Annotated in this window: 47 protein-coding genes and 1 tRNA gene (1 of these 48 only partly in view); 22 read left to right on the plus strand and 26 right to left on the minus strand. The window is 68.6% G+C overall.

Annotation, left to right across the window (positions count from 1 at the left end):
- The first annotated feature begins 75 nt into the window (after nt 1–75).
- From ACQP06_RS28565 to ACQP06_RS28585, 5 genes are all read left to right on the plus strand, one after another.
- Nucleotides 76–309, plus strand: a complete 234-nt coding sequence (locus ACQP06_RS28565; RefSeq protein ID WP_433667715.1) for a hypothetical protein — start codon at nt 76–78, stop codon at nt 307–309.
- Between the two features lie 296 nt (nt 310–605).
- Nucleotides 606–1583 (plus strand): alcohol dehydrogenase catalytic domain-containing protein, encoded by a 978-nt coding sequence (locus ACQP06_RS28570; protein ID WP_433667717.1) that lies wholly within the window; start codon nt 606–608, stop codon nt 1581–1583.
- Between the two features lie 47 nt (nt 1584–1630).
- Nucleotides 1631–2917, plus strand: a complete 1287-nt coding sequence (locus tag ACQP06_RS28575; RefSeq protein WP_433667719.1) for an acyl-CoA dehydrogenase family protein — start codon at nt 1631–1633, stop codon at nt 2915–2917.
- A complete protein-coding gene (locus ACQP06_RS28580; RefSeq protein WP_433667720.1) occupies nt 2918–3661 on the plus strand; it encodes an SDR family NAD(P)-dependent oxidoreductase in 744 nt (247 codons plus the stop codon).
- Nucleotides 3658–4629 carry a phosphotransferase family protein gene (locus ACQP06_RS28585; protein ID WP_433667722.1) on the plus strand — a complete coding sequence of 324 codons (972 nt, stop codon included), beginning with the start codon at nt 3658–3660 and terminating at the stop codon, nt 4627–4629. The genes ACQP06_RS28580 and ACQP06_RS28585 overlap by 4 nt, the downstream gene beginning before the upstream one ends.
- An 8-nt stretch (nt 4630–4637) precedes the next feature.
- On the opposite strand, the gene ACQP06_RS28590 is transcribed toward ACQP06_RS28585, so the two are convergent.
- A complete protein-coding gene (locus ACQP06_RS28590) occupies nt 4638–5282 on the minus strand; it encodes a TetR/AcrR family transcriptional regulator (protein ID WP_433667723.1) in 645 nt (214 codons plus the stop codon).
- 335 nt (nt 5283–5617) lie between these two features.
- A tRNA-Met gene (locus ACQP06_RS28595) sits at nt 5618–5691 on the minus strand.
- Nucleotides 5692–6223: 532 nt separating this feature from the next.
- Between ACQP06_RS28595 and ACQP06_RS28600 the strand changes: the two genes are divergently transcribed.
- Complete coding sequence (locus ACQP06_RS28600; RefSeq protein WP_433667725.1) at nt 6224–6760, plus strand: transglycosylase family protein; 537 nt, start codon at nt 6224–6226, stop codon at nt 6758–6760.
- A gap of 172 nt (nt 6761–6932) precedes the next feature.
- On the opposite strand, the gene ACQP06_RS28605 is transcribed toward ACQP06_RS28600, so the two are convergent.
- On the minus strand, nt 6933–9920 hold the full coding sequence (locus tag ACQP06_RS28605) for a UPF0182 family protein (protein WP_433667726.1): 2988 nt from the start codon (nt 9918–9920) through the stop codon (nt 6933–6935).
- Nucleotides 9921–10100: 180 nt separating this feature from the next.
- On the opposite strand from ACQP06_RS28605, the gene ACQP06_RS28610 reads away from it, so the two are divergent.
- Entirely contained in the window at nt 10101–10709 is a 609-nt protein-coding gene (locus ACQP06_RS28610) for a PPA1309 family protein (RefSeq protein WP_433667728.1), read from the plus strand.
- Between the two features lie 18 nt (nt 10710–10727).
- On the opposite strand, the gene ACQP06_RS28615 is transcribed toward ACQP06_RS28610, so the two are convergent.
- Nucleotides 10728–11753 (minus strand): YlbL family protein, encoded by a 1026-nt coding sequence (locus ACQP06_RS28615; protein ID WP_433667729.1) that lies wholly within the window; start codon nt 11751–11753, stop codon nt 10728–10730.
- Nucleotides 11754–11838: 85 nt separating this feature from the next.
- Here ACQP06_RS28615 and ACQP06_RS28620 point away from each other — a divergent pair, with 85 nt between their 5' ends.
- The 3 genes from ACQP06_RS28620 (at nt 11839) to ACQP06_RS28630 (ending at nt 15682) form a co-directional block, all read left to right on the plus strand.
- On the plus strand, nt 11839–13254 hold the full coding sequence (locus tag ACQP06_RS28620) for a zinc-dependent metalloprotease (RefSeq protein WP_433667731.1): 1416 nt from the start codon (nt 11839–11841) through the stop codon (nt 13252–13254).
- Nucleotides 13255–13418: 164 nt separating this feature from the next.
- On the plus strand, nt 13419–14249 hold the full coding sequence (locus ACQP06_RS28625; RefSeq protein ID WP_433667732.1) for a TOMM precursor leader peptide-binding protein: 831 nt from the start codon (nt 13419–13421) through the stop codon (nt 14247–14249).
- A 44-nt stretch (nt 14250–14293) separates the two neighbouring features.
- Nucleotides 14294–15682: an ABC1 kinase family protein gene (locus tag ACQP06_RS28630; protein WP_433667734.1), complete on the plus strand. Its 1389-nt coding sequence runs from the start codon at nt 14294–14296 to the stop codon at nt 15680–15682.
- 82 nt (nt 15683–15764) lie between these two features.
- Here the strand turns inward: ACQP06_RS28630 and ACQP06_RS28635 are convergent, their stop codons facing one another.
- The 6 genes from ACQP06_RS28635 to ACQP06_RS28660 all read right to left on the minus strand — a co-directional run bounded on the left by ACQP06_RS28635 (nt 15765) and on the right by ACQP06_RS28660 (nt 20273).
- Nucleotides 15765–16106, minus strand: coding sequence for a WhiB family transcriptional regulator (locus ACQP06_RS28635; protein ID WP_357086867.1), 342 nt, complete (start codon nt 16104–16106; stop codon nt 15765–15767).
- A 113-nt stretch (nt 16107–16219) separates the two neighbouring features.
- Nucleotides 16220–16600, minus strand: coding sequence for a hypothetical protein (locus ACQP06_RS28640; RefSeq protein WP_379272049.1), 381 nt, complete (start codon nt 16598–16600; stop codon nt 16220–16222).
- Between the two features lie 105 nt (nt 16601–16705).
- Complete coding sequence (locus ACQP06_RS28645; RefSeq protein ID WP_433673449.1) at nt 16706–18862, minus strand: ATP-dependent DNA helicase UvrD2; 2157 nt, start codon at nt 18860–18862, stop codon at nt 16706–16708.
- 105 nt (nt 18863–18967) lie between these two features.
- Nucleotides 18968–19429, minus strand: coding sequence for a MarR family winged helix-turn-helix transcriptional regulator (locus ACQP06_RS28650; RefSeq protein WP_433673450.1), 462 nt, complete (start codon nt 19427–19429; stop codon nt 18968–18970).
- Entirely contained in the window at nt 19429–19854 is a 426-nt protein-coding gene (locus tag ACQP06_RS28655; protein WP_433667736.1) for an EVE domain-containing protein, read from the minus strand. The genes ACQP06_RS28650 and ACQP06_RS28655 overlap by 1 nt, the downstream gene beginning before the upstream one ends.
- Nucleotides 19851–20273 (minus strand): SRPBCC family protein, encoded by a 423-nt coding sequence (locus ACQP06_RS28660; RefSeq protein ID WP_433667737.1) that lies wholly within the window; start codon nt 20271–20273, stop codon nt 19851–19853. The genes ACQP06_RS28655 and ACQP06_RS28660 overlap by 4 nt, the downstream gene beginning before the upstream one ends.
- 130 nt (nt 20274–20403) lie before the next feature.
- Here ACQP06_RS28660 and ACQP06_RS28665 point away from each other — a divergent pair, with 130 nt between their 5' ends.
- A complete protein-coding gene (locus tag ACQP06_RS28665; protein WP_357086879.1) occupies nt 20404–20655 on the plus strand; it encodes a mycoredoxin in 252 nt (83 codons plus the stop codon).
- A 60-nt stretch (nt 20656–20715) separates the two neighbouring features.
- Here ACQP06_RS28665 and nudC read toward each other — a convergent pair whose 3' ends face one another.
- From nudC to ACQP06_RS28685, 4 genes are all read right to left on the minus strand, one after another.
- On the minus strand, nt 20716–21636 hold the full coding sequence (gene nudC, locus ACQP06_RS28670) for an NAD(+) diphosphatase (protein WP_433667739.1): 921 nt from the start codon (nt 21634–21636) through the stop codon (nt 20716–20718).
- A gap of 26 nt (nt 21637–21662) precedes the next feature.
- Nucleotides 21663–22721, minus strand: coding sequence for a potassium channel family protein (locus ACQP06_RS28675; protein ID WP_433667741.1), 1059 nt, complete (start codon nt 22719–22721; stop codon nt 21663–21665).
- Nucleotides 22722–22841: 120 nt separating this feature from the next.
- Nucleotides 22842–26837, minus strand: coding sequence for a UvrD-helicase domain-containing protein (locus ACQP06_RS28680; protein ID WP_433673451.1), 3996 nt, complete (start codon nt 26835–26837; stop codon nt 22842–22844).
- Nucleotides 26838–26860: 23 nt separating this feature from the next.
- Entirely contained in the window at nt 26861–30334 is a 3474-nt protein-coding gene (locus tag ACQP06_RS28685) for an ATP-dependent helicase (protein ID WP_433673452.1), read from the minus strand.
- 151 nt (nt 30335–30485) lie between these two features.
- On the opposite strand from ACQP06_RS28685, the gene ACQP06_RS28690 reads away from it, so the two are divergent.
- Entirely contained in the window at nt 30486–31262 is a 777-nt protein-coding gene (locus ACQP06_RS28690; protein ID WP_433667742.1) for an alpha/beta fold hydrolase, read from the plus strand.
- Nucleotides 31263–31280: 18 nt separating this feature from the next.
- Nucleotides 31281–31580, plus strand: a complete 300-nt coding sequence (locus ACQP06_RS28695) for an MGMT family protein (RefSeq protein ID WP_433667744.1) — start codon at nt 31281–31283, stop codon at nt 31578–31580.
- A 103-nt stretch (nt 31581–31683) separates the two neighbouring features.
- Here ACQP06_RS28695 and ACQP06_RS28700 read toward each other — a convergent pair whose 3' ends face one another.
- Together ACQP06_RS28700 and ACQP06_RS28705 are read right to left on the minus strand one after the other, a co-directional pair.
- The gene (locus ACQP06_RS28700) at nt 31684–31977 is read right to left on the minus strand and encodes a WhiB family transcriptional regulator (protein WP_379275954.1); all 294 of its coding nucleotides are present in this window, start codon (nt 31975–31977) and stop codon (nt 31684–31686) included.
- Nucleotides 31978–32021: 44 nt separating this feature from the next.
- Nucleotides 32022–32456: a hypothetical protein gene (locus ACQP06_RS28705; protein WP_433667746.1), complete on the minus strand. Its 435-nt coding sequence runs from the start codon at nt 32454–32456 to the stop codon at nt 32022–32024.
- Between the two features lie 251 nt (nt 32457–32707).
- Here ACQP06_RS28705 and ACQP06_RS28710 point away from each other — a divergent pair, with 251 nt between their 5' ends.
- Nucleotides 32708–33577 carry an alpha/beta fold hydrolase gene (locus ACQP06_RS28710; RefSeq protein WP_433667748.1) on the plus strand — a complete coding sequence of 290 codons (870 nt, stop codon included), beginning with the start codon at nt 32708–32710 and terminating at the stop codon, nt 33575–33577.
- 43 nt (nt 33578–33620) lie between these two features.
- Here ACQP06_RS28710 and ACQP06_RS28715 read toward each other — a convergent pair whose 3' ends face one another.
- Complete coding sequence (locus ACQP06_RS28715) at nt 33621–34403, minus strand: helix-turn-helix domain-containing protein (protein WP_433667750.1); 783 nt, start codon at nt 34401–34403, stop codon at nt 33621–33623.
- A 402-nt stretch (nt 34404–34805) separates the two neighbouring features.
- Here ACQP06_RS28715 and ACQP06_RS28720 point away from each other — a divergent pair, with 402 nt between their 5' ends.
- Nucleotides 34806–36554, plus strand: coding sequence for an NTP transferase domain-containing protein (locus ACQP06_RS28720; protein ID WP_433667752.1), 1749 nt, complete (start codon nt 34806–34808; stop codon nt 36552–36554).
- A gap of 26 nt (nt 36555–36580) precedes the next feature.
- Here the strand turns inward: ACQP06_RS28720 and ACQP06_RS28725 are convergent, their stop codons facing one another.
- From ACQP06_RS28725 to ACQP06_RS28745, 5 genes are all read right to left on the minus strand, one after another.
- On the minus strand, nt 36581–37363 hold the full coding sequence (locus tag ACQP06_RS28725) for a helix-turn-helix domain-containing protein (protein ID WP_433667754.1): 783 nt from the start codon (nt 37361–37363) through the stop codon (nt 36581–36583).
- 207 nt (nt 37364–37570) lie between these two features.
- On the minus strand, nt 37571–39253 hold the full coding sequence (locus ACQP06_RS28730) for a dipeptide ABC transporter ATP-binding protein (protein WP_433667756.1): 1683 nt from the start codon (nt 39251–39253) through the stop codon (nt 37571–37573).
- A complete protein-coding gene (locus tag ACQP06_RS28735; protein ID WP_433667758.1) occupies nt 39250–40155 on the minus strand; it encodes an ABC transporter permease in 906 nt (301 codons plus the stop codon). The genes ACQP06_RS28730 and ACQP06_RS28735 overlap by 4 nt, the downstream gene beginning before the upstream one ends.
- Nucleotides 40152–41111: an ABC transporter permease gene (locus ACQP06_RS28740; protein ID WP_433667760.1), complete on the minus strand. Its 960-nt coding sequence runs from the start codon at nt 41109–41111 to the stop codon at nt 40152–40154. The genes ACQP06_RS28735 and ACQP06_RS28740 overlap by 4 nt, the downstream gene beginning before the upstream one ends.
- The gene (locus tag ACQP06_RS28745) at nt 41108–42694 is read right to left on the minus strand and encodes an ABC transporter substrate-binding protein (RefSeq protein WP_433667762.1); all 1587 of its coding nucleotides are present in this window, start codon (nt 42692–42694) and stop codon (nt 41108–41110) included. The genes ACQP06_RS28740 and ACQP06_RS28745 overlap by 4 nt, the downstream gene beginning before the upstream one ends.
- 138 nt (nt 42695–42832) lie before the next feature.
- Between ACQP06_RS28745 and ACQP06_RS28750 the strand changes: the two genes are divergently transcribed.
- From ACQP06_RS28750 to ACQP06_RS28780, 7 genes are all read left to right on the plus strand, one after another.
- On the plus strand, nt 42833–45145 hold the full coding sequence (locus ACQP06_RS28750; RefSeq protein WP_433667763.1) for an arylsulfatase: 2313 nt from the start codon (nt 42833–42835) through the stop codon (nt 45143–45145).
- 368 nt (nt 45146–45513) lie between these two features.
- Complete coding sequence (locus tag ACQP06_RS28755; RefSeq protein ID WP_433667764.1) at nt 45514–49245, plus strand: nitrate reductase subunit alpha; 3732 nt, start codon at nt 45514–45516, stop codon at nt 49243–49245.
- 10 nt (nt 49246–49255) lie between these two features.
- Entirely contained in the window at nt 49256–50971 is a 1716-nt protein-coding gene (gene narH / locus ACQP06_RS28760; RefSeq protein ID WP_433673453.1) for a nitrate reductase subunit beta, read from the plus strand.
- Complete coding sequence (locus ACQP06_RS28765; protein WP_433667766.1) at nt 50968–51162, plus strand: hypothetical protein; 195 nt, start codon at nt 50968–50970, stop codon at nt 51160–51162. Before narH ends, ACQP06_RS28765 begins: the two co-directional genes overlap by 4 nt.
- On the plus strand, nt 51159–51839 hold the full coding sequence (gene narJ / locus ACQP06_RS28770) for a nitrate reductase molybdenum cofactor assembly chaperone (RefSeq protein WP_433667768.1): 681 nt from the start codon (nt 51159–51161) through the stop codon (nt 51837–51839). The genes ACQP06_RS28765 and narJ overlap by 4 nt, the downstream gene beginning before the upstream one ends.
- Nucleotides 51836–52570 (plus strand): respiratory nitrate reductase subunit gamma, encoded by a 735-nt coding sequence (gene narI, locus ACQP06_RS28775; protein ID WP_433667770.1) that lies wholly within the window; start codon nt 51836–51838, stop codon nt 52568–52570. Before narJ ends, narI begins: the two co-directional genes overlap by 4 nt.
- 126 nt (nt 52571–52696) lie before the next feature.
- Complete coding sequence (locus ACQP06_RS28780; RefSeq protein WP_433667772.1) at nt 52697–53002, plus strand: hypothetical protein; 306 nt, start codon at nt 52697–52699, stop codon at nt 53000–53002.
- Between the two features lie 186 nt (nt 53003–53188).
- Here ACQP06_RS28780 and ACQP06_RS28785 read toward each other — a convergent pair whose 3' ends face one another.
- The 4 genes from ACQP06_RS28785 to ACQP06_RS28800 form a co-directional block, all read right to left on the minus strand.
- A complete protein-coding gene (locus tag ACQP06_RS28785) occupies nt 53189–53857 on the minus strand; it encodes a hypothetical protein (protein ID WP_433667773.1) in 669 nt (222 codons plus the stop codon).
- A gap of 100 nt (nt 53858–53957) precedes the next feature.
- Entirely contained in the window at nt 53958–55493 is a 1536-nt protein-coding gene (locus ACQP06_RS28790; RefSeq protein ID WP_433667775.1) for an alkaline phosphatase family protein, read from the minus strand.
- Nucleotides 55494–55589: 96 nt separating this feature from the next.
- Nucleotides 55590–56933: an acyltransferase family protein gene (locus tag ACQP06_RS28795; RefSeq protein WP_433667777.1), complete on the minus strand. Its 1344-nt coding sequence runs from the start codon at nt 56931–56933 to the stop codon at nt 55590–55592.
- Nucleotides 56930–57671, minus strand: partial view of an SGNH/GDSL hydrolase family protein gene (locus ACQP06_RS28800; RefSeq protein ID WP_433667779.1) — the 3' portion only. It continues 164 nt past the right edge of the window; 742 of the gene's 906 nt are visible here — the last part of the coding sequence; its start codon lies beyond the right edge, outside the window; the stop codon is at nt 56930–56932. The genes ACQP06_RS28795 and ACQP06_RS28800 overlap by 4 nt, the downstream gene beginning before the upstream one ends.

A 57671-nucleotide genomic window follows, 5' to 3' on the forward strand; every position in this document is an offset into this window, starting at 1 on the left:
ACCGAATAATCCCGTTTTCGCAGGATGTCGGAGGTACGACTGTGCCGCGCTCTCCGGGTCATCTCACCTGCGTCGTTGGGTTTCGCCGCGTCCGGTTGCCAAATTCGTTGCCAATTTCCAACACCTAACGGCTATTCCAGAAAATGCAGAGCCGCAGGTCGTGGTGTTGCCGGTTCGAGCCCCACCCCCATCGGCTCAGCGGCGGCCACCTTCGATCATTCGTTCCGGATCCATTTGGCCGAGAAGGCCATCGCCCGGCCGCACACCAGCGGCGTGGTCGATCTGACCCGGCCGGACCGCCTGCTGTGAACTGCCACGGCCAACCGGGTCTACCGCCGACAATCCGCCTTGATCATGAAGTCGGCGCGAGAGCATCCGGTCTACGACTTCGACCTGATGTGGTCCGCAGGAAATAGTGCCCGCAGCAGGGCCTCCTCGCGATCCGCGCAGCAATCAACACTCTGACTATTGACTCGACACCGTGTCGAGTGTGATGCTGCTGTCCACATTTCGGGCCAGCGATGCCCGTGGCGCGTCGGAGGTATGCAGTGCGTTCGTTGATGCTTGTCGATGGGGTCTTGACGATCGCGGAGGTGCCCCGGCCGATGCCGGGACCCGACGACGTCGTCGTCGAGGTAATGGCGTGCGGAGTGTGCGGATCCGATCTGCACATACAGCAGGACCCGACCGGGTTCGTGAAGACGACGGCACTGGCCGGGTATACGCCCATGGTGTTCGATCCGGAGGCGGGCGTGTGCCTGGGGCACGAGTTCTCGGGCCGGGTGGTCGAAATCGGCTCTGCTGTACAGCATCTGACAGTCGGGGATCACGTGGCGCAGGGTGCGCTGCTGCGCGGAACCGAACTGCACGCGCTCGGATTCAGCAACACCGTCCCGGGTGGGCTCTCCGACTACATCGTGCTGTCGGCGGCACTCACGCAGAAATTGCCGGAGGGCTGCGATCCGGTGTCGGCCGCCCTCGCTGAGCCGTTCGCGGTGGGGTTGAGTTCGGTGCGTCAGGGGCGGATGGGCGACGGCCGGGCCGCGATCGTGCTCGGCTGCGGGCCGATCGGCCTGGCCACCATCTGCGCGCTGGTTACCGAAGGGGTGGAGACCATCATCGCCTCCGATCCGATCTCCGCGCGACGTGCACTCGCGGCGAGCGTGGGAGCCACCGTGATCGTCGATCCGGCCGAGCGGTCACCGTTCGCGATCTGGCGGACAGCGCACGCGGCGGTCACCCCGACCGTATTCAACACCGTTGGGGCACCGGGATTTCTGAACCAGATGATCACTGATCTCCCGGTGGGTGCGCGGATCGTGCAAACCGGATTGCACAACGGGCTCGAGGAGTTCAACCCGCTGATGGCGATCTACAAACAGCTCGAACTGAAGTTCGTGCTCGGCTACACCCAGGAGGAGATGACCGAGGCGATCGCCCGCATTGCCGACGGCAGCTTCCCGGCCGCACGGCTGGTGACGGCCCGGGTGGGACTGGATCAGGCAGCGGTCGCGTTCGAGGCGCTCCAAGCGGCAGGGCCGCACGCCAAGATCATCATCGACCCCCGGATCGACCGGCCTTAACGGCAATCACCCGGTACGGCAGGCTTTTTCAGGACAAGGAACGCACGTTGGTCAATTTCGACATCGATCCCCGGTTCGCCGCACAACTCGACTGGATCCGCGAATTCGTCGACACCGAGATAGTCCCGATCGATCTCGCTTTCGGCGACGAGAACAATATCTACGACAAGACCCTGCCGCTGTGGCGCACGCACATTCGCCCACTACAGGAGCAGGTGCGCGCGCACGGGCTGTGGTCGTGCCACCTCACCCCGGACCTCGGCGGCCAGGGCTACGGGCAGGTCCGGCTCGCCCAGATGAACGAGATCCTGGGCCGATCACTGTTCGCCCCCAGCGTTTTCGGCTGCCAGGCACCCGACTCCGGCAATGCCGAGATCCTCGCCCACTACGGCACCCCGGCACAACGGGATCGCTACCTGCGCCCGCTGCTGGCGGGCGAGATCTCCTCCTGCTACTCGATGACCGAACCGCAGGGCGGGTCCGATCCCCGTGGGTTCACCGCAGTCGCCGTCCGGGACGGCGACGAATGGATCATCAACGGCGAGAAGTGGTTCTCCTCCAGCGCCGGGCACGCCACGTTCTTCATCGTCATGGCGGTCACCGATCCCACCGTGCCGGTGCATCGCGGCGCGTCCATGTTCCTGGTGCCCGCCGATACCCCGGGCATTCGGATCCTGCGGCATACCGGCATGGGTTACGACGAGGAGGGCACCGGAAATCATCCGTACGTGCGCTATCAGAACGTGCGGGTGCCCGCCGACGCCCTGATGGGCGCCGAGGGCGCGGCATTCACCATCGCTCAAGCGCGCCTCGGCGGCGGGCGGCTGCACCACGCCATGCGCACTGTCGGCGCGCTGCACCGCTGTCTGGACATGCTGTGTGAGCGCGCATTGAGCCGAACCACCGGACGCGGCCCGCTCGCCGACAACCCTGTCACCCAGGAGCGCATCGCCGAGGCGTGGGTGGAGCTCGAGCAGTTCCGGCTGCAGGTGCTGCACGCGGCGTGGACGGTGGATAAATTCGGTGCGAAGGCGGCGCGCAGACAGATCGCGGGCGTCAAGATCGCCACGCCACGGGTCTATCGCAACGCGGTGCTGCGGACCATGCAGTTGCACGGCGCGCTCGGCGTATCCAACGAGATGCCACTGGCGCGGATGCTGCTCACCGCCGTCACCCTGGGCATCGCGGACGGGCCGACCGAAGTGCATGAAATCTCGCTCGCCCGAGACGTTCTCGCCGATCACCAGCCCGCCCCAGGCGACTGGCCCAGCGAGCACCTTCCCGACCGCCGCCTTGCCGCCCGCGCGCGGTTCGCCACCGCACAGGAGTCATGAATGCAACCCGATCTCACCGGCAAGGTCGTGGTGATCACCGGTGCGAGCAGAGGACTCGGCCGCGCCATGGCCCTCGGATTCGCCCGCGCCGGAGCCGATGTGGTGGTCTCCAGTCGAACGGCAGAGGCCTGCGAGGAGGTCGCGGCGGAGATTCGCGCGGTGGGTCGCCGCGCGGTGGTCGCGCCGTGTCATGTCGGCCGATGGAGCGAATGCGCGCACCTGATCGACAGGGCGCGGGCGACGTTCGGGCGCATCGACGTTCTGGTCAACAATGCCGGAATCGCACCGGTCGCGCCTGCTCTACAAGCGATCGGCGAGGAGCTGTTCGACAAGACGCTCGCGGTGAATCTGAAGGGTCCGCTGCGCTTGACCGCCCTGGCCGCCGACCTCATGCCCGATGGCGCATCGGTCATCAATATCAGCTCCCGCGCCTCGACCAAACCGACCCCGCCGACCGTGGTGTACGCCGCCGCGAAGGCCGGCCTCAATGCGCTGACCATCGCCGCCGCACAGGAATTCGGGCCGCGCGGGATTCGGGTCAATGCGATTGTCTGCGGCCCGTTCCGCACCTCCAGTTTCACCAAGGCGCTCGACGGAACGGTGGACGAGCACGCCTTGACCGATCGAATTCCGTTGCGGCGCATCGGCGATCCGGAGGAGATCATCGGCACCGCGCTGTGGCTGGGCAGCGCCGCATCCTCGTATGTGACCGGCGCGCTGATCACCCTGGACGGTGGCGCATGACCACCTGGCCCGACGAAACCCGGATCGCCGCCTGGCTGGATCAGATCGGCCTCGAACCCGGCCTGCCCCTGCGCGTCACCCCGATCACCGCCGGCAAGTCGAACCTCATGTACCGGATCGAGCGGGGCCCGCGACGATGGGTGCTGCGCCGGCCCGCCGGAGTCGCCGTCGATCGCGCCGACGAAGGCATGCGCCGTGAATTCCGGCTGCTCACCGCGCTCACGAAAACCGCTGTGCCGCACCCCACCCCGGTGGCGTTGTGCACCGATCCCACGGTGTTCGGCCGTGTGTTCTATCTGATGGAAGCCGTCGACGGCTACTCTCCCATGCCGCCGCTACCCCCGTTCGCCGCCGCACCCGGCTACCCGGCCCGCGCGATGGCGGCGATGATCGACGCACTGGCGACTCTGCATCGGGTCGATCCGATGGCGTTGGGACTCAACGATTTCGGCCGTCCGGACGGATTCCACGAGCGCCAGGTCCGACGCTGGGGAAACCAGCTCGCGTCCTACGGTGACCACGACCTTCACGTCCTGCGTGAGATCGGGCCGTGGCTCGAGGCGCGCGCCCCTTCCGCATGGACACCCGGGCTTATGCACGGCGACTACCACATGCTCAATCTCCTGCTCGAGGGCGACGAGAACCCCAGAGTGACCGCGATTCTCGACTGGGAAACGGCCACGATCGGAGATCCGTTGCTCGACGTCGCCGGATTCCTCGAGGTCAGCCGCCTCGTCTATCCCAGCGAGGAGGGCTGGCCGGGCGAGGCGGAGATCCTGGCCCGCTACGATCCCGAACTCGTCCTCGGCGACCTCACCTACTATCGCGTTCTCTACAACTACCGGCTCGCGGTCCTGATGGGGGGCATCCACATTCGCTCGCTGCGTGATCCCGATCGGGCGGACGCCGCGGATGTCGGCGAGCGCGCCGTCCATGCCGCGCGGCGGGCACGCGACCTGTCGCGCTGAATACCGCGCTAAGGTCTCGGCGCGATATGATCGTCGAGACCCAGTGCGGCACACCAGATCGCGGCCATCGAATCGAACAGCCGCTCCGGATCCTCACCGTCGAACAGTGCCGACCCCCACACATGGTCCAGCTGGGACAGCAGCAATCGCACCCGACGCAAAGCCTCCACCCGCCGTTCGTCCGCCATACCGGCCAGGAATCCCGCGAGCATGTCCGCGCCGATCTGGGCGATCCCATTGGCCCGGTGCGCGATCGCCGGATCCACGACCGCAGCTTCCCGCCAGGCCGCGAGCAATCGCGCGTTCGCCGACCACCAACCGCGCGCTTGCCCTAGCCAGTCGCGCACCCGCGCACCTGACCCCGAAGCAAGCGCTTCATCCAGCGACGCCCAATACGGTGGCGCGCTATCCCGCATGAACTCCTCGACCACCCCGCCCAACACGTCGGCCTTGGTCGTGAAATGCAGGTAGAACGTTGCCCTATTGATCCCTGCCGCCTGCGCGATCGTCGCCACCGACGCCTCCGTGTAACCGGATCGCTCGAAAATCTCGGTCGCGGCGGCCACGATGCGCCGTCGCGTGAGTTGCTTCTGTTCCTCCCGCACCGAGGGTCGGGACGCCGCATCCCCCGCAGCCGCTCGGGTGAGTTCCATGCAGGGAGGCTACCCTCCTACTCGGGGCGACTCCGGGTGCGCTGCGAGAACCTCCACAACGCATCATCATTCCGTGGACCTCGGGTTTGATTCAGGTAGCACCGTGATCCCGGTTGGCCGACCGTTGAGAGATCAGCACGGCGAGCGCCCCGGTGATCGCGGCCATCCCGCCACATCCCACTTTATCCGCTGAGAGTCACCTGGTAGCAGGGCATTTCATAATTCACCCGCCGAGTGGACACAGGCATATCGGGCAGTTGCCAAATCCGTTGTCAAGAACCTCGACAAACGTTGAGGGCGGCCCTGAACCTACCGGTCAGGACCGCCCTCGTTAGTAGCGGGGACAGGATTTGAACCTGCGACCTCTGGGTTATGAGCCCAGCGAGCTACCGAGCTGCTCCACCCCGCGTCGGTGAACACAACATTACACACGGGCTAGCAGATGCACCAAATCGGGTGGTCAGGCGGGATTTTGCGGGGGTGCGGGCGTACCGAGCGAGGGGTGCGTGGCGAATCAGACCGGACGGTTGCCCATCAAGTGGAGCAATTGGAGTGAAAATCCTCCATTTGAGAGCCTCGCGCACGCGTTCGGCCGCTGGCATGCGCCAGAAACGTGACCGGTGTCACAAATTGTCGGTGATTCGAGTCACATCACGGTGAGATAACAGACCGCTCGGGTTAAGCATTTACAGCATAGCCAACCTGCATCAACGCCGATTTTTCAGTCATTCGCTTCATGCAATTCTGCAGTTATCAAGACGTGATCTGCCGAGATTTCCTCGTTATCGTCAGTCGCGGCCCGGAACAAACCTGCGATGGGCTCCGACTCGAACCGCTGCACTCCGGAAACCCTGTCCCGCGGTCGAGCACCCCGACTCCTGGGGACAGGGACACGGCGGAGCATCCGCGCCGGGCCGGTCGGCACAGGGAGGGAATAACACATGAAACAGAACCGGAAGATCAACACTCGCGCCCTCGGCCTCGCCGCCGTCACCGGCGCACTTGTTGCCGTCCCGTTCGGCTTCACCGCGACCGCCTCCGCCGCCCCGGCCCACGACTGGGACGGCGTCGCCCAGTGTGAGAGCGGCGGCAACTGGGGCATCAACACCGGCAACGGCTACTACGGCGGTCTGCAGTTCTCGCAGAGCACCTGGGCCGCCAACGGCGGTGCCGGCAACGCCTCCAACGCCAGCAAGGCCGAGCAGATCCGGGTGGCCGAGAACGTGCTCGCCTCCCAGGGCGTCGGCGCCTGGCCGGTCTGCGGCCAGTACCTGCGCACGGGCATCTCCGAGCCCGAGCCCACCCAGGAGCCCGCGGCCCCCGCGCCCGTCGCCCCCGCGGCCCCCACCGACCGCCAGGCCATGATCGACCAGGCCAAGGGCGTCGCCAACACCGTCGCCGAGCAGCTGGGCATGCAGGATCAGTACAACCAGATCCTCGCCTCGAACGCCGGCCTCATCGAGACCTGGGGCAAGTAGCCCGAATCTACTTCCTTTTCCGGAAGATATGGAAAGGTGCTGCGTCAATGGCGACGCGGCACCTTTCGCTATTTCGAGGCAATAATTCTTATTGTGCGACAGTAATTTCCGAGCCTGGAAATGCGAAAGGCGCTGTCATCCAATGGATGACAGCGCCTCTCACGTCAACGGATCAGCCGCCGGCCTTCTGGTAGTTGTTCACCGCGGTCTGCAACTGCTCGAGCGCCTTGCCCAGCGCGCCCAGATCGCCCGACTTCTGCGCGTCCTGCACCTGCCGCAGCGCGTCGTCGAGTTGCTTCACCGCCGCGTCCTTACCAGTGGATCCGGTCGGCGGGGGCGGGTTGGCCGGCGGCGTCGCGCCCTGGGTGGGCGGTGTAACCGCTTGTCCCGGTTGATCGGTCGCGGCATTGCCCGCGGCGGGCAGGATCTGATCGAGGGCTTCCTTGACCGTCGCGCCGTAGCCGACCTTGTCGCGGTAGCTCGCCAGCACCTTCACCAGCTGCGGGAAGGACGGCGCGTTCGGACCGCCGGTATTGCGTTCCAGATACCAGGGTTCGACGTAGAGGATGCCGCCGTCACCGACCGGCAGGGTCAGCAGATTGCCGTACTTGATCTTGTTGACATTGCCGCCCGTCAACAGGTTCCGGTCCCTCGACACTTGATCGGCCGTCGTCATGGACGTCTGCGTCTGACCCGGGCCCGAGGTCTGTGAATCCGCGGGCAATCGGAGCACGGTCAGCTTGCCGTAGTTCGCCGGATCCGAATTCGCCTGCAGGTAGGCGGACATGTAGTTCCGCTTGTAGCCCACGATGGCGCTGGTCAGATTGAACTGCGGCTTACCGGTTTTCGGATCGCCGAGCAGTACGTAGTACGGCGGCTGGTGAGCGCTGCTGGCCGCACCCTCCTGGGTCGGGTCGTTGGGGACCGACCAGAAGGCGTTGCCGTTGAAGAACTCCACCGGATCGTCCACGTGGTACTTCGCGAGCATCTCGCGCTGCACCTTGAACAGGTCCTCGGGATAGCGGAAGTGCGAACGCAGTTCGTCGGAGATCTCGCTCTCCGGCTTCACCGAGTTCGGGAACACTCCCATCCACGCCTGCAGGACCGGGTCCTTCTTGTCCACCTCGTAGAGGTTGACGGTGCCGTCGTAGGCATCCACGGTCGCCTTGACCGAGTTGCGGATGTAGGAGACTTCCTTGCGGGGTAGTAGACGCCCCGTGGCCTGGTCGATGCTGTCCTCGACCGCGCCGTCGAGCGGGGTCTTCTGCGCGTACGGGTAGTTGTCGAGGCTGGTGTACGCGTCCACGATCCAGACGATGCGGCCCTTCACCACGGCCGGGTAGGCATTGCCGTCGGCGGTCAGCCACGGCGCGACCTTGGTGACGCGCTCCCGCGGACTGCGATTGAAGATGATCTTCGAATCGGAGCCGATGGCGCCCGAGAACAGGATGTTGCGCTCGGCGTACTTGGCCGCGAAGGCCACCCGGTTGAACCAGTTGCCGATCTTCACACCGCCGGCGCCGGCGTAGGTGAACTGGTCGGTGGGAGTGTCGTATTCGCGCGGGGACTGGCCGTTGGCGCCGACGATGGCGTAGTCGGCGTCGCTCTTGGCGATCAGCTCGCCGTAGTAGATGCGCGGCTGGTCGACCGGAATGGCCTCCTTGAGCCCGGCCTTCTTGGTGATCAGGTCGCTGACCGTGGACATGTCGCCGACGGTGAACACCGGATAGCCGTAGCCGCCGTTGGAATCACTGCTGCCCGCGCTCTGCCCGGCCTGCTGGGATTCCTTGGGCGGGGCCGCGTTCACCTTGTTGGCGGGCGAGGCCACGAAGCCGTTGCCGTGCGTGTACACGGTGTGCTTGTTGAGCCAGTTGGTCTGGTTCTCCGACAGGTTCTGCGGCTGGAGCTCGCGCGCCGCCACCACGTAGTCGCCCAGTTCACCGTTGACGGTGTAGCGGTCGATGTCGAGCGGGTCGGGGAAGCCGTAGAAGTTCTGCAGCTGCTGGTTGCGCTGAATGAACGTCTGGGTCAGCAGGTTCGGGTCCAGCAGGCGGATGTTCTTGATGGTCTGCTGGTCGGCGGGCGAGCTGACCTGGTCATTGGTCGCGACGCCCTTGTAGTTGACGTACTCGACCTTGTCCGGGGTGAGCCCGTAGGCCGAGCGGGTGGCGTCGATATTGCGCTCGATGTAGGCGCGCTCCTTGGTGGCCGCGTTCGGGCGCACCGAGAACTGCTCCACCAGCAGCGGCCACACCGCGCCCACCAGCACCGAGGACAGCACCAGCAGCGCCGCCGCCATGGCCGGAATGCGCAAGTCGCGCAGCACGACTCCGGCGAAGAAGGCGATGGCGCAGATGACCGCGATCGACAGCAGGATCAGCTTGGCGGGCAGCACCGCGTTGATGTCGGTGTAGGAACCGCCGGTGAAGGTCGGCTCCTTGCGGGTGCTCGACAGCAGGGCGTACCGGTCGAACCAGTAGGCGACGGCCTTGAGCGCCACGAAGATCCCGGCCAGGATCGCCAGCTGCACCCGCGCGGAGTTGCTCAGCGTGCCCTCCCGCCCCGACAGCCGCAGCCCGCCGAAGACGTAGTGCGCCACCAGGTTCGCGAAGAACGCGATCACCACCGCCACGAACAGCCAGTTCAGCACCATGCGGTAGAACGGCAGGTCGAAGGCGTAGAAGCCGACGTCGAGATGGAACTGCGGGTCCTGCACGCCGAACGAGCCGCCGTGCAGGAACAGCTGCACCGTCACCCAGTTCGACTGCGCCACCAGACCCGACAGCACGCCGATGAGCACCGGGATGCCCAGGCCGAACAGGCGCAGCCGGCTCATCACCGTGGTGCGGTAGCGGGCGATCGGATCGCCGGGACCGCTCACCGGCACGAACACCGGCCGGGTGCGGTAGGCCAGCAGCAGCGCCAGCCAGATGATCGCCGCCACGACCACCGCGACCACCAGGAACAGCAGCACCCGGGTGAGCAGCACGGTGTGGTAGACGTTGCGGAACCCCACCTCCCCGAACCACAACCAGTTGGTATAGGCGTCGGTCAGCCGGGGCCCGACCAGTAACAGGGCGGCCAGCACCAGGGCCGTGACGAGCAGAATGCGGCTGCGTCGCGACAGCGAAGGTAAGCCGGTCGGGGGGCGCATGCCCACGATGCCACTCTCCCAGGGTCCGGCGACGTCCGAACCGGGAAACCGGCGCCGAACGTCGCAGTCCGATGATGCGAGCTGGTCCCAGGGGACCGTTCGCGCCCCACTCTACGTAAAACGCCCGCCGCGCGGCCCAACACCTGCCGCGTCGGACAGGTATTCACGAGATGCGAGGATGACCGGGTGAATCCAGAGCAGTGGGCGGCGTCGGCCCTGTACCGGTGCATTCGGGAAGTCGCGGAGTATGTCGACGGTGAGGGCTGGGACCGGCCGCCGCAGATGTTCGCGCTGGTCCCGACCGCGGACCTGGTCGCCGCCGAGCCCGCGCTGCTGGATCAGCTCGACGAGAAGGACGCGCTGACCCCCATTGCGCAGGAGCCGTTCCCGGAGGACATCGCGGGCGAGGCCGACGCCATGGCGCTCGACGAATTCCTGGGCACCACCAGCTGGCCGGCCTCGGTCGAGGGCTGCGTGCTGGTGCAGCAGATCGTGGTGCTGCCGCCGACCGCCGAGCAGTCGCTCGACGAGGCCATCGCGCCGCTGCTCGCCGACCGGGACGCCGCCGACCAGGCCGGTCGCCAGGCGGCGCTCACACACGCCGAACGCCGCGACGCCCGGCTGTTCGTCGGCGTGCTGCGCGACGGTACCTCGCTGTCGCTGCTGCAGGTGCGGCCCAGCGAGGAGGAAGAGGACCCGTTCGGCGACCTCGACCTGCGCACGGCGCCGAACCTCGCCCCGAATCTGGTCGAGGCGCTGCTGCACACCCTCGAGAACGATCCCGACGAGTTCTGACCCCGCGCCGGGCGAGGGTCAGCCGCAGGTCGGCGCGTCCTTGCCCGCATTGATGTCGTCGAGGGCCTGGACCGCGCCGGACAGGTTCTCGACCTTCACCAGGCGCAGGCCCTCGGGCGTGCGCTGCGCGGCCTCGTTGCAGTTGGCGGCCGGGACCAGGAAGGTCTCGGCGCCCTTCTCACGCGCGGCGATCATCTTGTACTGGATGCCGCCGATCGGTCCGACCTTGCCGTCCGGATCGATGGTGCCGGTGCCCGCCACGAACTTGCCGCCGGACAGGTCGCCGGGGGTGAGCTTGTCGATCAGGGCGAGGGTGAACATGAGTCCCGCCGAAGGGCCTCCGATCTCGCCCAGATTGAACGCAACCTTGATCGGACCCTTGGAGATCTCGTCGGGCGTGATGCCCAGGTAGCCCTTGCCGGAGTCGTCCGGGCGCGGGGCCAGGGTGATCTCGGCGGACTGCTCGACGCCGTCGCGGCGGAAGACCACGCCGATGGCGGTGCCGGGCTTGACCGAGGAGACCGCGGCGACAACGTCTTTCGCGGTGACGATGTGCTTGCCGTCCACCGTCACCAGTTCGTCGCCCTTGCGCAGCACATCCTTGGCGGGGCCGTCGTCGGAGACATTCGCGAGCTGGACCGCGGTCGGCAGCTTCAGATAGTTGAGCGCCGCCAATTCGGCGGAGTCCTCGGAATCCTTGAACTGCTGCTGATTGGATTTGTCTACATCGTCACGTGTCTGCCCCGGCGGATACACCTCGGCGCGCGGCACCAATCCATGTTCGCCGCCGATCCACAGCCGGAACGCGTCGAAGATATTCAGCTGATCGCGAACGGACACGGTCGTCATATTGAGATTGCCGGAAGCGGATTTCAGCTCCGCGCCCTGCACGTCGACCACCTGTTTGCCGTCGAATTCGCCCAGCGTATTGAAGGTCGGCCCTGGTCCGAGCGCCACGAACGGCACCGTGACGACACTGCCAACGATACCCAGCGCCAGAATCGGGATCAGAGCGGCGAGCAGGGTGAATATCCGACGGTTCACGCGGCCAAGGGTACTGGTCATCGAGGCCATTGCCGCGCTCCGCTCGGCGGTTCGTGTGATCTGCGGCTCCAGTACCGTAGTGGGTATGAGTGATTTCCCGTTCGGATTCTCGAATCGCGACGACGACCCGGAGCGCAAGCCCGGCGACGAGTCCAGCGGTTCTGATGCGAACAACCCGTTCGGATTCGCCATGGGCGGCCCGGGCGGTGGCGGATTCGATCCCTCGCAACTCGGCCAGATGCTCTCGCAGCTCGGCGCCATGTTCTCCAGCATGGGACAGCCGGGCGCGGCCCAGGCCGGACCGGTCAATTACGACATCGCCAAGCGGCTGGCCCGCCAGCAGCTGGGCGCGAGCGTCACGCCGGTCTCCGCAGGCGCGCAGCAGGCCGTCACCGACGCCTCGCACCTGGCGGAACTGTGGCTCGACGCGGCCACCACCTTCCCGGCCGGCGCGAGCAAGACCGTCGCCTGGACCGCCAACGACTGGATCGAGGAGACGCTGCCCACCTGGAAGCGGCTCTGCGACCCGGTGGCCGAACAGGTTTCGGGCATGTGGACCGCGACGCTGCCGGCCGAGGCCCGCGAATTCGCCGGGCCGATGATGGGCATGCTGGGCCAGATGGGCGGGCTCGCCTTCGGTTCGCAGCTGGGCCAGGCCCTGGGCCAGCTCGCTAAGGAGGTGCTGACCTCCACCGACATCGGGCTGCCGCTGGGTCCCGCCGGCACCGCCGCGCTGCTGCCCACCGCCATCTCCGAATTCAGCGCCGGGCTCGAGCAGCCCGAGAGCGAGATCCTGGTCTACCTGGCCGCCCGCGAGGCCGCCCACCAGCGGCTGTTCGCGCACGTGCCGTGGCTGCGCCAGCAGGTGCTGGGCGCGGTCGAGGACTACGCGCGCGGCATCAAGATGGACTTCTCGGCCATCGAACAGGCCGCGGCGGGCCTGGATCCGATGACCCTCGCGCAGGATCCGTCCAAGCTGGAAGAGCTGCTGTCCCAGGGGACCTTCGAACCGCAGACCACCCCGGAGCAGAAGGCCGCGCTGGAACGGCTGGAAACCCTGCTCGCCCTGATCGAGGGCTGGGTGGAGACCGTGGTCAGCGACGCCGTGGGCGACCGGCTGCCCGGCGCGGGCGCGCTGGCCGAGACGCTGCGCCGCCGCCGCGCCACCGGCGGCCCGGCCGAGCAGACCTTCGCGACCCTGGTCGGACTGGAACTGCGGCCGCGCAAGGTGCGCGAGGCCGCCGCGCTGTGGCGGCGACTGACCGACGACACCGGCCTCGAGAAGCGCGACGGCGTCTGGGCCCACCCGGACCTGCTGCCCGACTCCTCGGACCTGGACTCCCCGGCGGGCTTCATCGACTCGGTGCTGGGCGGCGGCTCGACGGTGTTCGACGACCCGCTGGCGCAGCTGGCCGAGACCGAGGCGCGCGAACGGGCCGAGAAGGAGGCCCGGGGCGGCGACGCCGAGACCGGAACCTCGGACGGGGAAGACACGAAGTAAGAGTTGTGGATAACCCGCGAAAGCGCTGATCAACAAGCGTTTTCGCGGGTTTCCGCATTTCCGGGGACGCGCAGACTGACGCTATGACGGCAGTGACATCCCCACCAACAGCAGCCCTCGCCCGAACCGCGACGCGCGGGGCGACCACCTTTACCCGCGGACCGATGTTGCATCCGCGAATCGCGGTGCTGGTACGGCCGGATGGCGCGGTGCAGTTGGGGTGGAGTTCGGAGCGTGCGGTCATCGTTCGACCGCCCGGTCCTGTGGAATCGGGGCCCGCGTTGGTGCGGCTGCTGGACGGGTCGCGGACCGAGGCGGAGATCCTCTGGCAGGCGCGGGAATTGGGGTTCGAGGTCGAAGACGTGCGGACGCTGTTGGGGGAACTCGCGGATGCCGGGCTGCTGGCGGCAGCGGAACCGCGAAGTCGGCTGCGGACGGTGCGGGTGCACGGGCGCGGGCCGTTGGCGGACGCGCTGCTCGATGGGTTGCAGCGGATCGGGCTGCGGGCCAAGCACTCTCATGGGCGGGCGGATGCACCGGGCAGTGGGGAGCCATGGCCGGAGCGGCCGGATCTGCTGGTGCTGTCCGACACCTTGGTGCCCGATCCGGCGCTGGTCGCCGACCTCGTGCGGGCGCGCGTCCCGCACCTGCTGGTGCGGATCCGCGACGGGGCCGGGATCGTCGGCCCGCTGGTGCTGCCGGGCGAAACCGCTTGCCTGCGTTGTGCGGACCTGTACCGCACGGCGGCCGAACCGGCGTGGCCGCAACTGGCCGCACAGCTGCTGGGCCGGGTCGGGTGCGCTTCCCCGGCCGTGGCCGTGCTCACCGCGGCGCTGGCGCTGCGCGAGATCGAGACCGTGGCACGCGGCCGCGCGGAGCGGCCACCGGCGAGTTTGAACGCCACCCTGGAGTGGGATCCGGACACCGCGCGGCTGGATCGGCGGACCTGGACGCCGCATCCCGACTGCGGTTGCGGCGCGGAGGCGATGGTGTGATGGAAACCACTCCCCCTCGTCACCCGGCAGAACACCCGAATCACATGGCGGACCGTCTGGGACATCGGCATGATGGGAACGTGTCAGAGATTGTGAGCAAGCGCTCTTCCCGCAATGCCAAGCTGGCCAAGATTCCGCTCGGCATCGCAGGGCGGGCGGCCGTCGGATTCGGCCGCAAACTTGCCGGGGGAGACAAGCAGGAGATCAACGCCGAGCTCAATCAGAAGGCCGCCGAACAGCTGTTCGCCGTGCTCGGGGAGCTCAAGGGCGGGGCCATGAAGTTCGGACAGGCGCTGTCGGTGATGGAGGCCGCCGTCCCCGAGGAGTTCGGCGAGCACTACCGCGAGGCGCTCACCAAGCTGCAGGCCGCCGCGCCGCCCATGCCGGTCGCGGCCGTGCACCGGCAGCTCGACCAGCAGCTGGGAACCGGTTGGCGGCAACGATTCCGGGAATTCGACGACCAGCCCACCGCCTCGGCCAGCATCGGCCAGGTGCACAAGGCGGTCTGGTCCGACGGCCGGACCGTCGCGGTGAAGGTGCAGTACCCGGGCGCCGACGAGGCGCTGCGCGCCGATCTCAAGACACTCAATCGGATGGCCGGCATGATGGGCGCGCTGATCCCCGGCGCGGAGATCAAGCCGATCCTCGCCGAGATCAGCGAGCGCACCGAGGAGGAGCTGGACTACCGGATCGAGGGCGGGCACCAGCGCCAGTTCGCCAAGGCGTTCCACAGGCACCCGCGCTTCCTGGTACCGAAGGTGGTGGCCAGCGCGCCGAAGGTGATCGTCACCGAGTGGCTCGACAATGCCACCCCGGTCTCGCGAATCATCCAGCAGGGCATGGCCGATCCGGAAGGAACGGTCGAGCTGCGCAATCGGGTCGCGGCGCTGATGGGCGAATTCCATTTCAGCTCACCGGCCATCGCGGGATTGCTGCACGCCGATCCGCATCCGGGCAACTTCATGGTGCTCGAGGACGGGCGGCTCGCGGTCATCGACTACGGCGCGTGCGCGCCGCTGCCCAACGGCTTCCCCAAGGTCCTGGGTGAACTGGTGGCGCTGGAGGTCGAGGAGCGTTTCGACGAGCTGGTGGCGCTGCTGCACGACCATGGCTGGGTCATTCCCGGAAAGACGGTGAGCATCCAGGAGATTCAGGACTATCTCCGCCCCTTCACCGACCCGATCAAGACCGAGACCTTCCACTTCACCCGCCGCTGGATGCAGCGCGTCGCGGGCAAGGCCACCGACATCTCCAATGCCGAGATGATGAAAACGGCCCGCTCCCTGCAACTTCCGGCCGAACACGTGATGATCTTCCGGGTCCTGGGCGGTTCGGTCGGCATCTGCGCCCAGCTCGACGCCGAAGTCCCGTTCATGAAGCTGATGAACGACTGGGTCCCCGGCTACGCCGAAACCCGCCGCGCCGCTTCGTAGTATTGACCCCACACGCAAAACGACCCGCCTACCTCGAGGTAAGCGGGTCGTATGCGTTCAATTCCCCCGGAAGCCGGGGCGGTCATGCCACCGTGACCTTGCGCGGGCGGCCACGCGGGCGCTTGCGGGCGATCACGACACCCTGGTCGAAGATCTCACCGCCCCAGACACCCCACGGCTCGGCACGATCCAGGGCGGCCGACAGGCAGCCCTGACGGATCGGGCAGCTGGCGCACAGCGCCTTGGCCTCTTCCAGCTGGGCCGGAGCCTCGGCGAACCACAGGTCGGGGTTGCCGGCGCGGCAGGGGACATTGATGGTGACGGCCCGGCGGGTGCGGGCGGTCGTGTTGGCCACGGTGTTGCGGCATGTCACTCGTTCACGGATGACCGTGGTGGACACGTCGTTCTCCTTCAGCTCGTGCATCGGTCGTTCGTAGGTTTCGCGAGACCGGTGCCGGTGGCTGGAGGCCGATAAAACTATGGCCACGGTTTCGCGTCTGTCGCGATCCGTGGCCAGGAGGTCTGGGAGGTGAATCCCTACCTGAGTCGACTTCGGTGTCGACTCCTGTTCACGGACGCTGGGTCGGTGGTGTTGGGGCGGGCTGCCAGCAGATGCACCGGTCGCTCGGATCCGGTTGCGCCTGTGACGGTTTCGACGGCCGAGCCGGTGACGGTGTCAACGACTGCGGTTGCCGGGTACCAATTGCCCTCGGGCTTGTCCTGCTTGATCACGATCTGCTGATCCGCTTGGGCTTTGCTTGCAAAGACCTGAAGACCAAGATCGCCACTCACGCCGGACATACGAATCCCCTGCGAAGCGAGGATCCCCAGGGAGACGGGCGCAACGGACATGACTGACGCCATGCTGACGCGGCCGGCGGTGATGCCGGTCGTCGCGATGCCTGCGTTGCTGTTCATTGGTCTGCCTCCCTCCTTCACTCGTTTGCGATCAGTGCTTGGTGCGCGCGGGGTCTTCCCCTGTGCACCTGAACCACATTAGGTATCCATACAGATACGCACAACCTATTTTTGACCTGCGGTTTTCGACCTCACAACGGCGAGCACGTCCGCACCGTAGGTCTGCAACTTCTTGGCGCCGATGCCGGGGATGGCCACCAGGGCCCGATCGTCGGCCGGACGCTGCTCGGCGATCGCGGTCAGCGTGGTGTCACTGAAGACCACGAAATGCGGCAGCGAGAGCTCTTCGGCCTTCTCCTTGCGCCACTCCCTGAGCGCCTCGAGCAGCTCGGGATCCACGTCGGCCGGGCAGCGCGAGCAGCGGCCGAGCATGGTGGCCTGAGTGTTGAGCAGCGGGCGGCCGCAGATGCGGCAGGTCGGGTGGACCCGCTTGGGACCGCTGGGCCGCCCGGTGGTGTGGGTGGCGATGCGCGAGGCCGGGGAATCGTCGGGGACCAGGCCGATCAGGAATCGGGAGCGCCGACGCACCTTGCGCCCGCCCGCGGAACGGGCCAGCGCCCAGGACAATTGGAGGTGCTCGCGCGCCCGGGTGACGCCGACGTAGAGCAGGCGGCGTTCCTCCTCCAGCGCGGCCTCGTCGGACACGGTCGCGTCCGGGCCGAGCACGTGCTGGATGGGCAGGGTGCCGTCGGCCAGGCCGACCAGGAAGACGGCGTCCCATTCCAGGCCCTTGGCCGCGTGCAGCGAGGCCAGCGTGACGCCCTGCACGGTCGGTGGATGCCGGGCCTCGGCGCGGGCGGCCAGCTCGCGCAGCAGGCCGGACAGATCGAGTTCGGGTTCGGCCTCGGCCAATTCCTCGGTGAGGGCGACCAGCGCCACCAGCGAGGCCCAGCGCTCCCGGGCCTGGACACCGACCGGCTCCTCCTTGGTGAGCCCGACCCCGGCCAGCGCCGCGCGCACCAGGGTCACCAGTTTCGGGCCGCGCGCATCGGGCAGGTCGTCGCGATTGGCGGCGGTGCGCAGCGCGGACACCGCCTGCCGCACCTCCGGCCGCTGGAAGAAGCCCTCGCCGCCGCGCACCTGATACGGGATGCCAGCCTCGGTGAGGGCCTGCTCGTAGACCTCCGACTGGGCGTTGATGCGATAGAGGATGGCGATCTCCGCGGCGGGCACGCCGGTGCTCAGCAGTTTGGCGACCGCCTTGGCCACGGCGGCGGCCTCGGCGGGTTCGTCGTCGTATTCGGCGAAGGCCGGCTCCGGACCGTCGGGACGCTGGCCGATGAGCTGCAATCGGGTGCCCGCGATCCGGCCGCGGGCCGCGCCGATCACCCGGTTGGCCAGTGACACCACCTGCGGCGTGGAACGGTAGTCGCGTTCCAGGCGGACGACGGTGGCCTCGGGGAAGCGGCGTGAGAAGTCCAGCAGGAAGGTCGGACTCGCGCCGGTGAACGAGTAGATGGTCTGGTTGGCGTCGCCGACCACGGTCAGGTCGTCGCGATCGCCGAGCCAGGCGTCGAGCACCCGCTGCTGCAGCGGGGTGACGTCCTGGTACTCGTCCACCACGAAACACCGGTAGCGGCCGCGGAACTCCTCGGCCACCGCGGAGTAGTCCTCGAGCGCGGCGGCGGTGTGCAGCAGCAGATCGTCGAAGTCGAGCAGCAGGCCGTCGGGAGTGTTCTTCAGTGCCTCGTAATAGGTGTAGACCGCGGAGACCTTCTTGGCCTCGTAGGGCACGTCGCGGTGGCGGCGGGCCGCCTCGCCCGCGTAGTCCTCGGGCGCGATGAGCGAGCCTTTGGCCCATTCGATCTCGCTGATCAGGTCGCGCAGGCTGTCGGTGTCGGTGGGCAGGCCCGCACGGCCCGCGGCCTGGGCCACGATGGGGAACTTGCCGTCGATCAGCCGCCACGGCACGTCGCCGACCACCTGCGGCCAGAAGTACTTGAGCTGCCGCAGCGCCGCGGCGTGGAAGGTGCGCGCCTGCACCTGCCCGGCCTCGCCGCTCAGACCCAGCGCCCGCAACCGGTTGCGCAGCTCCCCCGCGGCGCGGGCGGTGAAGGTCACCGACAGCACCTGATCGGCCCGGACGTGTCCGGCCGACACCAGGTGCGCGATGCGATGGGTGATGGTGCGCGTCTTACCGGTGCCCGCGCCCGCCAGCACGCAGACCGGTCCCCGGGGCGCGCGCACGGCCGCCGCCTGCTCGGCATCGAGGTCGTCGAGCCGGAGCTGGGCCTGGGTGGTCACGGCAGTCACGCGCTCCATCATGACAGCGCCCTCCGACACGGCGGGCGGCCATCGGCGTGGCGGCCCGAATCGGCCCGGCCGGAGCGCGGTCCGCCCCAGCGGTTCGGTCGCCGGTCGCGGAGGTCAGTCGCGGTCGCGGAGGCGGCGGAGGGCGGCGGCGAAGCGGGGGGTCTGATCGCCGAGGGGGTCGAAGAAGTCGTGGTCGCAGGCTTCGACCGCGCCGATGGCCCGATTGACCAGGGCGGCACCGGATTCGGTGGGGCGCAGCGAGCGGGCGCGTTTGTCGGTGGGGTGCTCGTGGCGTTCGAGCAGGCCCTTCTGTTCCAGGGTGCGCAGGACCTGGGAGGTCATCATGGGGTCGGTGGCGGCCTGGTCGGCGACGTCGCGCTGGGTGACGGGGTCGCCGCCCGACCTGCCGGTGAGCCAGGTCAGGGAGGCGAGCAGGACGAACTGGACGTGGGTGAGGTCGAAAGGGGCCAGGGCGGCGCGCTGGGCGGCCTGCCAGCGGTTGGTCACCTGCCAGAGCAAGAGGCCGGGGCTTTCGTCGGCGTGCTCGAATTCGGTGTGCAGTCCGTCATTCGCCATCACCGGCCGACCATAGCGCGGGAGATGACGGCGAAATCGTGGGCGGTGAGTTCGATCAGGCCGCGTCGCAGCACGATGCCCCAGTTGGGGACGCTGGTCAGGTCCAGTTCGCCGCGCAGCGTGTCGATGGGGGTCTGGCGGGCGGCGCGGTTGTAGTCGACCGCGCGCCGCCACGGGCGGAAGCAGCCGCCCTGTTCTTCGACCTGCCAGGCCGGGCCCTCGGCGATGGTGCCGAGGGCGGTGAAGGCCTTGATCGGTTCGCCCTCGCGCATGCCGGTGCGGGGCGAGTAGTAGACGAGTCCGTCTCCGGCCTGCATGCGTTCCACGGCGGCGCGTTTGCCGTGATTGGCTTGCGCGAAGCCGAGTTCGACGCCGCGGCGGACGTGGTCGCGGGAGACGACGGCGAGCCAGTACCGGGCGCTCATACCAGCACCGCCTCGGCGGCCGCGACCAGCGCGTCGACATCGCGTTGCAGGGATTCGCGCAGGCCGCCACCCATGATCTTGATCCACAGCGCGCGCAGCGGGCCCTCCATGGTGACACGGACGGTGACGGTGGTGGCGCCGGCGATGGTGGCGACCTCGTGGGCGAAGATCAGCCGCGCGCCGAGCAGCTTGGACGTGTCGATGAACTCGGTGTCGGTGAGCTTGGTGATCACGAACTTGGTCTTGGGCCCGCCCTTGGGCTCGAGGACGCCGGTCGCGCCCTGGACGAACGGGCCGTCGAGGGTGACCCATTCGGTGTCCTGGTTCCACTCCGGCCAGGTGGCCATGTCGGCCCACTTGGTGAAGAAGGCGGCGGGAGCGGCGGTCGAGGTGGCGGAGGCTTCGGCGATGAACGTCATGAAATTAGTATGCGCGCTTACTACTTATCCGTCAACCCCCGGTCCTCGATCGGTTCCGAGCCGCCGTCGATCCGCTCACAATCGACCCCGCGGCAGGAACACGATCGGCGGTGAGTATGTTGCATCGACCGTGACTGCTACCGATCTGACCATGTACTCGACGACCTGGTGCGGCTACTGCCGTCGCCTCAAGACCCAACTCGACGAGGCCGGGATCACCTACGAGGTGATCGACATCGAGGACCACCCCGAGGCCGCCGAGTTCGTCGGCAGCGTCAACAACGGCAATCACGTTGTGCCGACGATCAAGTACCGCGACGGCTCGACCGCCACCAACCCGAGCCTGAATCAGGTCAAGGAAGCCCTCGCCGCCATCGGCTGAGCCCCTTGGATATCGAAGAAGCCGCACACCCGTAGGTGTGCGGCTTCCTGTTGTGCGACCTCAGTTCTCGGCGGCCCAGGATTCGACGATGGTCCGGGCGATCGAGATCGAGCCCGGCAGTAGCAGTTTCGCCTCGCCGCCGGTGGCTCCGGTGGGCGATCCCCAGGCGCCCGCGGCGAGCGCGTCGCGCACCTCGGCCCTGGTGAACCAGTACGCCTCGGCGATCTCGCCGTCGCTGAAGGCCAGGGGCTGGTCCGGGTCGCCGACCGCGGCGAAGCCGAGCATGAGCGAGCGCGGGAACGGCCAGGGCTGGCTGCCCAGGTAGCGGATCTCGCGGACGTCGACGCCGACCTCCTCCTTGATCTCGCGTTCGACGCAGCGTTCCAGCGACTCCCCCGCCTCCACGAATCCGGCCAGCAGTGAGAACAGACCCTGCGGCCAGGTGTGCTGACGGGCCAGCAGGACGCGGTCGCCGCCGTCGTGGATGAGGCAGATGACGGCCGGGTCGGTGCGCGGGAAGTCCTCGTGCCCGGCTTCGCTGATCCGGGACCAGCCGCCGTTGGCGGGCGTCGTGGGGCTGCCGTCGACCGGGCTGAAGGCGGCCTTGTCGTGCCAGTTCAGGACCGCGATGGCGGTGGCCAGCAGGCCGGTGCCGAAGTCGTCGAGGTCGAGGGTGGCGCCGAAGGCGCGCAGATCGGCCAGTTCGCCCTCGATGGTGTTGTCGCGCACCGCCCACAGGTGGATGTCGCCGTCGACGCCGAGGAAGACGGCCTCGGGGGCGCGTTCGGGGGCGAGGGTGAGCGCGGCCTCGAGCACCACGCCGCCGTTGTCGACGCGGACCTGGCCGCGCTTGTTCATCCGGAGGAGTTTGGCCTGGGGCCAGCCCTCTTTCAGCGCCTGTTCGTCGGAGCGGAGGTGTTCGGCGCGGTCGAGCGAGGTCCGCGACAGCACCGGAACGGCATTGAGCTCAAAAGCTGACACACCCCGAGACTAGACGGGCGCCCCGCTCAGGCGTGGACGCGCCGCAGATACAGCAGCTTGTCGTGCGCCTCGAGGGCGTCGGTCTCGGGATCGCCGACCCGGATGAGGTTGCCGTCGCGGACCACGCCGAGCACGATGTCGCGCAGGTGGCGCGGGGAGCCGCCGATCTCCTCGGTCTCCACGTCGCGTTCGGCGATGGCGAAACCGGCGTCGGGGGTGAGCAGGTCCTCGATCATGTCGACCACGGTGGGCTTGGTGGTGGCGATGCCGAGCAGCCGGCCCGCGGTCTCGGAGGACACCACCACCGAGTCCGCGCCGGACTGGCGCAGCACGTGGGTGTTCTCGGCCTCGCGGACGGCGGCGGAAATCCTTGCCTTGGGGTTGATCTCGCGGGCGGAGAGGGTGACCAGCACCGCGGTGTCGTCGCGGTTGGCGGCGACCACGACGGCCGACGCGTGCTGAACCCCGGCCAGCCGCAACACATCCGACTTGGTGGCCGAGCCCTGCACGGTCACCAGTCCGGCGTTGGCGGCGAATTCGAGGACCTGCGGGTCGGTGTCGACGACGACGATATTGCTGGGCTGCTCGCCGTCGGCGAGCATGGCGTCCACGGCCGTGCGGCCCTTGGTGCCGTAGCCGACTACCACGGTGTGATTACGCACGGTGCGCCTCCATCGCTGAATCTTGAACGCCTGCCGGGATCGTTCGGTGAGCACGGACAGGGTGGTGCCGACCAATACGATGAGGAACAGGATCCGCAGTGGCGTGACCACGAGAATATTGATCAGCCGCGCGGTCGGGGTGACAGGGGTGATGTCGCCGTAGCCGGTGGTCGACAGGGAGACGGTCGCGTAATACGCGCAATCCAGCAGACCCATGTGCTCGCGGGCGTTGTCGTTGTAGCCGTCGCGGCCGACGTACACGACCAGGGTGGCCCCGACCAGCAGCAGCACCGCCAGGCCGAGCCGCCGCAGCAGCGAATACCAGGGGCTGGACTGCGCGGACGGGATCCGCAGCACACCGACGAGCGCGAAGTCGGGCCGATCGGTGAGCCCGGCCAGTCCGCGCGAAGAATCACCCAACACGCGAATCACCGTTCATTTCTGGCACTTCTGGCAGCGGCACAGGTCCGGAGCGTACCGGGCGAACCAGGGCCCGGCGGTTCCCAGCGGGGCGCGTCGCGAACTCGAGCCGCGACCTGGGACTCATCCCTGGAGGTCCGGCGGCAGGTACTCCGGGTCCGGTGGCGGCTCGAAATCCGGTGGGAGATCGAAGTCGGACTGCGGGAAGTCGAAGTCGGGCAGGGGATCCCGGAGTGTGCCGGACCGGGAACCGGTGTCCGGGTCGGCGGGCGGCTCGATATCCGGCGGCGCATCCGAGCCGAGTGGCGCTTCTGAGCCCGGCGGCGGCGCGGCGGCGTCCTCGACCGCGGAGACTCCCGGGCGCGCCGCGGGCTCGGGGCGTTCCGGAGTTCCGGGGCGCGTCGAAGTGGGCCGGGGGCGCAGCAATTCGACCTCGACGGGTTCGGTGGGCCCGGGGTCGTCGTAGTCCGGTTCGTCCGGCAGCGGGGGTTCGTCCGGCAGGGGCGGTGCTTGCGGCGCGCGGCGGGGAGCCGCGGTGGTGATGATGGCGGCGAGTTCGGCCGGGCCGGGCAGGTGCGCTGGCGCGATGGTGCGGCCGGAGCGGACGTAGTGGAAGGCGGCGAAGGTCTCGGCCAGCACCTCGGCTTCGGGGCGGCCGCTGCGCGCGGCTTCCAGCCGGGCCCAGGCCAGCCGGTAGACGGCCAGCTGCACGGCGACCGAATCCTCTTCGCCGCGCCGGGGTTCCGCGCCGGTCTTCCAGTCCACGATCACCCAGGCCCCGTCGGGCCGGCGGAAGACGGCGTCCATACGGCCGCGGATCACGGTGCCGGCGATGGTGGTCTCGAAGGAGATCTCGACTTCCACGGCATTGCGGTCGGCCCACGGGGAGGCGAGGAAGGCTTCCTGGAGGCGCATCAGGTCGGCGTCGGTGTCGCCGGTGTCGGCCGCGCCGGGCAGGGTTTCGAAGCCGAGCAGGCGGGCGCCCGCGAACCAGCGTTGCAGCCAGGCGTGGAAGGCGGTGCCGCGGCGGGTGTAGGGGCTGGGCGGGTAGGGCAGCGGACGGCGCAGGCGCGCAGCGAGTTTCGCGGGATCGGCGCGCAGGTCGACCAGGGCGGTGGCGGCGAGCTGGCCGGGGAGTTCGATCTCGCGGGTGGCTTGTTCGGCGGCGCGGTGCTCGGCGATGAGGGCGTCGACGTCCTCGGCCCAGCCCTCGGGGTCCTCGTCCGCGGAGTCGTCCGGCGCGCCGTCGGTGGTCTCGGGATCGCTTGCCGGGTCGCCGAATCCGGGACCGAAGTCGAGTTCGATCTGTTCGGGCCGGGATTCGTCGCGCAGTACGTCGAGGGCGGCCTTGACCAGGGCCGCGCCCTCCTCCACGAATTCGCGGCGGGCGCCGAGCGGGTCGCGGGGCCAGGTCGCGGTCTGCGGGTTGTCGGTGAAGGGGTTGGGGGTGCCGGGCAGCGGCGGGTCGTCCCAGCGGTCGATCTGCACGCCGCCGGACAGCGACGAGCCCGGCGTCTCGGTCTCGTTCTTCAGTTCGAGCAGGAAACCGGAGGGGCCCTTGGGTTTCGAGCCGGTCTCGGCCCAGTGGTGGGCGGAGACGAACAGGGCGCGTTCGGTGCGGGTGAGGGCCACGTAGAACAGGCGGCGTTCCTCGTCGAGGCGGCGGGCGGCGAGGGCCTTCTTGTGTTCGTCGAGGGCGCGTTCGAGGTCGGCGCGGTCGTAGAGGTCGGCCAGGTCCAGGACGGGCACGCCGTCGGTGGCGTCCTCCTGGGCGCGGTCGCCGCGCAGCGAGGTGGGGAGTTCGGCGAGCGCGCCCATCCAGGTGGCGGTGCCGGTGCCGGAGGGGAAGGTGCCGTCCACCACGTGCGGGACCGCGACCACCTCCCATTCCAGGCCCTTGGCGGCGTGCACGGTGAGGACCTGGACCCGGTCGTGGGCGACCTCGACTTCGCCCGGCTCCAAACCGTTCTCGACCTCCTCGGCGGCGGCGAGGAAGTCGAGCAGCCCGGTCAGGGAGGACCGGTGGTCGGCGGTATAACCGGCCACCACCTCCGCGAAGGCGTCGAGGTGTTCGCGTCCGGCGGCGGCGTGGGTGCGGCGGGCCTGGGTCTCCACGCCGACGCCGATGGTGCGCTCGACATCGGCGACCAGTTCGGCCAGCGGCTGCCCGGAGCGTTCGCGCAGCGCGCCCAGCTCGCGGCCCAGCGCCACGATGCGGGCGAAACCCTGCGGCGAATACTGTTCCGCCTCACCGGGATCCGCGATGGCGTCGCCGAGGCCCGCCTTCTCGGCGGGTTCGGGGGCGACCTCGCGCAGCGCCTCGTCCAGGGTGGCGGTGTCGGTGATGGCGTCGGTCTGCCCGGCCGGCCGGCGGATGGACAGCTCGCGCGCGCGGCGGGACAGGGCTGCGATATCGGAGACGCCGATGCGCCAGCGCGCGCCGGTGAGGATACGCACCGCGGCGCTGCCGGCGGCCGGGTCGGCGATCAGGCGCAGGGTGGCGACGATATCGGCGACCTCCGGCGTGTGCAGCAGCCCGCCCAGGCCGACGATCTCCACCGGCAGCCCGCGCTCCCGCAGCGCCTCGGCGAGCGGCGCGGCATCGGCATTGCGCCGCACCAGCACCGCGGAGGTCGGCGGCGGGTTCTCGGCCTCGGCCGCCTCGGACCATTCGGCGGCGATCCGTTCGGCCACCCATTCCCTTTCCATCGCAACGGTTTCCGCCAGCGCGAGCGCCACCAGGCCGTCGGTGGCGTCGGGCCGGGGCCGCAGCGCGTCGACCGTCACTCCCCCGCCGCGCGCGGCCCGCTCGCGCAGCGGGTCCGACACCAGGTTGGCCAGATCCAGCGCTTCGGGCGGATTGCGCCAGCTGGTGAGCAGCGGCAGCACGGGCGCGGGAACCCCTGGCGCACTGGGGAAGTCGGTGGTGAATCGCGGCAGATTGGCGGCCGACGCGCCACGCCAACCGTAGATGGACTGCATGGGATCACCCACGGCGGTCACCGCCAGCCGCTGACGATGCGGCCTGACCACACTCGGCTCGGCCGGTTCGGACTGGGCGCGGGGATCATCCACCCCGGTCGCCGGTCGCGCCGGCTCACGACCCGCTCCGGCATCGCGTTCGATACCACTTCTCGAATCGTGCTGCGGTGCACCTGATTCCGAAGTCACAGCCGGTGCATCGGCGGTCGCTCCGAACAGCGCCGAGAGCAGGATGCGCTGGGAATGCCCGGTGTCCTGATACTCGTCGAGCAGCACGAGGCGGAAGCGGTCCCGTTCCGCCACACCGACTTCCGGGTGGGTGGCGGCGAGGCGGGCGGACAGCGACATCTGGGCCCCGAAGTCGAGGGCCCCGCGGCGGCGGAGTTCCTCGGCGAGGCGATCCACCAGCGGGAGCAGGGCGACTCGCTCCTGCTGGGCTTCGACGATGTCGGTGAGGGCGCGTTTGGGTCCGCCCTTCTGGCGCGGTCCGGCGGGGAGGGTGTGGACCAGGCGCTCCAATTCCAGGTGGGCCGTGGCCAATTCGCGGGGATGGACGAGGTGCTCGGCCAGCTGCCCGGTCAGGGCGAGGACGGCTTCGGTGACGCCGACGGGGCTGCGGTCGGTGTCCAGGTCACCGTCCCAGGTGGAGACCACGCGGTAGGCGAGCTGCCACAGCTGGGTCTGGGTGAGCAGGGTGGCGGTGGGTTCCACCGGCAGCAGCAGGCCGTATTCGGTGAGCAGTCGGCCCGCGTAGGAGTGGTAGGTGCTGATTTCCGGTTCGGCGGCGGCGAGCTGGGCGCGCAGGTGCCCGGTGGGGTCGAGGTCGCGCACGACGGGCGCGCCCGCGAGCCGGGCCAGGCGGGTGCGGATGCGGGTGGTGAGCTGCTGGGCGGCTTTGCGGGTGAAGGTCAGGCCCAGCACCTGATCGGGTTCGACCAGGCCGTTGGCCACCATCCACACCACGCGGGCGGCCATGGTCTCGGTCTTGCCGGCGCCCGCGCCCGCCACCACCAGGGTGGGTCCGGGCGGGGCGGCGATGACGGCGGCCTGTTCGTCGGTGGGCGGCGGCAGGCCGAGCGCGTCGGCCAGTTGGCGCGGGGTGACGCGGCCTCCGGCGGCCCGGCCGTCGCCTGCCACGGGATCGCCGTTCGATGCGGTGGTCACTCGTCGGTCACCTGGCGGCCGCGGTCCTGCACGGGGCAGCTGCCCGCCACCTTGCAGTGGCGGCAGCCGTCATTGCGCATGGCCAGGTAGCTGGGGCCTTTCGAGGCGTCGGCGGCGTGGTGCACGATATCGCGCCAGCTGTCGACGCCCGCGGCGTCCAGCGGCGGCTGGGTGCGCTGGGTGGCGCCTTCCTTGGCACTGGGTTTGGCCACGTAGACCAGGCGCGCGCCGCCGGGTTCACCCTCGCCGAGCGCGCCCTCCGCGGCGGCGACCTGGTAGGTGGCCAGCTGCGCGTGCTCCTCGGCGGCCTGTTTGGAGATGGGCGTCTTGCCGGTCTTGACGTCCACGATCACGAAGCGGCCCAAGGCATCTCGCTCCACCCGGTCCACCCGGCCGGTGATCCGCACCGGCACCTCGCCGGGGCCGCGGGCGGGCAGCACGCAGTCCACCGGGACCTCGACCCCGATAGCGGTGAGTTCGTCGCGGGTATTGCGCAGCCAGGCCAGGAAGGTGTCGACCATGGTCTCGGTGCGGCGCAATTCCGCCCGGGAATGCCAGTTCTCGCCGTCGCGGGCGGTCGGGTCGACCTTCTTCCACGCCTTCACCAGGGCCTGCTTCACCTGGATTTCGCTGACCTGCCCGGCCAGCGCCTGCACCAGGGTGTGCACCAGATTGCCCTTGAGGGCGTGCGGGTTCTCGGCGTCGCTGCCGCCGTGGCGTTCCAACGCCCAGCGCAGCGGGCACGTCTCGAGCTGGTCGACCGTGGACGGGGACAGGGAGATCATCCCGGATTCGCTGTCCCACAAAGGATTCACCGAGGAGAGTTCGGCGGTGCCGTACCAGTCGTCGGGGTGCGCGCCCCGCACGCCCGCCTGGGCCAGCCGTGCCAGCTGCCGGGCCGCGCGGGTGCGGCGTTCCGGGGCGGAGTCGGGATCGCAAGCGGCGGTGCGCAATTCCGCGATCAGGGCGTGTATGGCCAGGGCGCGGCCCGGGTCCACGGCCGGTGGAATCTTGCCCGGTCGCCCCTCGGCGGCGTCGGCGTCCAGCTCGCCGAGGAAGCGTGACGGCACCAGATCCTGGTCGCCCGTGACCGATTCGACCGCCGTGACCAGCAGCGACCGCCGGGCCCGGCTGCACGCGACCAGCAGCAGCCGCCGCTCCTCGGCCAGCAGCGGCGCGGACCGGCTCACCTTCTCCCCCGAGCCGCCCACGCCCGCGAGCAGGTCCACCAGTTCCTCGACGCCCAGCAGGGTGCCGCGCAGCCGCAGGTCGGGCCAGATCCCCTCCTGGACGGCGGCGACCGCCACGGTGTCCCATTCCTGGCCCGTGGCCGCGTGCGCGCTGCAGATGGTCACCGCCTCGCCCGGGTCGGTGATCGGCGCGTTGTCCTGCGGGATCACCTGCTGCTCCAGGTATTCCACGAAGCCCTCGACGGTGGCGCGCGGCAGCCGGTCCACGTAGGCCGCGGCGGCCTCGAACAGCCCGACCACCGCGTCGAGATCGCGATCGGCCTGCATGCCGCCCGCGCCGCCGCGCTCGGACTGACCCACCCAGCGCCGTTCCAGGGTGGAGGCGGTCCACACGCCCCACATCACGTCTTCGAGCCCGGCTCCTTCGCGGCGCAGCTTCCGTGCCCGGCCCAGCGCCTTCAGCACGCGCCGCAGGGGTGCGGCCTCCACGGTGGTGAGCTTCTCGAGCACGACGCGGTTCCCGGTGCCCACCAGCAGATCCCGGAGGATCTCCGCCGACGAGCGGTCCAGGTCGGCGAAACGATCGGCGTCTCCGTCGAAGCTCGAATCGGACTCCACCACAACAGGTTCCACCGCGTCGCCCGGCGCGATGACCGCGTCGTCCGCGTCGTCACGCTGCGGATAGCCGAGCTCCATCACCGTGCGCCGGATGCCGCGCCGCAGTCGGCGCAGGCTGATCTGGTCGGCTCCGCCCAGGGGTCCGGCCAGCAGGTCGAGCGCGTCGTCCGCGGTGAACGCGATGGGCCGCGGGTGGCGGACCGCGGTCGGGTCACCGGCGGTGATCGCGCGCAGCGCCAACAACATCCAGGCCGCGCCGCGCCGCCGGGCGAGCGGGACGTCGGCGGGCGGCTGCCGCACCGGCACCCCGGCGGCCAGCAGCGCCCGGCGCAGCGGGGCCAGCGACAGCGGCACCGAGCGGACGATCACGGCCATGCGGGACCAGGGCACGCCGTGGGTGAGGTGCGCGCGGCGCAGATGGTCGGCGATCAGCGCCGCTTCCTTGGCGGGTGTGGTGAGCACCTGCACCCGCACCTCGCCCTCGAGTTGCGGCGCACCCCAGTACGTTTCGGACATTTCGGGCGCAGTGTTCCCGGAACCCGGCGGGGTGCGATGGGTCGCGGAGCCGGGGAGGCGGGACGCGATGCGGTCGGCTACTTCCTGGACAGCGGTGGCCGAGCGATGGTTCCGGCGGAGGACGATGCGGCGGTCCGCGGGGGCGCCGGGGTCGGCGGCGAAGCGGGGGTCGGCGCCGCGGAAGGCGTAGACGGCCTGATCGGGATCGGCGGCGATGAGGGTGGCGGCATTGCCCGAACCCAGCCGACGGATCAGTTGAGCGGCATGGGGATCGAGGTGCTGGGCGTCGTCGACGAGGACACAGTGCAGCCGATCCCGTTCGGCGGCAAGGAGTTCCGGGTCGGTGTGGAAAGCGTCGAGGGCGGCGGTGACGAGTTCGGCGGCATCGAGGGCGGGCGCGCTGGCCTCGGGCACGTCCATGCCGACCGACCAGCGCAGCATCATGATCTGCTCGTAGCGTTCGGCGAAATTACCGGCGGCGACCCATTCCGGGTGCCGATGTTCGCGTCCGAGTTCGATCAGATCCTCGGGTCCCAGACCGCGTTCGGTGGCCCGCAACATGAGGTCCCGCAATTGTTCAGCGAACCCCGCGGCGGTGAGCGCCGGATGCAGGCGTTCGGGCCATCCGGCGGCGCCGTCGGCGAGGTCGCCGCGCAGCAGTTCGCGGATCACGATGTCCTGCTCGGACCCGGTGAGCAGGCGCGGCGGTGGATTGCCGTGAGCGGCCGCGAAGGTGCGCAGCAGGCCGAAGGCGTAGGAGTGGACGGTCCGCACCAACGGCCCCCGGGTCGCGCCGGGCACGCCGGCCACGTCCGGATCGAACGCGGCGGAATCGAACCCGGCCGGATCGGCGGCGGCCGCGGCGACGCGGGCGGTGATGGCCGCGCGCACGGCGGTGGCGGCCCGCTTGGTGTAGGTGAGGACCAGCACCGATTCCGGCGCGGCCCCGGCCAGGATGCGGGCGGCGGCCACCTCGGCCAGCAGTGTGGTCTTCCCGGTGCCGGGCCCGCCGAGCACGTGCCAGGGTCGCCAGCCGGGGTCGGCGCCGAGCTCGTGGAAGAGCGGCCGGAGGGCGGGGTCCCACTCCCGGGGGAGTGTCTCCGCCTCGGCTCGGCGCACCAATTGCACCGAGCTATCCGATCGCATCACGTCGGCTATTTCAACAGACCGGCCCGACAGTTTTCGTTTGCCATGAGTTGTCCGTGCTGCCTGTCACATTCCATGAGGCGTTCATGATCGACCGGGGCGAGCGTGGTCCGCGATTTCCCGCGGCGCGGGCAGGCAGCAGAATGGGCGTGTGGTGGAGCTTCATACTCATCGTTTCGGTCCCCCGACCGGTCCGGTCGTGCTGGCATTGCACGGGTTGACGGGCCATGGCAAGCGCTGGCAGGCCCTGGCCGACGAACATCTCCCCGACGTCCGGATCATCGCACCGGATCTGCGCGGGCACGGGAGGTCGCCCGGCGTGCCGCCGTGGGATTTCGAGGCGATCGTGGATGATCTCGCCGCGCTGCCGGAACTCGGCACCGGCGAACCGGTGGTGGCGCTCGGGCATTCGTTCGGCGCGGCCGTCGCGGTGCATCTGGCGCACCGCCGCCCGGATCTGGTGCGCGGTCTGGTGCTGCTGGATCCGGCCATCGGTCTCGACGCCGAGCGCATGCTGAGCATCGCGACGTCCATGCTGGCGTCGCCGGATTACGAGAGTGTCGAGCAGGCCCGTTTCGACAAGCTGGAGACCGCGTGGGGCGAGGTCGACCCCGCGGTGCTGGACGCCGAGCTGGCCGAGCATCTGGTGCCGACCGCGCACGGCCGGGTGGGCTGGCGGATGACGCTGCCCGCGATCATCGCCTACTGGGGTGAGATCGCGCGCGACTTCGTGCTGCCGCCGCGGGAGCTGCCGACGGTCATGGTGCAGGCGATGAAGGTGGATCCGCCGCTGGTGTCCCCGGACTTCCGGGCGGCGTTGTCCGCGCATCTGGGTGATCGGCTCACCGTCCACGAGTTCGACTGCGACCACATGGTGTCGCAGGCGCGCCCCGCACGAACCGCGGAGCTGATCCGCACACTGCTCTGATCTCACGGAAGGCGTGAAATGCCCACCAGCGAAGCCGAAATCGAGCGAGTGCGGGAATTGGTGGCGGCGATTCCGCCCGGCCGGGTCGCCACCTACGGCGATATCGCGGCCGCGGCGGGCTTGTCCACACCGCGCACGGTGGGCTGGATCATGCGCACCGACGCCGCGGATCTGCCCTGGCATCGGGTGCTGCGCGCAAACGGTACGCCCGCACCACATTTGGCGCATCGGCAGTTGACCCAGCTGGCCGCCGAGGGCTGCCCGCTGGCCGGGGATCGCGTGGACCTGCGGCGGGCCCGGTTCCGGTTCGAGGAATGAACCGGCTACCGGCCCCGAGCCACGGAGGAATTCTGTCCCTTACTAACGAAAATCTTCGAAAAACTCCGGCCGGATCGACGAAATTGCCGGGCCGGAACGGCCATCAGGCCGCGCCGCGCTCGAAGCGGCGGCGTTCGCGCGGCGAGAGTCCGCCCCAGATGCCGAAACGCTGATCATGGGAGAGCGCGTAGTCGAGGCATTCCTTGCGCACGTCGCACGAGGAGCAAATGCGCTTCGCCTCGCGGGTGGAGCCGCCCTTGTCGGGGAAAAAGGCCTCGGGGTCGGTCTGGGTGCACAGGGCCTGCTGGTGCCAGGATTCGGAGTCGGCTCCGTCACGGCGGGCGAGAGATTCGAACATGGCATCGAAATTGGTGAAAAGCAGCTTCACTATCCTCATCCCTTCAATACAAGTTTCAGAAAGAAAAACGCACGGTATGGTTTTTACCGACCCATGCCGCAGTCACCACTGACCGCAGCCAACCGCGCCTGCTCACCATTGACGAAGATGCGACGGGCGTGCACGGCCGCCGGAGCGCCCGACCACGGCGCGAGCGCGGTGGTGAACATGAGTTCGCACCAGCTCAATGCCGGAACCTCGCCGCCCGCGAGGGTATTCAGAAGAGAGAGTTCCTGATCGCTGTCATTCCACGCGGCGAACAACCACGAGGCATCCAGCCGGCCCAGGAATTCCTCGGCGTCTTCCGGAACGCCCAACGGGGCGTCCACCGCGAGGTGAACGACCGCGGCGATCGCGTGGCGCATACGGGCATCGAGGCCGACCCCGTCATGGAGCAACAGGCCTTCGAGCGACTCCCGCAATCCCGCGCCGCGGTCGATCCGGAAGTCGTTCCGCCGGGCCGTGGTGACGTCGAACATTTGTTTCCTCCCTTGAAATTGCGCTTGTCCCAAAAGCGCCATGCGCTGATTTAAATGTGCCCGTGATCTTGTTGTCCAGTTTTGGGGCAATCTGGGGCAAACCCCTAGCAGTACTGACACTGGCCAGTGTGGGTACCCGCCGGGAACCGCACCGCAGGGTGCCTGGCACCACGCGGGCAAACATATAGGGAGTGGCGTGTTCCGCCGTTTATGGTCTGACCATGCCTTATGTGCGATCAGGTTCAGCAACAGTGCATTACAACATCAGCCAGGTCAGCGGCCCCACGCTTCTGCTCGCCCACGGTTTCTTCATGGACGAGTCGATGTTCGAGCCGATGCGCGAATCCCTGGCAGCCGCCGGTATCAATCTCGTAACGGTCGACGCGCGTTGCCACGGACGGACACAGACACCCGATGGCGAACCGTTCAGCTATTGGGATCTCGCGGCCGACGGATTGGCGGTGCTCGATGATCTCGGAATCGAGCGCGCGGTCATCGGCGGAATGAGTCAGGGCGGCTACTCCACATTGCGCATGGCATTGCTCGCGCCCGAACGCGTTCAGGGGCTCGCCCTGATCGATACCGAGGCGACCGCGTGCACGCCGGCCGAATTGGCCTACTACCGCGAATTCTTCGAACGCTGGACCGGAGAGGAGCCGATGGCCCCGCTGGTGGCCGAATTGGCCCCGCAGCTCATCGGCGGCACCGATCCGCGGCAGTGGCGGGCCTGGACCAGTCGCTGGTACAGCTCCGACCGCCAGGCCATCATGCCCGCCGCCCGCTGCCTGATGGAGCGGCGTTCGGTGCTGCACCGACTATCGGAGATCACCGCGCCCGCCCTCGTGGTGCGCGGGAGCCACGACGGCAACAGCACGTCCCAGAAGTCCGAGGCGCTCACCGCCGGGCTGTCCGGAGCCGACGGCGTGGTGACCATTCCCGGCGCGGGGCACGGTGCGGCCTGGACCCATCCGGAAGTCGTTGCGCCCCTGCTGATTCGGCTGGTCGAGCAGTCCATCGCCCGGCGCGAGAGCCGGCTGGCGCGGGCGCTGTCGGCGCCGTGGCCCGCCAAGCGGGGTCAGATCGAGAATCGGGCCGAGCGCGGGGTTCAGGCCGCGCAGTAGCCGGTCGCCGGCGCAGGAGCCCCGCGGGCCGTGCCCATGGCGGTCACGGCCGGCCGGTGCCCTCGTCGAAGGCGGTCCCATCGGGGGAAATCCCGGCCTCGTGCCAGCTCGGGATGCCGAGGAAGATCTGGATCTGGCTGGGGTAGGCGGCGTTGAAGACGCTGAACAGCTGGACCGCGATATCGAAGCGCCGGGCGGTCTGCCGCTCGCGCAGGCGCATGGTGGCGCGGGGCCGTCCGTAGGCGGCGATGCCCTCGTCCCACATTTCCCGGAAAAGTCCGAAACGTCCGAGTTCTGCGAGGAATTCAACCGACCAGGCGGTATCTCCAGAGCTCGCGATCAGCCCGCGCAACCAGTGCACGGTGAGCCGGACCTCTTCCTCCCACTCGACCATCACCTCGCGCGCCGCGTCGTTGCCCAGGAACCAGCGCAGAATATTGGTGTCGCGCTCCAGCCCCGGGAATGCGCGCGCGTAGCTTTCGTTGCACGCCAGCACATTCCAGCGCGTATCGACGTAGGCGGCCAGATTCGGCTCGTGCAGATCGAGGGCGCGGCGCATGTCGTCGGTGATTTCCGCGCGCAGTTGCTCCACGGACGGGAATTCACTCACCCCGAGTCCGGCCAGATCGAGCAGATGGCGGCGCTCGACGGCGGACAGCGGGGTTATTCGGTCCAGATATCGCAGCAGCGCATCCACCACTTCGCGGGTGGGGTGGCCGCGATCGCCCTTCTCCAAATGACTGATGTAGCTGGCGCTCACACCGGCGTTGAACGCGAGCCTTTCGCGTGATACGCCCCGCGCATCACGCAGGCGGCGCAGCAGCAATCCGAAAGTCGGCGGCTTCAGATCGTCCGAGTCCCTATCCGGTTTCACGCCCAGCACCACGCCGTTCCCTCTCCACAAACACTCAGCAAACCAACCTTCATCGCTCTGAGTCCTCCTGGTTCCGGACAGTGGGACCCGGTGTGACGCCTGGTGCGAACTGTGACGAACGCCGCATACTCCGCCAGTTCTCGACTCGGATACTGCCATATGCGATTGTTCCGAAGGTTAAAACAAGACCATTTCTACTATGTGTCGTGCCACATCTCATAACGTAACGACTATCGGCAATTGCTTAGCAAGCGCAGGTTTCCGGCGTGCCCGGCGACCCCTGAACAGCGTGCCACTACGATCTTCAACCATGCGCAGTGAGGCCCTGACACTCCCCCACCCAGGAACGGGATCGTGACACCCGTCGACGCCATCGTGCTGGCCGGAGGAAAGGCCAGCCGGATGGGCGGAGTGGACAAACCCGCGCTGGTCGTGGGCGGGCAATCCATGCTCGACGCGGCGCTCACCGCGGTCGCGGGCTGCGCGCGCACGGTGGTGGTCGGACCGCACCGGCCCGAACTGCCGCCGGAAGTCCTTCAGGCACAGGAGATACCGGCCGGGGCGGGCCCCGTCGCCGCCATCGCCGCAGGTCTGGGCGCCCTGGCCGGGTGTGAGTTCCCCGCCGGGCTGATCGTGGTGCTGGCCGCCGACATGCCCTTCCTCACCGCGGCGGCGGTGAGCGAACTGCTGTCCCACGCAAGGGAATCCGGGAGCGACGCGGTATTCGCCGCCGACGCCTCGGGCCGCCCGCAGTACCTGGTCGGCGTGTGGCGCCGCGCCGCCTTGGAGGCGGCGCTGAATTCCCTGGACTCCCTGGTGAATCGGCCGATGAAGGCGCTGGTGCCGGTGGACACCGCCATGGTCGCGCTGCCCGGCGTCGAGGACTGCGACACCCCCGAGGATGTGCGCCGGGCGCGCACCGGCGCGGTCCGGACGGCCGAGCCGCTGTGGCTCGACGAGGCGCGGGATGTGCTGCGCGGGAGCATCTCCCCGCTGCCGGCGCGCCGCGCCACCCTGCGCTCGGCGCGCGGCGCGACCCTGGCCGCCCCGCTGCTGGCCGCCGACGCGTTGCCGCGTTTCGACGTGTCGGCCATGGACGGGTACGCCGTCAGCGGCGACGGGCCGTGGCAGCTGCGCCGCGATATCGGGTTCGCGGGCGGTGAGCGGCCGGTGGGCCTGCTGGACGGCGAAGCGGTCCGCATCGCGACGGGCGCGCACGTGCCCGACGGGACCAGTTCGGTGGTGCGCGACGAGTTCGTGCACATCGGCGAGGACGGCACCCTGTACCGGCTGCCGGACACGCCGATCCGCGAGGACGTGCGCCGCCGCGGCGAATACTGGCTTCCCGGCGCGGAAGTCGCGCCCGCGGGCACCCCGGTCACCGCCGCCCTCATCTCGGTGGCCGCCAGCGCCGAGGTCGCCACGGCGTCGATCCGCGGCCCGGTGCGGGCGCGAATCGTGATGACCGGTGACGAGATTCGCGGGGACGGCCCGCTGCACACCGGCCAGACCCGCGATGCCATCGGCCCGGTGCTGCCCGACATCCTGGCCTGGTACGGCGTCACCACGATCGACCGGGTTCACCTGCGCGACACCGCGAACGCCTTCGACGAGGTGCTGGCGGCCGCGGCCGACTGCGATCTGCTCGTCATCGTCGGCGCGACCGGCGGCGGCGCGGCCGACCAGCTGCGCTCCGCGCTGGACCGCACCGAGTCCACCGTGCTGTTGCGCCGGCTGCGGCTGCGGCCGGGCGGCTCCACGGTGGCCGCCCAACTGCCTTCCGGCACAGTCGTTCTGGGACTGCCAGGCAACCCCTTCGCGGCCATCTCCACCCTGCTGGCGCTGATCGGCGCCATCGTGGAGGGCATGACCGGTGCGACACCGGCGCGGCGGGTGCTGGGCCCGCTGGCCAACGCGGCCGAGCTGACCGCTCCGGTGGCCCGCATCGTCCCGGCGCGGGCGCTGCCCGGTGGCGGCTTCCAGGGCGATCTGCGGCTGCACACGGCCCATCTGGCCGATCTGCTGGACCGTGACGGCCTGGTGATCGTTCCCGCCGACGCCGAGGACGGCGCCCTGGCCGAGTTCATTCCGCTGCGAGGCTGAGAGCGGCGTCCCCCATTCCACCGGGCTCAGCCGGGGAGACCGAGAACGGTCAACAGCTGGCCCGGGTAGGCCGCGCCGTCGATGCGGCCGGTCTGCGCGAGAATCCGGCGGCGCACACCGGTGATCGGGTTGCGCATGTGCAGGGTGAAGACGTGGGGTGCGAACTCGACGCCGCCGTCGGACCACGCCTGCCGGAATTTCGGGAATTCCCCGAGATCCCGGATCAGATCGGTGAATCCCTCGGTATTTCCGGAGCGGCCGATCAATGCGCGCATCCAGCCCGCGATCAGCCGGGCGTCCGACTCCCAGTTGACCATCACTTTCGCGGCCAGCTCATGACCGAAGAACCAGCGCAGCATATTGCCGTGCGGGAGCAGTCCGGGGAACGCGTCGTGCCAGGCGGCATTGCACGCCAGCAGGTTGGACCGGATGTCGAGCAGCGCGGCCATATTCGGGCTGTGCAGATCGAGAGTGCGGACCATCTCCGGGGTGATGACCGCGCGCAGTTCCGCCGCGGACGGAGCCTGGTCCGATCCCAGGCCGGACAGATCGTCGAGCTGGCGACGGTCCTCGCTGGAGAGCGGGACCAGCCGGTCCAGATAGCGGGTGAGCGCGGTCACCACTTCGCGAGTGGGGTTTCCGCGGTCGCCCTTCTCCAGATGCGTTATGTAGCTGGCGCTTACGCCGGCATTGAATGCCAGCCGTTCGCGGGAAACACCGCGATTGTCACGCAGCCGCCGCAGCAGGTTTCCGAACGTGGGTGCTTCGAGTTCCCGAAAATCCTGTCCGCATACCGCTCTCGCGCCCACTGGTTCCCTCCTTCTCGGAATCCCGGTGGCCCACCTCGCCTCCCCATAGAGGCACCACCGAGATCCGCTTCAGGACGGATACTTACACAGATCGGTATATGAACCTCTCAGCGCCGCAAATCCAATCAGTATCACCGAATAATCCTGTTGGTATATGTGACACGGGATCGGTGATGGACGGCGGGGAGTCCGATCTCCAAACTACCGTCAAGCCCCCAAAGCCAAGGGCGGTTCCGCGGAAGAGTTTTTCGCTTCCCGTGAACGCACCGGATCCGGGGCGGGCACCGCGTCGAGCAGGCGGCGCGTGTACTCCTCGCGCGGACTGCCGAACACGGCGTCGACCGGGCCCGATTCGACGATACGCCCTTCTCGCAGGACCACCACCCGGTCGGCCACCTGATGCACGACGGCCAGGTCGTGACTGATGAACAAGCAGGCGAATCCGTACTCGGCGCGCAGGTCCGCGAACAGGTCCAGCACCCGCGCCTGCACCGAGACGTCCAGGGCGCTGGTGGGTTCGTCGGCCACCAGCAGGCGTGGGGCCAGGGCCAGCGCGCGGGCCAGCGCGACACGCTGGCGTTGCCCCCCGGACAGTTCGCCGGGACGGCGTGTCGCGTACTCACGCGGCAGCCGTACCGATTCGAGCAGTTCGCCGACCTTGGCGCGGAGCAGCGCGCCCGAGGCCGCCCGGTGCACCCGCAGCGGCTCCCCGATCGCGTCCTCCACCGACCGCCGCGGATCCAGTGAGGCGGTCACGTCCTGATGCACGAGGGCGACGTTCTTGCGCAGCCCGCGCAGTTCGCGGCCCGGTAGCCCGGTGAGCGGGACTCCCTGTAACACCACCTCTCCCGCCGTCGCGGGCACCAGGCCGAGCGCGGTGCGGCCGAGAGTGCTCTTGCCCGAACCGGATTCCCCGACCAGGCCGATCACCTCGCGGGGGGCCAGCGTCAACGACACGTCCCGCAGGGCCTGGAACTGCTTGCCGTGGCGGCGGTAGACGACCGAGAGATCGCGGACGCGCAGCACCGGTTCGGGGTCGGCCGCGGCGGGCGTCTCCGGCTCGGGCTCCGCGGTCACCACGGCCACCGGGGGCGCCGGGGGCGCGCTGTCCTGCGGCAGCACCGGGACGGCGGCCAGCAGTTCCCGTGTGTACTGCGCCCGCGGGCTCGCGAAAAGCTCACGGACCGACCGTGTTTCGACCACCTCCCCGGCCCGCATGACCACCACCCGATCGGCGATGGCGGCCACCACGCCCAGGTTGTGGGTGATGAACAGGATCGCGGTGTCGTTGCGCCGCTGCAGGTCCCGCAACAGGCGCAGGATCTCGGCCTGCACGGTGACGTCGAGCGCGGTGGTGGGCTCGTCGGCGATGAGCAGGTCCGGTTCGCCGGACAGGGCCAGCGCGATCACGACCCGCTGCTTCTGCCCGCCGGAGAGCTGGTGCGGATACCAGTCGACCCGCGTCTCCGGCTCGGGGATGTCGACGAGTCCGAGCAGTTCGATGGCGCGGGCGCGGGCCTGCGCCTTGCCGATCGGCCGGTGGGCGCGCAGGGCCTCGGCGATCTGGCTTCCGATGCGCCGCACCGGGTTCAGGGCGGTCTGCGGTTCCTGGAACACCATGGCGGCCCGGGTGCCCCGCAGGGGCCGCAGCTCGTCCTCGGTGGCGCCGACGATCTCGGTCCCGTCCAGCCGGACCGAGCCGGTGGCGGTGGCGCCGGCGGGGAGCAGCCCGAGCACGGCGCGCGCGGTGAGCGATTTGCCGGAGCCGGATTCACCCACCAGCGCCACGGTCTCCCCGCGCGCCACCTGGACGTCCACGCCGCGCACGACCTCCCGCGCGCCGAAACGTACTGCCAGATCACGAATGTCGAGCAAGGTCTCGGCGGTCATATCACCCTCCGGGCGCGGCCCAGAGCCTGGGCGATCAACAGGAATCCGAGCGTCAGCGCCGACACCACCAGCAGCGGCCCGACCGCCATGGCGGGATTGGCGTCCAGATTGCGGGTGGACTCGGCGATGAGGGATCCCAGCGACGGGTTCGGCGGCCGCACCCCGATGCCGATGAAACTCATGGCGCTGTCCACGAACACGGCCAGCGACAGTGACAGCGCCAGCTGGACTCCGAGCGGTTCGATCACATTGGGCAGCACGTGTTTGCGCAGGGTCCAGGCGGTGCTCGCGCCGATCACGGTGGCGGCCTCGACGAAGGGCTGCTCGCGCACGGCCAGCACGGCGGTGCGGATCTGCCGGCCGAAGATGGGGACCTCGGCGGCGATGATCACGATGGCGACCGCGTGCGCGCCCGGCCCGGTGACCGCGGTCAGCGCGATCGCGAAGATGAGCGCCGGGAACGCCAGGATCAGGTCGAACACGCGCTGCGCCAGCACATCCGCGACCGGATTCACCGTGGCGGCCAGCCCGATGACCGAGCCGAGGGCCGCGCCCGCCGGAACCGCGAGGAAGGCGATCAACAGGTCGACGCGGATGCCGTAGAGCAGGCGGGTGAACACATCCCGATTGAGGTGATCGGTTCCCAGCCAGTGCTCCCCGCTCGGCCCGAGCAGATTGGCCCCCGGGATCTGCTCCAGCGGCCCGTATGTCGTCAGCAGCCCGGCGGCCAGCGCCGTGACCACGATGACGGCGATGAGCAGCACTCCGGCCAGACCCTGACCGCGGGTGAGCGCGCGCCACGGCGAGCGACCCGGATCCGATCGACGCACCGGATCTTCCGCGGCCGGCTGGGCGGTGTGGTCGGCGGGCAGCGTGTCGAGGGCTGCGGCGGACTCGCTCATGCGCGGCCTCCGATGCGGATGCGGGGATCGAGGTACGCGTGGGCGATGTCGGTGAGCAGTTGGAGGCCCACGAACACCGCGACCGAGAACAGCAGCAGGGCTTGCACCACCGGGTAGTCGCGGCGGTTGATGCCCTCTTCGATGAGGCGGCCGATGCCGGGCCACGCGAAGGCGGCCTCGACCAGGACCGCGCCACCGAGGAGATTGCCGGTCTGGATGCCGAGGGTGGTGAGCATGGCGGGCAGGGCGTTGCGCAGGGCGTCGTGGGTGACGATGCGGCGACGTGGGACGCCGAGGGCGCGGGCGGTGAGGACGTACGGCTTGGCGAGTTCGGTGCGCAGCGCCTCGGTGAGGAAGCGGGTCAGCGCCGCCGACACCGGCAGGGCCAGGCACACCGCGGGCAGCAGCAGGTACTGCACGGCGATGTCGGGCCGGGCGAGGAAGCCGTCCGGCGGCAGGCCGCCCGAGGGCAGGACGGGGATGGTCACGGCGAAGACCAGCACCAGCAGCACGCCGGTCACGAAGACCGGGACGGCGACGGTGACGGTATTGGCGGCGGCCACGATCGCATGGATCCAGCGGCGGTCCCACAGCACCGACGCGACCGACACCGCCAGGCTCACGACGACCGCGAGCAGGAGCGCCGCGCCCGCGAGGATGAGCGTGTTGGACAACCCCCGCCCGATGAGGTCGGAGATCTGGCCGCCGATGAGGTACGACCGGCCCAGGTCGCCGGTCACCACGCCGCGCAGCCACGACAGGTACTGGGCGGGGATGGAGCGGTCCAGTCCGAGCTGATGCCGGATGGCCGCGACGGTTTCCGGCGTGGCGTCGGCTCCGGCGAGGATGGTCGCCGGGTCGCCGGGCACCAGCCGCAACAGCAGGAAGATCAGCACCGAGGCCCCGAACAGCACCGCCAGCGCGGAGGGGACCCGGCGCAGCAGGTAGGCGGTCATGCCAGGAACGCCTCGGTCAACGCGAGTTCGCGGCGCTTGGTCCAGTTGAAGCCGTGCAGCTTCCGGGTCGCCGAGCCCTGCGCGTACCGGACGCCGATCTCGATGAGGAACAGGCTGTCGAGCAGCTGATCGCTCAACGCCTGGTAGGCGCGGACCGCGTCCGGGCCGGTGCTCTGCGGCAGCTGCCAGGCCGCGTCGGCGGCCGCCACGTAGGCGGGCGATTCGAAGTGGGAGGCGTTCTTCCGGGCATTGAACGGGTAGGCGCTGACGGTCAGGGTGGAGGGCACGAACTGCGCCCAGGAGTGGTCGGTGATCCACAGGCCCGGGAACTGCGCGCCGATCAGCTGTTTGACGAAGGTGGCGTTGTCGGTGGGCGCGAGTTCCACCTCGATGCCGATCTCGGCCAGGTTGGCCTGGACGATCTGCGCGGCGGCCTCGTACGCGGACACCGCCGTGTTGTAGGTGAGCGGGATCTTCGGCGGCTTGGGCAGCTGGGCCAGAATCTGCTTGGCCTTGGCCACATCTCGCGAGTAGCGGGTGTTGCGGGCGGCGTCGAAGGCCGGCGAGTTCTTGGGCCACGGCAGGTTCGCGGCGTAGCCCGCGCCGCGGAACACCTCCGCGATGATGCGCTCCCGGTCGACGGCGAAGGCGATGGCCTGCCGCAGCCGCACGTCCGACAGCACCGGGTCGGCGACGTTCGCGCCGACGTAGATCTCGATCTCGGCGCCCTCGTAGGTGTAGACGCGGTAGCCGTCGGTCTTGGCCAGGTTCTCGTTGTCGCGGTAGGTGACGCCGTCGGCGAGGTGGATCTGCCCGGTCTTGAGGGCGTTCAGCTGCGCCTGGTTGTCGGAGATGATGGTGAGTTCGACCCGGTCCAGGTAGGGGCGGTCCGGCACCCAGTAGTTCGCGTTCTTCTCGAACACCAACTGCTGGTTGGGGATTCGCTGCACGAATCGGAACGGCCCGGTGCCGACGATCTTCTCGCCGGTGCCCAGCTGGTCGATCGATTCGCTGTCGAGGATGGGCACGGTGTCGAGCAGGTCGAACAGATTGCTCAGCGGGTGCGCCAGGGTGAGCGTGATCCGGTGCGGGGCGCTGGCGTCGATGCCGGTCACCGCGGCGGCGGTGCTCTTGAGCTGGCCCGACCATTTCGGGTCGGCGTAGGTGCGCAGCGAGAACTCCACATCCTTGGAGGTGAAGGGGCGGCCGCTGTGGAATGTCACGTCGTCGCGCAGTTCCAGGGTGATGGATTTGCCGTCGGGCGCGACGGTCCAGCTCTTGGCCAGCAGCGGCTGCGGTTCGAGCTTGTCGTGCGGGTACCGCACCAGGGTCTCGAAGACCAGGCCGACCACGTACGGCGTGGTGCCGGTATTGGTGAGCAGGTTGGCGGGCACGAGATCGACCAGCACGCCGTACTTCAGGGTCCCGCCGCGCACGGGTTGCGCATTGTCGTCGCCGCCCTTCTGCCGGCTCACCGCCGAGGTGCAGGCGGCCAGCGCCCCGCCGCCGAAGATCGCCAGGGCGGCGACGGCCGAGCCGCGCAGGAAGGTACGGCGGTGCAGGGCGCCGGGGGACGAATTCATCTGGAAATCCTCGAGTGTGGACCGATCGCTGGATTGTGTGCGGCGACGCTAACCGCGAATGCATGACGGATCACCCGTTGCACGCAGCCAGAGTGAAACCCTGGCCGTCACACCGGCGGGCGGCCTTTGCTGGGGAGCATGTCAGTCCCCGCCCATGCCCGTGGTTATGAGAGTTTCTCCGGTGAGATCGGCCGCACCACCGCCGATTCCACACCGGAATGGCAGTATCCGCCGGTCGCGCCCGCCGGTGCGCCGAATGTCGTGGTGGTGCTGGTCGACGATATGGGGTTCAGCGATATCGGCCCGTTCGGGTCGGAGATCGACACCCCGGTTCTCGATCGGCTGGCCGCGAATGGTTTGCGGCTCACCAACTTCCACACCACGCCACTGTGCTCGCCGTCGCGCGCGGCGCTGCTGACCGGAATCAATTCCCACCGCGCCGGTTTCGGTTTCGTCGCCAATGCCGATCCCGGATATCCCGGGTTGCGGCTGGAACTGGCCGACGATGTGCTGACGCTGCCGGAAATCCTGCGCGCCAACGGATATGCGACCTACGCGGTCGGGAAATGGCATCTGGTGCGCGACGCCACGCTGCACCCGGCCGCGCGACGCGATTCCTGGCCGACGCGACGCGGATTCGACCGGTATTACGGCTCCCTGGAGGGCCTGAACTCCTTCTACTACCCGAATCAGCTCATCTCGGACAGCTCGCCGGTGAATATCGAGGAGTATCCCGAGGACTACTACCTCACCGACGACTACACCGATCGCGCGGTCGGCTACATCAAGGAACTGCGCGCGCACGACGCCACCAAGCCGTTCTTCCTGTACTTCGCGCACACCGCCATGCACGGTCCGCTGCAGGCCAAACCGGAGGATCAGGCCAAATATCGGGGCCGCTACCGCGAGGGCTGGGATCGACTGCGGCAGAGCCGATTCGCCGCGCAGCTCGCGCAGGGCTTGTTCCCGCCGGGGACCGAGCAGAAGCCGCGCAATACCGAGCCGGGTTACGAGGCCCAGGAATGGGAGGCGCTGACCGACGAGCAGCGGTCGCGGTTCGAGCGGTACATGGAGGTGTACGCGGGCATGGTCGACAGCATCGACCAGAGCCTGGGCCGGATCGTGGACACCCTGGAACAGCTCGGCGAGCTGGACAACACCATCATCGTGTTCACCTCCGACAACGGCGGCACCGCCGAGGGCGGACCGGAGGGCACCCGCACCTACTTCGCGCAGTTCGCCCAGGTCGACGAGCCGGAGTGGGAGCGCGACGTCCCGCACGACGACGAACTCATCGGCACCGCCAAGCTCGGCGTGCACTATCCGCGCGGCTGGGGACAGGCCTCGAACACGCCGTTCCGGTTCTACAAGGGCCAGACCTTCGCGGGCGGGGTCCGGGTGCCGTTCGTACTGTCCTGGCCGCAGGGGCTGCCGCGGACCGGCGACGACAGCGGGGTACGCCAGGAGTACGTCTACATCACCGATCTGGCTCCCACGCTGCTCGACCTGATCGGCCTGGAGCGGCCGAGTGTTCGTAACGGCCTGCCCGCCAAGGACTTCGACGGCATCTCCGCGGCGCGGGTGCTGCACGATCCGTCCGCGGTCTCCCTGCATGTCGAGCAGTACTCGGAGATGACCGGCCATCGCGGCTTCTACCGCGACGGCTGGAAGCTGCTCGCCCTGCACGAGCCCGGCCGCGATATCGACGACCCGCGCTGGCAGCTCTTCGACGTCCGCGCCGACCCGACCGAGCTGCACGACCTGTCCGAGCGGCTGCCCGACAAGGTGGCCGAGCTCGCCGCCGCGTGGGACGAAGCCGCTTGGCACAACACGGTTTTCCCGTTGCTCACCCGCCAGGATCTGGCGCTGCGGCGGCCCGAGGAGGCGCGGCTCGGCGATCCGGTCCGGATCCTCCCGGGCACGCCCACGCTGGAGCGATACCGCTCCCAGCGGCTCATCGCCTATCGCGACTTCACCATCACCGTCGAACTCTCCGGTTATCGGGCCGGGGACGAGGGCGTCCTGGTCGCACACGGTGACCCACTCGGCGGTTACCTGCTCTATGTCGAGAACGGTCGACTGATCTTCGGTTACAACGCCTACGGGCGGTACGCCACCCTAGACGCGGGCGAGATCGCCGAAGGCAGTCGGCTCCTCACCCTGTCGGCGACGGTCCGGCCGCACCTGCGGTGGGATTTCACGCTGGGCATCGACGGGGTGCGCGCCGGCGAATTGCCCGACCAGGTGCAGTTGGCGGGCATGTCGCCGTGGACCGGCATCTCGGTCGGGCTGGACGCCCGGGGACCGGTGGCGTGGGACCTCCGGGAGCGCCGGGGTGTGTTCCGCTACAGCGGCGAGCTGCGCGCCGTCACGTATCGCCCTGGAGCCGTGCGTGTTCCGGAGGACACGCAACGCGCGCTGGATGCCGAAGCCGAATTGATCGCGGAGTAGGCACGACGTCACGGCATTTCCAGGACCCTTGCCGAGTTCTTTCCCGCGAGCCCCCAACAGCGATCATCCAGCTATTCGAAGGTGTGTTAACAAATATTAAGTAAGCGAGAACCAACCGTTTCGGAAGCTTCACCGCCACTGGTCCGAAACACCTTCACGGGAACACGTTTCACCGGGCGCGGAAGGGTTTTCCCAGGTCGCGAGAGGAGGGTGTGACCTCGGCCGCTACCCCTCAGTGACCGGAACATTGCGGCGATCTCACAGCTCACAAACTCCTTTCGAGCATTGTGAGCAAACCGTTTTGATGCCTCCCCGGACGTCCCTACAGTCGAGCCAGCAGCCCGGTTTTCCAGCTCGAAGGGGGCGTTATGACCATCACGCAGAACGGACACTCGTCCGCCGATGCGCTGCTTCGACTGGGGAAGTACTTCAACCGCGGCGAGGTGTCCGGTGACTTGCGCACCCTGCACAAGACCGGTGGCCGTGAGGCCGACGAGTTCTATCGGGACCGCTGGTCACACGACAAGGTGGTGCGCTCCACGCACGGTGTGAACTGCACCGGCTCCTGCTCGTGGAAGATCTACGTCAAGGACGGGGTCATCACCTGGGAGTCGCAGCAGACCGACTACCCGAGCGTGGGCGCGGACAAGCCGGAGTACGAACCGCGCGGCTGCCCGCGTGGCGCGTCGTTCTCCTGGTACACCTACTCCCCCGCGCGCATCCGCTACCCGTACGTGCGCGGCGTGCTGCTCGAGCTGTACCGCGCGGCCAAGGAGCGGCTGAAGGATCCCGTGCTGGCATGGGAGTCCATCGTCGAGGACGCCGACAAGGCCAAGTCCTACAAGTCCGCGCGCGGCAAGGGCGGTTTCGTCCGCGCCGAGTGGTGGGAGGCCGCCGAGATCGCCGCGGCCGCGCACGTGCACACCATCAAGAAGTACGGCCCGGACCGGGTCGCGGGCTTCTCCCCCATTCCCGCCATGTCGATGGTGTCGCACGCGGTGGGCGCGCGGTTCATCTCGCTCATCGGCGGCTCCATGCTGTCGTTCTACGACTGGTACGCCGACCTGCCCGTCGCCTCCCCGCAGGTCTTCGGCGACCAGACCGACGTGCCGGAGTCCGCGGACTGGTTCGACGCCGGATACCTGATCATGTGGGGCTCCAACGTCCCGGTCACCCGGACCCCGGACGCGCACTACATGACCGAGGCCCGCTACCGCGGCCAGAAGGTCGTGGTGGTCTCCCCCGACTACGCCGACAACACCAAGTTCGCCGACGAGTGGGTGCCCGCCCGTCCCGGCACCGACGCCGCCCTGGCCATGGCCATGGGTCACGTGGTGCTGCGAGAGTTCTTCCTGGACAAGCAGACTCCCTACTTCGACGACTACGTCAAGCGCTTCACCGACCTGCCGTACCTGGTGGCGCTGGACGAGCACGACGGCGGCTGGGACACCGACGGTGACTACAGCGGCCACACCTTCACCCCCGGCAAGTTCCTCACCGCCGCCGATCTCGGCCACACCGGCGAGGGCGTGGAGCACCAGACCGTCCTGCTGGACGCGGACGGCGCTCCCCGGGTGCCCAACGGCTCCCTCGGCCACCGCTTCAACGAAGCGGGCAAGGGCCGGTGGAATCTGGATCTGGGCGACATCGATCCCCTGCTGACCCTGTACGGCCGCACCGATGATGTTGCGGCCGTGCAGTTCCCGCGCTTCGACGGGCTCTCCGCGGGCAGCGATGCGGCTGTCCTCACCCGCGGCGTGCCGACCACCGTCATCGCGGGGCGACGGGTGACGACGGTGTTCGATCTCCTGCTGGCGCAGTACGGCGTCGGACGGTCCGGCCTGCCCGGCAATTGGCCGACCGGCTACGACGACGCGACTCAGCCCTACACTCCCGCCTGGCAGGAGTCGATCACCGGCGTCCCCGCCCAACAGGCCGAACGCCTCGGGCGCGAATTCGCCGACAATGCCGAGCGTTCCCGGGGCCGGTCCATGATCCTCATGGGCGCGGGAACCAACCACTGGTTCCACAGCGACCAGATCTACCGCTCCTTCTTCACCCTGACGCTGCTCACCGGCTGCCAGGGCGTGAACGGCGGCGGCTGGGCGCATTACGTGGGCCAGGAGAAGTGCCGACCCGTGACCGGCTGGGCCACACTGGCTTTCGCCTCCGACTGGCAGCGGCCGCCGCGCCAGATGCAGGGCACCGTGTTCTGGTACCTGGCCAACAACCAGTGGCGCTACGACCCGTTCACCAGCGAATCCTTCGCCTCGCCGCTGAGCAAGGGCGCGTTCGCCGGGCGGACCGCGGCCGACAATATCGCGCTCGCTTCGCGTTTGGGCTGGATGCCGTCCTACCCGACGCTGAACCGCAATCCGCTGGATCTGGTCGACGAGGCGGACGAGGCGGGCAAAGCGCCCGCCGACTACGTGGTCGACGGCCTCAAGTCCGGCGATCTGCGCTTCGCTTGCGAGGATCCCGACGCGCCGGAGAACTTCCCGCGTGTCCTCACCGTGTGGCGCGCCAACCTGCTCGGCTCGTCCGGTAAGGGCAACGAGTACTTCCACAAGCATCTGCTCGGCGCCGATTCCAACCTGCAGACCACCGAGGCCACCGGCATTCGCCCGCAGGAACTGGAATGGCGCGACGAGGCCGCCACCGGGAAACTGGACCTGTTGATGTCGATGGACTTCCGCATGACGTCCACGACCCTGTTCTCCGACATCGTGTTCCCGGCCGCCACCTGGTACGAGAAGCACGACCTGTCCTCCACCGACATGCACCCCTTCGTGCACGCCTTCACCCCGGCGATCTCCCCGCCGTGGGAGGCGAAGACCGATTTCGAGGCCTTCCACCGCATCGCCCGCGGGTTCTCCTGGCTGGCCGAGAAGCATCTCGGCGTGCGCAAGGACCTGGTCGCGATGCCGTTGCAGCACGACACCGCCGACGCCATGGCGCAGGCCGGTGGCCGGGTACTGGACTGGAAATACGGTGAATGCGAACCCGTTCCGGGTGTCACCATGCCGAAACTCGTTGTCGTCGAACGCGACTACCCGAAGGTCGCGGAGAAGATGGCCGCGCTCGGACCGCTCGTGGAAACTCTGGGACTCACCACGAAGGGTGTCACCACAATTCCCGATGCCGAGGTAGATTACCTGCGCGGCGTGAACGGCACGGTGGTTTCCGGTGTCGCGCAGGGCCGTCCGTCTCTGGCCAAGGACACCCACGCGGCCGAGGCGATCCTGGCACTGTCCGGCACCACGAACGGCCGGCTCGCGGTGGAAGGGTTCCATGCGCTCGAAGAGCGCACCGGAACCGAGCTGGCCGATCTGGCTGCCGAGCACGAGGGTAAGCGAATCACCTTCGCCGACACGCAGGCCCGGCCCGTTCCGGTGATCACCTCACCGGAATGGTCCGGGAGCGAGACCGGCGGACGCCGCTACTCCCCCTTCACCATCAATGTCGAGCGGTCCAAGCCCTGGCACACCCTCACCGGCCGCCAGCACTTCTACCTCGACCACGACTGGATGATGGAGCTCGGCGAGCAGCTGCCGATCTACCGGCCGCCGCTGGACATGAGCGCGTTGTTCGCCGAACCCGGCATCGGCAACGTCGATGGCAACGGGGTGACCGTTCGGTATTTGACGCCGCACTCCAAGTGGTCCATCCACTCCGCGTATCAGGACAATCTGCACATGCTCACGCTTTCGCGTGGCGGGCAGGCGATCTGGATGTCGGACGTGGACGCCAAGAAGATCGGCGTCGCCGACAACGACTGGATCGAGGCGATCAACCGCAACGGCATCGTGGTGGCGCGCGCCATCGTCTCGCACCGCATGCCCGAGGGCACCGTGTTCATGTACCACGCCCAGGACCGCGCGGTGAACGTCCCCCGCATCGAGGGCGGCGAGAACACCAAGGTCGGCAAGGGCAAGCGCGGTGGCATCCACAACGCGCTGACCCGGATCATGATCAAGCCCTCGCATCTCATCGGCGGCTACGCGCAACAGTCGTTCGCGCTGAACTACCACGGCCCCACCGGAAATCAGCGCGACGAGGTCACCACGATTCGTAAGCGCTCGCAGGAAGTGGAGTACTGATATGCGCGTCATGGCTCAGCTCGCCATGGTCATGAACCTGGACAAGTGCATCGGCTGCCACACCTGCAGCGTCACCTGCAAGCAGGCGTGGACCAACCGCTCGGGCACCGAATACGTCTGGTTCAACAATGTGGAAACCCGTCCGGGACAGGGTTATCCGCGGCGTTACGAGGACCAGGAGAAGTGGAAGGGCGGGTGGACCCTCGACAAGAAGGGCCGCCTGACGCTGAAGTCCGGATCCCGGATGAAGCGGCTGCTCAATATCTTCGCCAACCCGGACCTGCCCACCGTGTCGGACTACTACGACCCGTGGAGCTACGACTACGAGAACCTGCTGTCCGCCCCGCAGATGGACACCACCCCGGTGGCCAAGCCCAAGTCGCTGATCACCGGTGAGGACACCAAGGTCACCTGGGGCGCGAACTGGGACGACTCGCTGGGTTCGGGTCCCGAGCAGGTCGGCAAGGACCCGTTGCTGGCCAAGCTGTCCGAGCAGGTGAAACTGGAGTTCGAAGAGACCTTCATGTTCTACCTGCCGCGCATCTGCGAGCACTGCCTCAACCCGTCCTGCGCGGCGTCCTGCCCCTCCGGCGCGATCTACAAGCGCGCCGAGGACGGCATCGTGCTCGTGGATCAGGACAAGTGCCGCGGCTGGCGGCAGTGCGTGACCGCGTGCCCGTACAAGAAGATCTACTTCAACCACAAGACGGGCAAAGCGGAGAAATGTACTTTCTGCTACCCGCGTGTGGAAGTCGGCATCCCGACCGTGTGCTCGGAGACCTGTGTCGGCCGGCTGCGCTACATCGGCGTCATGCTCTACGACGCCGACAAGGTGCTCGAGGCCGCCTCGGTCGAGAACGACCAGGACCTGTACCCGTCACAGCTGGGCGTCTTCCTCAACCCGCACGACCCGCGCGTCATCGCCGAGGCCGAACGGGCCGGAATCTCCCCGGAATGGATTGCCGCCGCACAGGATTCGCCGGTCTACAAGCTGATCGTCGACTACCAGATCGCGCTGCCGCTGCATCCGGAATACCGCACCATGCCGATGGTCTGGTACGTGCCGCCGCTGTCGCCGGTGGTCGACACCCTCACCCAGACCGGGCACGACGGCGAGAACCACAACAACCTGTTCGGAGCGATCGACGCGCTGCGAATTCCGTTGGAGTACCTGGCCGAACTGTTCACCGCCGGTGAGATCGGCCCGGTGCGCGCCTCGTTGCAGCGGCTGGCGGGCATGCGGTCGTTCATGCGCTCGATCAACCTCGGCCAGGAGCCCGACCTGTCCATCCCGGACGCGGTCGGCCTGGAGCCCGAGGAGATCGAGGCCATGTACCGGCTGCTCGCCATCGCCAAGTACGAGCACCGCTACGTGATCCCCTTCGGCGCGACTTCCAAAGCGCACGAACTGGATTCGCTCGCCACCGGCTGCTCCCTGGACACCGACGGCGGCCCGGGCATGACGGCCTTCGACTACATGGCCGACAAGTTCCACCTCACCGATACCAACGGTGCCGCCGCACCCGAGCAGAAGTCCAACCGGATCAACCTGCTCAACTGGGACGGCAAGAGCACCAGCGGGCTGGTGCCCACGTCCGCCAACGGCAACGGCGCCGCTGGTAATGGCAATGGAGCCAATGGAAATGGGCACCACACCCCCACACCGGAGCCGGCGGCCGTCGACACCGAATCGATCGAACCCGAACCGACGGGAGCGGCGCGATGAACCTGCTCAGACTGCGGCGGCGTTCCGTACCCGCCGTCACCGCGAGCGACAACGATCGGCGTGAGGTGTGGCGGCGGGACGCGCTGTCGCTGGACTACCCGCACCCGCGCACCCGCGCGCTGATCGACGAGCTCGACGCCAACTCCGAAACCGGTGGCGCCGCACCGGAATCCACCGAGGCGTCGCGATGAGCCTGCTGAAACTACGCCGCCGCCCCGAGCCCGCCGTCGCCCTGAGCGACCGGGACCGGCGGCTGGTGTGGCGGCTGAGCGCGCTGCTGCTGGACTACCCGAACGCGCAGACTCTCTCGCTGCTCGACGAACTCGACGCCGCCGCCGCGGAACTGCCGGACTCGGTGCGCCCGCTGCTGGCCGGGTTCCTCACCCATCTGCGCACCGGCGACCCGATCGCCCTGGCCCAGGAGTACGTCGAGACCTTCGACATGCGCCGCCGGGCCAGCCTGCACCTGACCTTCTACGCCTACGGGGACACCCGTAAACGCGGGATGGCGCTGCTGCGGTTCAAGCACGCCTACCGGCACGCCGGGGTCGAACTCGGCGACGAGGAATTGCCCGACCACCTGCCCGTGCTGCTCGAGTTCGCCGCCACCGTCGACCCGATCGGCGGCGAACGGCTGCTGGGCGAACACGTCCCGGTCCTGGAACTGCTGCGGTTGTCGCTTTCCGACAGCGGATCTCCCTACGCCGGGGTGCTGGCGTCGGTGGTGGCGACCCTGCCACCGGTCACCACCGCCGACCGCCGGCGCATCGCCGAACTCGCCGCCCAGGGCCCGCCGGAGGAAGAGGTCGGCCTCGACCCCTTCGCCATGGACCCGCTCGCCTTCTCCGGAACGGAGGCCCGCCGATGAGCTCCGCGCTCTGGCTGATGCTCCCCTACATCGCCTTCACCTCGTTCGTGCTGGGCCACCTGTACCGCTACCGCACCGACCAATTCGGCTGGACCACACGGTCTTCGCAGATCCACGAGTCGCGGCTGCTGAAGCTGGGCAGCCCGCTGTTCCACTTCGGCATGCTCGGGGTGATCGGCGGACACGTGATGGGTGTGCTCATCCCGGAGTCCTGGACCGATGCCATCGGCGTGTCCGAGGAGGCGTACCACCTGGTCGCCGTGTCCGCGGGATCGGTTGCGGGACTGGCGGTCATCATCGGCGTCGCCATCCTGGCATACCGCCGGCTCACCGTCTCCGCCGTCCGGCAGGCCACCTCGGTCAACGACAAGGTCATGTACGTCCTGCTGACCGCGGCGCTGGTCACCGGCCTGCTCAACACCTGGGGCAGCAATCTGCTGTGGGGCACCTACAACTACCGCGAGACCGTGTCGCCGTGGTTCCGCAGCCTGTTCACCCTGCACCCGGAGCCGGAGCTGATGGTCGGCACGCCCTGGACCTTCCAGCTGCACGGGCTGGTCGTGCTGGCGCTCATCGCCTTCTGGCCCTACACCCGCCTGGTGCACATGTTCTCCGCGCCGGTCGGTTACCTGGTGCGGCCGTACGTGGTCTACCGCAGCAAGCCCGACAAGTCCGCGGACAAGAAGCGCTACGCGAAAGCCTGGGAGACCCCGGCCATTCCGCGCCGCTGAGGCGGATTTCGCACATCAGGAAACCGGGCGTTCATCGAATAGTCGATGGCGCCCGGTTTCTCGCGGTGTTATCGTTCGGCCCGGCCCAACCGACTGGTCGGGCCTGAATTGTCTTCGGGGGAATCCATGTTCAATTGGTATGTCGGCCTGCTCGCGCTCAGCGGGGTGATCATGCTGGTGCTCGCCTCGGTCCGTGAGGGGCAGAGCAACACCGCGCGCACCATCGACGCCGTCTTCGGGCTGGTCTATCTCGGCTACGCCTTCTACCTCGCGTTCCTCTTCGACGGCGACTCCTACCTGATCTTCTTCCAGGCCTTCATCCTGCCGGTCGTGATGGTGGTCAATTTCTTCCGCAATCGCACGCCGAAGCCGAAACTCACCGACACCCAGAAGGCCTGGCGCGAATACCAGAAGTCGAACGGGCAACAATAGCCGGGTGTTCTCGAAAAAGACCGAGCCCGAGCGGGTCACGCCACCCAAAACGCCCTGCCCCGACTGCGGGGGACACCGGGTAGCGGTGGGCTGCAGTATGGAGATGCGTCTGGTGCCGCGTGGGGGCGGGCGGTCGCTGTCGGACCTGCGCGCGCTGGTCTGTCTCGGTTGCGGGCGGGTGTTCTTCTACGCCGACCGGCTCGACATGGTGCGCGAGGCGATGAAGTCGAGGACCTCCTGAGCGCTGTGCACGGACTGCTCCCGGGCGGCGGACCGCAGGCGGTCCAGGGCGTCGTCGACGCGCTCGTCCGGGCTCTGATCCGCGCCCAGCACTACGATCGCCTCCCAGGTCGCCGGCCCCGGATCCGGCTGGGCCAGTAGCTCTTCCAGGTAGGCGCCGGGCTCGAGGAGGCGCAGGGCGCGACGGCCGTGGGCGTGTACGCGGCGGGGCAGCTCGGCGCGGATGGCCTCGATGTCCTCGGCCTGGACATGGCCCGGCTGGTAGCGATCCAGCCGCACCGACCACAGCTCGTCGGACTCGGCGGGCAGACCCTCGCCGGGGAGCAGGCCGGGGCCGGACGCCGCCTCGGGCGCGAGGGGGCGCAGTCCGTAGCGCTCGGTGCGCCACACGCGGAATTCCTGCCAGGCCGCCGGGGTCGCCCACGCGCCCAGGCCGAAGCGCAGCACCTGCTGTCCGCCGGTGAAGGTGCGGAAGGTGCGGGTGCGGGCGATGGTGGCCACGCCCTCGGGCAGCACCCGAGTCCAGGTGGGGTCGGCCCCCTCGAAACCGTACGGCTGCAGCAACTTCCCCGTGTCGCGCATCAGGCGGCGCAGTGCCGATTCCGGTTTCACCATCCTCGCAGATTAGCGGTGGCCGCCGACAGGATCCCGGACCTCCGCCATCCGCCCAGGACGCGGCGCGTCGCAATGGACACGCCGCGCCCTGGGCCAGATGTCAGTGGCCGGAATAGATGTCGTTCACCGTGCCCGCGTAGCGGTCGTTATTGGTGAGCGGTTGCAGACCCAGAGCGGTGTCGATGGTGCGGAGCAGACCGTACTGGTCGGTGCGCTGGGAGCTGGTGTACCCGGCCTTCACCGTGTTCTGCGAGCCCAGCACGATGGTCGGAACGCGGTTCGGGTACATCGGGCCGAACGCCTTGACCGTGCCCTCGTCGAAGGTCACGATCAGCAGGGAACGCTGCGTCTTCCACGCCGGCGAGTTCAGGATCGCCGGCAATGTGGCACTCAGCCACTGGTCGCCCGAGGCGACGCCGCAGCCCTCCATGTTGTGGCATTCATTGGCCGCGAACCACACGAAATTCGGTGTGGTGGCGGCGGATTGCAGGTCGGTCTTCATCTGCGTGAGCGGCTGCAGGTGCGCGGCGCAGTAGGCCGGATCCGATTTCATGTTCTGGAAGTACAGGAACGGCAGGTCGTCCTGGTAGTACTCGCCATGCTGGGTCTGATCGCAGTTGCCGTTGGCGTCCTCGGCGTACCCCTTCCAGGTCTTGCCCGCGGCGTCGACGCTGTTACCGATATGGCGCGCGTTCAGAGTCGTGGTGGTCACGCTGTTGTCGACCAGCCCGTACAGTCCGCCCGCCGCCAGGGCGACGTAGTTCGGATCGCTCGGATGCGTGGTCGCGAAGGACTGGCTCAACGTCGAGCCCTGCGGCCGCAGGCCATTGATGTAGGGGGCCTGAGAGTTTCCGATGATGCCGGTGATGCCGTCGTAGTCCTGGTTCTCCAGGTAAACCATGAAGACGTGGTCGTAGCCCGGCACCGTGGTGGTGGACTGGCTCAGCGACGGCGCGGGCAGGGCGGCGCCGATGGTGAACGACAGATTGTCGGCGTAGCCGTCGGTGGTGTCGCCGTTGGTCCAGGTGAAGTCCACCGCGACCCGCACCGAGCGGGTGCCCTTGGGCAGCGTGCCCTTCACATCGCGCTGCAGCAGTTCGGTTTTGAGGCCGCGGTCGATGCTGCTCACGCTCCCGGCGTCGGCCGAACCGATCTTGGAACGCGACCCGTCGAGGAAGGACACGGTCAGGCCGGCCTTGTCCATCTGCGCGCCGTAGCCGCCCAGCCAGCCATTGAGGTCGAAGCTCACGCCGCCCTGGTCGATGGCCGCGGCGGCGCCGGAGATGTCGATCCACTGATCCATCTCGGAGCTGCCGGTACCGCCGCCGGTGAAGAACTTCGCGCCGCGGTCCGACGGGCCGGTCGAGGACGGTCCGGGCCAGCCGGATTGGCCGTAGCACACCGCGTTCGGCTCGCCCTTGCCGGCGTTCCAGCCCGGCAGCGTCATGCCGTCGAGCCCGCGCGGAGAGCACTGCGCCACCGCTTCGGCATCGCCGTCCACGATCAGGTTCGGGCTGGTGACCGCGGCCTGCGCCACGGTGGGGGTGACGGCCGAGCCGCTCAGGACGGACAGTGCGGCCGCCGCCGAGAGCGCGAGGACCTTGCCGAGGTGTTGTCGAACGCCATTGTGGCGCATAGGTATTCCTTACGGGTCGTTACAAATACGACCCGAATGGAACACGCTTCAGATGTCCAGCCGCCCGACCTGTCATGGCCGGGCGGTGAACACCGTTTACTTAACGGGCTTCTTCTTCTTGGAGCGGGCCCAGTTGTTCATGATCGGCAGGTCCACCCAGTGGTAGAGCGCCGCCGCGATCACCGTCGACACCACCAGGCTCAGCATCGCGAAGCCCGCCCAGCCGACGACGCCGAACTCCTTGCCGCCGATCAGGTATCGGGTGATCAGCACCATGACCGGGAACTGGATCAGATAGAAGGCGAAGGAGATATTGCCCAGCCACACCATGCGCGGATGGGAATTGACCTTGCCGATGCCGTGCAGGTCACGGTTCGCCATGGTGGCGACCACCGCGGTCATCGGGGCCAGCATCAGGACCGACATCTTGTAGTTCACCGGCACGACCCAGGTCAACGCGTACGAGATGGTCAGCGCGACCATCGGCCACAGCAGGTTGGTGTTGCGCCACTTGCCTTCCAGCACCATGCGCGCGGCCAGCACGCCGAGGAAGAACTCCGGCAGGCGGGACAGCGGGAAGGTGTAGCTCAGCCAATACGACAGCGACACCGGGATGTTCGCCTGCTGGAACCACGCCGGGGAGGCGTGCAGCTCGTAGTACGGCGACGTGGTGCCCGGGACCAGTCGCGGCGCGAACGCGTTCGCGATGCCCTTGGGGCCGTCGAAGAACAGGAAGTACGAGGTGTGCAGGGCGGCGATGCCCAGCAGCAGGACCGCCGCCGCCAGCACCAGCCGGCGCGTGGGGATCTTCATGATCAGCGGCAGCACCAGCGGGAAGCTCAGGTAGAACAGCATTTCCGCGGCCAGCGACCAGGACGGCACGTTCAGGCCGCCGACCGTGGTCCACTTGGGCACGTAGGTGTGCACCAGCAGCAGGTTCGGCACCCACACCACCGCGCGGTGCAGCGGCACGCTCGCCACCACGATGAACGCCGCGGCCGCCAGCAGATGGGACGGGTAGATCTTCAGTACGCGACGGCGATAGAACGCGCCCTTCGCCATGCCCGGCCGGAACGACCAGTAGATGATGAAGCCCGACAGCACGAAGAAGAAGGTCACACCCGCCGCGCCGAGCTGCATCGGAATCCACGCGTGGATGTTCCGGAACATCTCCGACTTCTGGAACGGGTACACCGGCAGGAACACCAGCGCGTGCAGCACGAACACCGCGAACGCCGCCCACCAGCGCGCGCCGGTCAGCGACGGCAGCGGCGGGCGGACCCGGGCGGCGCGTTCGATGACGGATTCGACGGCGGGCGCGGCGGTTTCGACAGGGCGGGCCGCGGGCGCCGGTTGGATCAGTTGAGTGGAGAAGGACTCCACCGCGAGCGCGGTGGGATCCTCCCGCGTGCCGGGCACGACTTCGGGTGGTCGGGTCATCGGGCGTACCTCTCCTGCAGGGCGTTGGCAATCACGGCGTCGCCCTGCGGAGCCGGATGGAACGGCAGACCGGCGACATTGACTTTCGGGTCGAACACGCCGTTGACCCACTGGTCGGGTGTGCACAGCCCGTGCCCGCGGGTGAGCGCCCGGCTGTCGAGGTACTCGATCTTCAACAGGGCCGCGGCTTCCCGCTGCGCCTGATCGAATCGATCGAGATAGTCGACGACCGTGCGGCCCTTGGGCTGGCCGATCTCGAGACCGGCGATGTCGAAGCAGATCGCGTCCTGGCCGGGCGTGAACAACTCCGGATACCCGACGATCACGATGCGCGCGTTCGGGGCGTAATACCGGACGTAGGCGACGACCTTGCTGATCCGTGCGGCGTACTCGGCGCCGGTCACGTTCTTCGGGTCGGCCATCCGGCCGTCGGCCACCGCGTCGGCCCCACAGCCGCCCGCGGGGTCGTAGAAGCAGGCCTGCATCGAGTCCCACGGCGACTTCGTGGAGTCGCCCCACACATCGTTGAGACCGAACTGCAGGGTGACCAGCTTCGTCTTCGGACCGAACGCGCCCGCCTTGTCGGCGTTGCTCGCCTGGACCTTCAGGATGTAGCCGTTCCCGGTGTCGATCGACGCGCCCGGGCAGGACTGGTTCCACACCTGTCCGTCGCCGCGCAGGCCCAAGCGGTCCTGCAGCTGCGCCGGCCAGGCGGTGGCGCCGTGCTGACAGGTCTTG

Source organism: Nocardia sp. CA-136227 (genome assembly GCF_050955695.1).
In the GTDB taxonomy this organism is placed as follows: Bacteria; Actinomycetota; Actinomycetes; order Mycobacteriales; family Mycobacteriaceae; genus Nocardia.

Bases quoted from the DNA above. Each gene is read 5' to 3' on its own strand.
- ACQP06_RS28570 (WP_433667717.1), top strand. From the start codon at position 606: ATGCCGGGACCCGACGACGTCGTCGTCGAGGTAATGGCGTGCGGAGTG.
- ACQP06_RS28580 (WP_433667720.1), top strand. From the start codon at position 2,918: ATGCAACCCGATCTCACCGGCAAGGTCGTGGTGATCACCGGTGCGAGC.
- ACQP06_RS28585 (WP_433667722.1), top strand. From the start codon at position 3,658: ATGACCACCTGGCCCGACGAAACCCGGATCGCCGCCTGGCTGGATCAG.
- ACQP06_RS28590 (WP_433667723.1), bottom strand. From the start codon at position 5,282: ATGGAACTCACCCGAGCGGCTGCGGGGGATGCGGCGTCCCGACCCTCG.
- ACQP06_RS28600 (WP_433667725.1), top strand. From the start codon at position 6,224: ATGAAACAGAACCGGAAGATCAACACTCGCGCCCTCGGCCTCGCCGCC.
- ACQP06_RS28620 (WP_433667731.1), top strand. From the start codon at position 11,839: ATGAGTGATTTCCCGTTCGGATTCTCGAATCGCGACGACGACCCGGAG.
- ACQP06_RS28625 (WP_433667732.1), top strand. From the start codon at position 13,419: ATGTTGCATCCGCGAATCGCGGTGCTGGTACGGCCGGATGGCGCGGTG.
- ACQP06_RS28630 (WP_433667734.1), top strand. From the start codon at position 14,294: ATGGCGGACCGTCTGGGACATCGGCATGATGGGAACGTGTCAGAGATT.
- ACQP06_RS28635 (WP_357086867.1), bottom strand. From the start codon at position 16,106: ATGCACGAGCTGAAGGAGAACGACGTGTCCACCACGGTCATCCGTGAA.
- ACQP06_RS28640 (WP_379272049.1), bottom strand. From the start codon at position 16,600: ATGAACAGCAACGCAGGCATCGCGACGACCGGCATCACCGCCGGCCGC.
- ACQP06_RS28645 (WP_433673449.1), bottom strand. From the start codon at position 18,862: ATGGAGCGCGTGACTGCCGTGACCACCCAGGCCCAGCTCCGGCTCGAC.
- ACQP06_RS28650 (WP_433673450.1), bottom strand. From the start codon at position 19,429: ATGGCGAATGACGGACTGCACACCGAATTCGAGCACGCCGACGAAAGC.
- ACQP06_RS28655 (WP_433667736.1), bottom strand. From the start codon at position 19,854: ATGAGCGCCCGGTACTGGCTCGCCGTCGTCTCCCGCGACCACGTCCGC.
- ACQP06_RS28660 (WP_433667737.1), bottom strand. From the start codon at position 20,273: ATGACGTTCATCGCCGAAGCCTCCGCCACCTCGACCGCCGCTCCCGCC.
- ACQP06_RS28685 (WP_433673452.1), bottom strand. From the start codon at position 30,334: ATGCGATCGGATAGCTCGGTGCAATTGGTGCGCCGAGCCGAGGCGGAG.
- ACQP06_RS28695 (WP_433667744.1), top strand. From the start codon at position 31,281: ATGCCCACCAGCGAAGCCGAAATCGAGCGAGTGCGGGAATTGGTGGCG.
- ACQP06_RS28700 (WP_379275954.1), bottom strand. From the start codon at position 31,977: ATGAGGATAGTGAAGCTGCTTTTCACCAATTTCGATGCCATGTTCGAA.
- ACQP06_RS28705 (WP_433667746.1), bottom strand. From the start codon at position 32,456: ATGTTCGACGTCACCACGGCCCGGCGGAACGACTTCCGGATCGACCGC.
- ACQP06_RS28730 (WP_433667756.1), bottom strand. From the start codon at position 39,253: ATGACCGCCGAGACCTTGCTCGACATTCGTGATCTGGCAGTACGTTTC.
- ACQP06_RS28735 (WP_433667758.1), bottom strand. From the start codon at position 40,155: ATGAGCGAGTCCGCCGCAGCCCTCGACACGCTGCCCGCCGACCACACC.
- ACQP06_RS28740 (WP_433667760.1), bottom strand. From the start codon at position 41,111: ATGACCGCCTACCTGCTGCGCCGGGTCCCCTCCGCGCTGGCGGTGCTG.
- ACQP06_RS28745 (WP_433667762.1), bottom strand. From the start codon at position 42,694: ATGAATTCGTCCCCCGGCGCCCTGCACCGCCGTACCTTCCTGCGCGGC.
- ACQP06_RS28750 (WP_433667763.1), top strand. From the start codon at position 42,833: ATGTCAGTCCCCGCCCATGCCCGTGGTTATGAGAGTTTCTCCGGTGAG.
- ACQP06_RS28755 (WP_433667764.1), top strand. From the start codon at position 45,514: ATGACCATCACGCAGAACGGACACTCGTCCGCCGATGCGCTGCTTCGA.
- narH (WP_433673453.1), top strand. From the start codon at position 49,256: ATGGCTCAGCTCGCCATGGTCATGAACCTGGACAAGTGCATCGGCTGC.
- ACQP06_RS28765 (WP_433667766.1), top strand. From the start codon at position 50,968: ATGAACCTGCTCAGACTGCGGCGGCGTTCCGTACCCGCCGTCACCGCG.
- narJ (WP_433667768.1), top strand. From the start codon at position 51,159: ATGAGCCTGCTGAAACTACGCCGCCGCCCCGAGCCCGCCGTCGCCCTG.
- narI (WP_433667770.1), top strand. From the start codon at position 51,836: ATGAGCTCCGCGCTCTGGCTGATGCTCCCCTACATCGCCTTCACCTCG.
- ACQP06_RS28780 (WP_433667772.1), top strand. From the start codon at position 52,697: ATGTTCAATTGGTATGTCGGCCTGCTCGCGCTCAGCGGGGTGATCATG.
- ACQP06_RS28785 (WP_433667773.1), bottom strand. From the start codon at position 53,857: ATGGTGAAACCGGAATCGGCACTGCGCCGCCTGATGCGCGACACGGGG.
- ACQP06_RS28790 (WP_433667775.1), bottom strand. From the start codon at position 55,493: ATGCGCCACAATGGCGTTCGACAACACCTCGGCAAGGTCCTCGCGCTC.
- ACQP06_RS28795 (WP_433667777.1), bottom strand. From the start codon at position 56,933: ATGACCCGACCACCCGAAGTCGTGCCCGGCACGCGGGAGGATCCCACC.